The organism is Burkholderia sp. 4M9327F10 (genome assembly GCF_005503145.1).
Taxonomy (GTDB): Bacteria; Pseudomonadota; Gammaproteobacteria; order Burkholderiales; family Burkholderiaceae; genus Paraburkholderia.
Genome location: NZ_SCNV01000017.1, coordinates 1 through 57,671 on the forward strand (window position 1 = coordinate 1; position 57,671 = coordinate 57,671).

Annotated in this window: 40 protein-coding genes (1 of these 40 running past the window's edge); 32 read left to right on the forward strand and 8 right to left on the reverse strand. The window is 62.3% G+C overall.

Translation table 11 applies throughout. The annotated features are described in order from the left end of the window. The first annotated feature begins 285 nt into the window (after positions 1-285). Complete coding sequence (locus tag FFS45_RS17310) at positions 286-957, forward strand: VTT domain-containing protein (RefSeq protein WP_137955854.1); 672 nt, start codon at positions 286-288, stop codon at positions 955-957. A gap of 206 nt (positions 958-1,163) precedes the next feature. On the opposite strand, the gene FFS45_RS17315 is transcribed toward FFS45_RS17310, so the two are convergent. After that, positions 1,164-1,976, reverse strand: coding sequence for a mechanosensitive ion channel family protein (locus tag FFS45_RS17315; RefSeq protein WP_137955855.1), 813 nt, complete (start codon positions 1,974-1,976; stop codon positions 1,164-1,166). Positions 1,977-2,223: 247 nt separating this feature from the next. On the opposite strand from FFS45_RS17315, the gene FFS45_RS17320 reads away from it, so the two are divergent. Beyond that, positions 2,224-2,847 carry a ParB-like protein gene (locus FFS45_RS17320; RefSeq protein ID WP_137955856.1) on the forward strand — a complete coding sequence of 208 codons (624 nt, stop codon included), beginning with the start codon at positions 2,224-2,226 and terminating at the stop codon, positions 2,845-2,847. Between the two features lie 48 nt (positions 2,848-2,895). Here the strand turns inward: FFS45_RS17320 and FFS45_RS17325 are convergent, their stop codons facing one another. After that, positions 2,896-3,267, reverse strand: coding sequence for a hypothetical protein (locus tag FFS45_RS17325; RefSeq protein WP_137955857.1), 372 nt, complete (start codon positions 3,265-3,267; stop codon positions 2,896-2,898). A gap of 297 nt (positions 3,268-3,564) precedes the next feature. Between FFS45_RS17325 and FFS45_RS17330 the strand changes: the two genes are divergently transcribed. From FFS45_RS17330 to FFS45_RS17365, 8 genes are all read left to right on the forward strand, one after another. Next, a complete protein-coding gene (locus FFS45_RS17330) occupies positions 3,565-5,079 on the forward strand; it encodes an FAD-dependent oxidoreductase (RefSeq protein WP_137955858.1) in 1,515 nt (504 codons plus the stop codon). Positions 5,080-5,383: 304 nt separating this feature from the next. Then, positions 5,384-5,605 carry a type II toxin-antitoxin system Phd/YefM family antitoxin gene (locus tag FFS45_RS17335; RefSeq protein WP_137955859.1) on the forward strand — a complete coding sequence of 74 codons (222 nt, stop codon included), beginning with the start codon at positions 5,384-5,386 and terminating at the stop codon, positions 5,603-5,605. 87 nt (positions 5,606-5,692) lie between these two features. Further along, positions 5,693-6,076, forward strand: a complete 384-nt coding sequence (gene gspI / locus FFS45_RS17340) for a type II secretion system minor pseudopilin GspI (protein WP_171029673.1) — start codon at positions 5,693-5,695, stop codon at positions 6,074-6,076. Continuing rightward, positions 6,060-6,722 carry a prepilin-type N-terminal cleavage/methylation domain-containing protein gene (locus FFS45_RS17345; protein WP_137955860.1) on the forward strand — a complete coding sequence of 221 codons (663 nt, stop codon included), beginning with the start codon at positions 6,060-6,062 and terminating at the stop codon, positions 6,720-6,722. The genes gspI and FFS45_RS17345 overlap by 17 nt, the downstream gene beginning before the upstream one ends. A gap of 286 nt (positions 6,723-7,008) precedes the next feature. Beyond that, positions 7,009-9,228 (forward strand): tetratricopeptide repeat protein, encoded by a 2,220-nt coding sequence (locus FFS45_RS17350; RefSeq protein ID WP_137955861.1) that lies wholly within the window; start codon positions 7,009-7,011, stop codon positions 9,226-9,228. Between the two features lie 106 nt (positions 9,229-9,334). Next, complete coding sequence (locus FFS45_RS17355; RefSeq protein ID WP_249362821.1) at positions 9,335-11,578, forward strand: tetratricopeptide repeat protein; 2,244 nt, start codon at positions 9,335-9,337, stop codon at positions 11,576-11,578. A gap of 10 nt (positions 11,579-11,588) precedes the next feature. After that, positions 11,589-13,868 (forward strand): tetratricopeptide repeat protein, encoded by a 2,280-nt coding sequence (locus FFS45_RS17360; protein WP_137955863.1) that lies wholly within the window; start codon positions 11,589-11,591, stop codon positions 13,866-13,868. A 291-nt stretch (positions 13,869-14,159) separates the two neighbouring features. Then, a complete protein-coding gene (locus FFS45_RS17365; protein WP_349292321.1) occupies positions 14,160-26,696 on the forward strand; it encodes a filamentous haemagglutinin family protein in 12,537 nt (4,178 codons plus the stop codon). 98 nt (positions 26,697-26,794) lie between these two features. On the opposite strand, the gene FFS45_RS17370 is transcribed toward FFS45_RS17365, so the two are convergent. Together FFS45_RS17370 and FFS45_RS17375 are read right to left on the reverse strand one after the other, a co-directional pair. Further along, positions 26,795-28,108, reverse strand: a complete 1,314-nt coding sequence (locus FFS45_RS17370) for a substrate-binding domain-containing protein (RefSeq protein WP_137955865.1) — start codon at positions 28,106-28,108, stop codon at positions 26,795-26,797. Positions 28,109-28,245: 137 nt separating this feature from the next. Continuing rightward, positions 28,246-29,553: a substrate-binding domain-containing protein gene (locus FFS45_RS17375; protein ID WP_137955866.1), complete on the reverse strand. Its 1,308-nt coding sequence runs from the start codon at positions 29,551-29,553 to the stop codon at positions 28,246-28,248. 812 nt (positions 29,554-30,365) lie between these two features. Here FFS45_RS17375 and gspD point away from each other — a divergent pair. Genes gspD through gspF form a run of 3 tightly spaced genes read left to right on the forward strand, consistent with a single transcriptional unit; the run spans position 30,366 to position 35,513 of the window. Then, entirely contained in the window at positions 30,366-32,720 is a 2,355-nt protein-coding gene (gspD, locus tag FFS45_RS17380) for a type II secretion system secretin GspD (protein ID WP_249362822.1), read from the forward strand. Continuing rightward, a complete protein-coding gene (gene gspE / locus FFS45_RS17385) occupies positions 32,717-34,291 on the forward strand; it encodes a type II secretion system ATPase GspE (RefSeq protein ID WP_283204757.1) in 1,575 nt (524 codons plus the stop codon). The genes gspD and gspE overlap by 4 nt, the downstream gene beginning before the upstream one ends. Positions 34,292-34,295: 4 nt before the next feature. Then, positions 34,296-35,513 (forward strand): type II secretion system inner membrane protein GspF, encoded by a 1,218-nt coding sequence (gspF, locus tag FFS45_RS17390; protein WP_137955868.1) that lies wholly within the window; start codon positions 34,296-34,298, stop codon positions 35,511-35,513. A 13-nt stretch (positions 35,514-35,526) separates the two neighbouring features. Here the strand turns inward: gspF and FFS45_RS17395 are convergent, their stop codons facing one another. Continuing rightward, positions 35,527-35,961 carry a general secretion pathway protein GspC gene (locus FFS45_RS17395; RefSeq protein ID WP_137955869.1) on the reverse strand — a complete coding sequence of 145 codons (435 nt, stop codon included), beginning with the start codon at positions 35,959-35,961 and terminating at the stop codon, positions 35,527-35,529. A gap of 145 nt (positions 35,962-36,106) precedes the next feature. On the opposite strand from FFS45_RS17395, the gene gspG reads away from it, so the two are divergent. From gspG to FFS45_RS17440, 9 genes are all read left to right on the forward strand, one after another. Then, positions 36,107-36,568 (forward strand): type II secretion system major pseudopilin GspG, encoded by a 462-nt coding sequence (gene gspG / locus FFS45_RS17400; protein ID WP_283204758.1) that lies wholly within the window; start codon positions 36,107-36,109, stop codon positions 36,566-36,568. Further along, positions 36,543-37,091, forward strand: a complete 549-nt coding sequence (locus FFS45_RS17405) for a GspH/FimT family pseudopilin (protein ID WP_137955871.1) — start codon at positions 36,543-36,545, stop codon at positions 37,089-37,091. Before gspG ends, FFS45_RS17405 begins: the two co-directional genes overlap by 26 nt. Positions 37,092-37,108: 17 nt before the next feature. Further along, positions 37,109-38,752, forward strand: a complete 1,644-nt coding sequence (gene gspL, locus FFS45_RS17410; RefSeq protein WP_171029674.1) for a type II secretion system protein GspL — start codon at positions 37,109-37,111, stop codon at positions 38,750-38,752. Next, the gene (locus FFS45_RS17415) at positions 38,716-39,228 is read left to right on the forward strand and encodes a type II secretion system protein M (RefSeq protein ID WP_137955873.1); all 513 of its coding nucleotides are present in this window, start codon (positions 38,716-38,718) and stop codon (positions 39,226-39,228) included. The genes gspL and FFS45_RS17415 overlap by 37 nt, the downstream gene beginning before the upstream one ends. A gap of 621 nt (positions 39,229-39,849) precedes the next feature. Further along, positions 39,850-40,059 carry a type II toxin-antitoxin system Phd/YefM family antitoxin gene (locus FFS45_RS17420; RefSeq protein WP_137955874.1) on the forward strand — a complete coding sequence of 70 codons (210 nt, stop codon included), beginning with the start codon at positions 39,850-39,852 and terminating at the stop codon, positions 40,057-40,059. Between the two features lie 263 nt (positions 40,060-40,322). Continuing rightward, on the forward strand, positions 40,323-41,000 hold the full coding sequence (locus FFS45_RS17425; protein WP_349292322.1) for an STN domain-containing protein: 678 nt from the start codon (positions 40,323-40,325) through the stop codon (positions 40,998-41,000). Positions 41,001-41,005: 5 nt separating this feature from the next. Next, positions 41,006-41,554, forward strand: coding sequence for an RNA polymerase sigma factor (locus FFS45_RS17430; protein WP_137955876.1), 549 nt, complete (start codon positions 41,006-41,008; stop codon positions 41,552-41,554). Between the two features lie 11 nt (positions 41,555-41,565). Beyond that, entirely contained in the window at positions 41,566-42,564 is a 999-nt protein-coding gene (locus tag FFS45_RS17435; protein WP_137955877.1) for a FecR domain-containing protein, read from the forward strand. 217 nt (positions 42,565-42,781) lie between these two features. After that, entirely contained in the window at positions 42,782-43,141 is a 360-nt protein-coding gene (locus FFS45_RS17440) for a FecR/PupR family sigma factor regulator (RefSeq protein WP_137955878.1), read from the forward strand. Between the two features lie 199 nt (positions 43,142-43,340). On the opposite strand, the gene FFS45_RS17445 is transcribed toward FFS45_RS17440, so the two are convergent. Then, positions 43,341-44,189, reverse strand: a complete 849-nt coding sequence (locus FFS45_RS17445) for a hypothetical protein (RefSeq protein WP_137955879.1) — start codon at positions 44,187-44,189, stop codon at positions 43,341-43,343. Positions 44,190-44,470: 281 nt separating this feature from the next. On the opposite strand from FFS45_RS17445, the gene FFS45_RS17450 reads away from it, so the two are divergent. Further along, on the forward strand, positions 44,471-46,120 hold the full coding sequence (locus FFS45_RS17450; RefSeq protein ID WP_137955880.1) for a type II toxin-antitoxin system Phd/YefM family antitoxin: 1,650 nt from the start codon (positions 44,471-44,473) through the stop codon (positions 46,118-46,120). On the opposite strand, the gene gspK is transcribed toward FFS45_RS17450, so the two are convergent. After that, the gene (gene gspK, locus FFS45_RS17455) at positions 46,117-47,109 is read right to left on the reverse strand and encodes a type II secretion system minor pseudopilin GspK (RefSeq protein WP_137955881.1); all 993 of its coding nucleotides are present in this window, start codon (positions 47,107-47,109) and stop codon (positions 46,117-46,119) included. The genes FFS45_RS17450 and gspK overlap by 4 nt on opposite strands. A gap of 307 nt (positions 47,110-47,416) precedes the next feature. Next, complete coding sequence (locus FFS45_RS17460) at positions 47,417-48,007, reverse strand: hypothetical protein (protein WP_137955882.1); 591 nt, start codon at positions 48,005-48,007, stop codon at positions 47,417-47,419. A gap of 300 nt (positions 48,008-48,307) precedes the next feature. Between FFS45_RS17460 and FFS45_RS41750 the strand changes: the two genes are divergently transcribed. The 9 genes from FFS45_RS41750 to FFS45_RS17500 all read left to right on the forward strand — a co-directional run. Next, positions 48,308-48,457, forward strand: coding sequence for a hypothetical protein (locus FFS45_RS41750; RefSeq protein WP_171029675.1), 150 nt, complete (start codon positions 48,308-48,310; stop codon positions 48,455-48,457). 392 nt (positions 48,458-48,849) lie between these two features. Then, entirely contained in the window at positions 48,850-50,028 is a 1,179-nt protein-coding gene (locus FFS45_RS17465; protein WP_249362823.1) for a TIGR03032 family protein, read from the forward strand. Then, positions 50,000-50,692, forward strand: coding sequence for an adenylyl-sulfate kinase (cysC, locus tag FFS45_RS17470; protein WP_137955883.1), 693 nt, complete (start codon positions 50,000-50,002; stop codon positions 50,690-50,692). Before FFS45_RS17465 ends, cysC begins: the two co-directional genes overlap by 29 nt. A 192-nt stretch (positions 50,693-50,884) precedes the next feature. Next, positions 50,885-52,549: a ShlB/FhaC/HecB family hemolysin secretion/activation protein gene (locus FFS45_RS17475; RefSeq protein ID WP_249362824.1), complete on the forward strand. Its 1,665-nt coding sequence runs from the start codon at positions 50,885-50,887 to the stop codon at positions 52,547-52,549. Between the two features lie 89 nt (positions 52,550-52,638). Beyond that, positions 52,639-54,426 carry a MotA/TolQ/ExbB proton channel family protein gene (locus tag FFS45_RS17480; RefSeq protein WP_137955949.1) on the forward strand — a complete coding sequence of 596 codons (1,788 nt, stop codon included), beginning with the start codon at positions 52,639-52,641 and terminating at the stop codon, positions 54,424-54,426. Positions 54,427-54,440: 14 nt separating this feature from the next. Further along, complete coding sequence (locus FFS45_RS17485; protein WP_137955884.1) at positions 54,441-54,851, forward strand: biopolymer transporter ExbD; 411 nt, start codon at positions 54,441-54,443, stop codon at positions 54,849-54,851. A 9-nt stretch (positions 54,852-54,860) separates the two neighbouring features. After that, a complete protein-coding gene (locus FFS45_RS17490; RefSeq protein WP_137955885.1) occupies positions 54,861-55,562 on the forward strand; it encodes an energy transducer TonB in 702 nt (233 codons plus the stop codon). 71 nt (positions 55,563-55,633) lie between these two features. Next, positions 55,634-57,517, forward strand: coding sequence for a putative porin (locus FFS45_RS17495; protein WP_137955886.1), 1,884 nt, complete (start codon positions 55,634-55,636; stop codon positions 57,515-57,517). A 7-nt stretch (positions 57,518-57,524) separates the two neighbouring features. After that, on the forward strand, positions 57,525-57,671 hold the start of the coding sequence (locus FFS45_RS17500; protein ID WP_137955887.1) for a hypothetical protein. 561 nt of this gene lie beyond the right edge of the window; the window shows 147 of its 708 coding nt (coding positions 1-147); its start codon is at positions 57,525-57,527; the stop codon falls past the right edge of the window.

The following is a 57,671-nucleotide window of genomic DNA, read 5'->3' on the forward strand; positions in this document are numbered from 1 at the left end:
GAATTCGGACATGGCGAAATTATAGCGATTCGCGGCAAACCTGCCGCGAGGTGCCGCCAGGCGCCTCGCGAGGCGCGGGTGAGCCGGTTGCCGGCATTCGTCACGGCCGGACTGTGTGCGCCCGGGCATATAGATTTCTTATTGCTGTCGGGCACTTTCGGTATCATGGCGCGGTCAATTTCTGCGCTTTCGAGCCGGAGATCGCTGCCTATTTCACCATGCGATGAAGGCGTGCCGCTCCGGCCGTCCACACCATTCTGTCAATTCGCTCAATAAGGGACGCTTTTGGATACGCTGCTGCAGTTCGTGAATCTTGTCTTGCATATCGACAAGTTTCTGGGGGTTTTCATTCACCAGTACGGCGCATGGGTCTACGCGGTGCTGTTTCTGATTGTGTTTTGCGAAACCGGTCTGGTCGTCCTGCCGTTTCTGCCGGGCGACTCGCTGCTGTTCATTGGCGGTGCGTTCTGCGCAAGCGGTGAAATGAGCCTCGGTCTGCTAATCGTGCTGCTGCTGGTGGCTGCGATTGGCGGCAATACGGTGAATTACCTGATCGGCAAGGCGATCGGGCCCAAGGTGTTCGACTCGCATATCCCGTTGCTCGAGCGTTTCCTGGATCGGTCCGCGCTGCAGAAGACCCACAACTTCTATGAAAAGCACGGCGGCAAGACCATAGTGCTGGCGCGTTTCATTCCGGTGGTGCGCACGTTCGCGCCGTTCGTAGCCGGCGCTTCGCAGATGACCGTCAGCCGCTTCCAGTTCTTCAATTTCGTGGGCGCGTTGTTCTGGGTGCTGCTGCTGGTGCTGCTCGGTTACTTCTTCGGCAACATTCCGTTTATCCGTCAATACCTGAACGTGATCGTGCTGGTGGGTGCGGGCGCCGCAATCGTGCCGGTGGTGCTCGGTGCGTTGTGGAAAATGATGCGCAAGCCCGCAGCGGGGCCCGGCAGTCGCTAAGCTGAGCGCCGGCCTGCCACGACGCTGTGGTTGGCCCGACGCCAGGCCCGGCAAAACAAAAGCGGCGCCGCGAGATTTCGCGGCGCCGCTTTTTTTGTTCTCGACGAGCAATGGGCGCTATTGGGTTGTCGCGCCGCTGCAGTGCAACTGCGAGCTGCCCGCAATTGCAGCAATTGCCGCAATTACCCCGCGCACCTTCGCCGCCGCTAACCCGCCGCGCGCCTTACCAACGGTGTTTCCGGAGTGGGGTAGCCCGCTTCCCGGAAGGTTTCGACGATGGCGCGGTTGGTGTCGAAATAGACCTGCCAGTAATTGCTGTTATGCGTATAGGGGCGCACGCATAGCAACGGGCCTTCCGGCGTGAACGACAGAAGCTCGATATCGGGCGCCGGACTTTCCGCGACATTCGGAATCTTCACCACCGCAGCGCGCAGGCGATTGGCCGCGTCGATCGGATCGACGCCGTTGGCGATCTTCGCCGTCAGCTCGACGCGGCGCACCGGCAGCACGCTGTAGTTGGAGATCGTGTCCGAGAAGATCTTGTTGTTGCCGACGATGGTCGTAACATTGTCCGGCGTGATGATCGTGGTGCCGAAGAGCCCCAGTTCGTGGACGGTGCCGGTCACCCCGCCGGCCGTGACGAAGTCGCCCACCTTGAAGGGGCGCAGCACCTGCATGAAGATACCCGCGGCGAAGTGGGCAAGCAGGCCGCCCCACGCCGTGCCGATGGCGAGACCGAGGCCCGCGAGCAGTGCCGCGAACGAAGTGGTCTGTACTCCGAACACCTGCAGGATGGCGAGAATCAGCAGCAGGTTCAGCAGAGCGCCGAGAATCGAGCCGAGGTACTTGGCGAGCGTCGGATCGACGCGTCCGTTGCGCTCCAGCAGCTTGCGCAGCAGACCGGTGATCACGCCAATCACCCACCGGCCGACGATCCATAGGACAATCGCACCGAGAACCTTGGTGCCAATGTCGATGCCTCGCGTCATGAGGAAGGTGTGTATGGTATCGAGATTCAAGGTGTCCTCGCTCGGGTCGGTTGCGTTTGACTGATGACGAACAGCTTCGATTCAACACAGTGGATGCAATGCCTGACAAGGGGCGAGCCTGCTCACTCTCGGTCTTCGCAAGTTATAGGCGACGCCTCGCGCCTTCGCAAGGACCATTCCTGAGGCTATGCAAAATGTATTGACGGATATTAACGGCGTGGCTGATTCGCGCTATTGTTTCCCGCTAAATTGATTTAACGATTTGATGAGGCAGACCATGGTTCCAAATAGAGACGTTCACTTTATCCCGGCAAAACTCGAGACCTTGCGGCCTACCCAGATGACGGTGGGCTATCGTGAGGTGGCTTTGAAGCGCGCTCACTGGAAGACGTTGAACAAGAAGCAGCGGAGCGCCGCGATCGATTCGCACTCCTTTCCCGCCGTGCTGGGGCCGGAGGACCGCTATTACATTGTTGACCATCATCACCTTGGGCGGGCGCTGCTCGAAGAGAATGTCAAGGAAGTGAAGGTGATGGTGCTGAAAGACCTGTCGTGGCTCGACTTCACCATTTTCTGGCGCATGATGGAGCACAACCAGTGGGTCCATCCGTTTGGCGCGGACGGTTCGCGTTACGAGTACGAACACCTGCCGAAGGTAGTCACGGAAATGGCCGACGATCCTTATCGCAGTCTTGCCGGCGAACTGCGCAACGCAGGCGGCTATGCCAAGGACGCGACGCCGTTCAGCGAATTTCTGTGGGCCGACTTTTTGCGGCCGCGCGTGCCGGAGAGCAAGATCACGAAAAACTTCGCGAAGGCGCTCGATCTGGCGAAGACCCTCGCCCATACGCCTGATGCGCGCTATCTGCCCGGCTGGTCCGGCGTGATCAAAACGACCTGAAGATGACGCCAGGAACGACGCCGCAGCAGCAGACGCGGCGGCGCGTTATCACATAGGCAGATGCGACTCGGTGTACGGCGAAGTCCGGATGACGAGCGCTTCGCCAGCTTTAGCTTTCAGCCTGCGTGCCCGCATGCGCCTTGCGCAATAGAGCGCGAGCACGCAGGTAAGCGCATAGGCGCACGCGCGATCCACAAACGCGCTGGACGAGCCGAACTTTCCGTAGCGGCTTGGCGCATCGGCGAACACACAAAAAGTAAGAATCGCGTCGAACACCAGGGCGGTTATCGCGAGCACGAGGTAAGCATAGCCGCCATCCAGAACGAGGTCGGGCCTGGCAAGATTGCACAGGTGGCATGCGATTAGCAGCGTCGCAAGAATGGCGAGGTTCGTGGCCAGATCGAACAGAAAGTTGCTCATGACGTTGGAATGAATGCTCGGGTTGTTCGGCCGCACGGATGCATGTGTTAGGCAGACGGTGGCCGTTGCGACACATTGCTGGCGAACCGGGCGCGATCATTACACGTCTTTGTGTCTCAATAAATGAGAATGTTCGGACTGCGATGGAACGAATTGATGCAAGGCGGAAGCGCCAGCCGCGGGTCCACAGCCTGTAGGGCGGATTGGCAGGGAATATGTGTATTTTGAACATTGTTGTTGACCGCAAGCCGGATCTTCGCTAATAATGTGCAAAATACACGCAATGTGAGGACTGCCATGACGCAACAATTCGATACCGAAGTGCTGATTTGCGGAGCCGGCGCGGCCGGTCTGACGCTGGCGATCGAGCTCGCGCGCCGGCGCATTGCTTTCCGGCTGATCGACAAGCTCGAAGGCCCGTTCCGCGGCTCGCGCGGCAAGGGTATTCAGCCGCGCAGCCAGGAAATCTTCGAAGATCTGGGAATCCTCGACCACCTGGTTGCCGTCGGGGGCGTTTACCCGTCAGAGCATACGTATGGCAACGACGGCAGTGTTCTGAGTTCCGAAGTCATCGAGGTGGTTGATCCCACGCCCGACGAGCCTTATCACATGCGCCTGATGGTCCCGCAATTCCTGACCGAGGGGGTGATGCGCGAGCGTCTTGCCGAATTCGGTCATCGTGTCGAATTCGGCTCGGAATTGCTGGATTTTGTTCAGGATGCCGAAGGGGTAACGTCTCGCATCAAAACCAGCCACGGTGAGGAATCCGTGCGCGCGCGCTATCTGGTCGGTGTCGACGGTGGCCGCAGTTTTGTGCGGCAAGCGCTAGGCATCGACTTTCCCGGCAAGACGCTTGGCGTGAGGGCCGTGGTTGCAGATATGCACCTGCGTGGTTTGAGCGCGGATATCTGGCATCACTTCAACGAAGGTTCAATGGAGTTGCAGGTATCGTTGTGCCCACTGGCTGGAACGGACATGTTTCAATTGCAGGCCCCGGTGCCGCTCGAGGGCGAGATCGACGTCTCGCCGCAAGGGCTGACGGCGTTGATCGCCGGGCGCACCAGCCGGCAGGGCATTGTCGTCGAAGCCGTGCACTGGGCGTCGGTTTTCAGCATGAACGCCCGTCTTGCTGAGCGCTATCGGCACGGACGTGTCTTCATTGCCGGCGACGCCGCGCATGTCCATCCTCCGACCGGCGGCCAGGGGCTCAATACCAGCGTACAGGACGCTTATAACCTCGGCTGGAAGCTGGCCGCGGTGCTGGGTGGCGCACCGCAGTCTTTGCTCGATACGTTCGAGGAGGAGCGCCGCCCGGTTGCGGCCGGGATGCTGGGTCTCGCGACCAGGTTGCTCGATAGCGCAAAACGCGGTATCCGACGCCGTGGCCGCGAAGTCAGTCAACTCGATATCGGTTACCCGGAGTCCTCGCTCGCCATGGAGCAGCCCGAGCGTCACGACACCCTTTGCGCCGGCGATCGGGCGCCTGATGCCCCTATGCGTGGCGCAGCCGGCCAGCCTGTTCGGCTGTTCAACCTGTTTCAGGGGACGCACTGGACCCTGCTCGGGTATGAAGTGGCTGATCGCGCGGCGGTGGCGGCTCGAGCCGGACTGAGAATTTACATTGTGGGTAAGCGCGGCGAGCTCTTTGACGATGACGGCCACATGCGCGATGCCTATGGCCTCGCCGCCGACACATGGGTGCTGGTGCGGCCGGACGGCTACGTTGGCGCCATGGTTGAAGCCGGTGCACTTTCGGCCTTGGAGCAGTACCTCACTTTGGTCGGCCTGGCGGCGGACCCAACTATCCCCTGACATGTCGCTAGACAGAATGTGTCCCCGGTGCGGCGCCTGGTAACGTCGCCCCCTTATGTCCGGAACGCCGGATTGTTGCGTACAACTCGACATTGATTCGCCATAGGACCCCTGTAGGCTCGCCATCGATCGTCACCTCGTTCTTTCGGCGCGTTCAGAGATTGGCAGAAACAGGCCCGCATGCCTTCGCCAGAAAAGGGGATGGCCGGCGATGCAAAATGAATCGGTTTATGCGACCCGGGGTTAGGGCGATCGGACGTGGCGCAGCCATGCTGGTCCGCCCGAAGGGGAGGGACATAAGGATATGCAACCAGAACGGAACACATTCACGGTCACGGTCGACGAACTCGATCGTGACCCGGAGGCAGTGCTGGACAAGGCGCAGACATCGCAAGTGATGATCTATCGGGAGAACGAGCCGGTTGCTGTTTTTGTTCCGATCGATGTGTGGTGCGATTACCTGCGGCAACTGGAAGACGCCGCTCGCAACGCGCCAGGTAATGGGCCGGTCTCCAGCCAGTCGTGATGTTCATGGAACGGGGCTAACTTGAAGATGGCGAGCGGTGGGTACAGGCGGGCCATACGATCGGCGTCTTCCGGGGGCCGCACTTGCATGCGGCGTGGTGCGGGGGAGCGCGGCTTTACCCTGATCGAGGTGCTGATTGCGCTGGCGATCGTCGCCATCGCACTGGGCGCGGTACTGCGCGCAATAGGATCACTCGCGTCGGACACCGATTCGGCACGCGCACGTCTGCTCGCGTTATGGAGCGCCGACAATGCGCTGAGTGCGATACGCATTTCGGCGGCCTGGCCGGACGTGGGCCAAAGCACCTTTGCCTGCCCGCAGGGCCAGTACCACTTCGTGTGCCGGCAGCGCGTGACGGCGCTGACAAGCCCTTTGCTCCGTCAGGTGTCGGTGAGTGTCTACCCTTCGGCGGCGAGCGGGGACGTGCTCGCCGAGGTTGTGACGGTGGTGGAGAATGAAGCGAGACTTTAAGGCGAAGCGCGGCGCGCGTACGGCGGGCTTTACCCTGATAGAGATGCTTGTCGCGATCGCCTTGCTCGCTGTGATTGCGCTCCTGTCTTGGCGTGGCCTTGATGCAACCATACGCGGGCGCGACGACATCGTCGGGAGTTTGACCCAGACCCGTTTGCTGGGCCGGTACTTCTCGCAAATGCAATACGACATGCTCAGCCTTGTGACGCCCGATGAGGTGAGTGGTCCGCCGTTGCGCATCATGCCCAACGAACTCGTGCTGGTGAGGCACCTGAGTGTCGGCAATGGTCCGACCTGGTTGCAGGTCGTGCGCTACCAGCTCAAGGGGCACCGCCTCATACGCAGCGCGTCGCAGCCGCTCTCGACGCTTTCCCAGTTGTCCGATGCATTGCATCACATGGACGATTTTGCGGGCGTAGTGGCGAACGACGACGTGCGCTCGATGAGCCTTTCGGTATGGGTGGCGCCGGGCGGCTGGACGTCGAATCAGGCGACAGTCGCCGAAGCTTACGCGCGGTTCCTGGCCGAGCACGGCATAAGCAACATTTCCTCAATCGGGATGCCCCTGCCTCGGGGGATCCGGTTCGCGATGACGATGGGCACCCCCCCGGTCGATTTTGTACGCATGATTCCCATCGGTCAGTAAGCACGAGGCAGCGCGCGCCATGCGGGCGCTATGCGTGCTGGATCATGCGCTGAATCATGCAGGCCGGTCGAAGCCATTTCCGCCGGGACGTGACACGCCCGGATAGCGAATGACGATTCCGTGTCAAGGTCTCAGGTCATTTATTACCAGGCGGAAATGGTCCGTAACATCCGTCATACGCCTGTTACCCCTAGTCCGCTAGTCTGATTGTGCAGATCGGTAGGGTAACGGATTATCCGAGCCGTTCTGCGTTCAGCGTTTTTTGCAATGGGACCAGGAGGCGGGCATGGATGTCGGGCACCCGGACAGCACGGGCTTAGGCGCGCTTGCAAATGCAGGCTCGGGAAAGCGGCCAGCGAAAGCGACTCTTTCGCGTGCAAAGGAGTGGCACGGAGCCGGGCGGCTCGATGACGCGGAACGTGAATACGAAGCAGTGCTGGCGGATCAGCCGGACGATGCTGAAGCACTCCAGTTCTACGGCATCCTCAAGTTCCAGCGCGCAGACATGCTCGGGGCGGAAGCGCTGCTGCGGCAAGCGGTGTCTATTGCACCAAACGCTGATTCATTGTCGGACCTCGGAGCCGTCCTCGCGACAAACGGCAAGCCCGACCTCGCGCTGGAGCAACTCGATGCTGCTTTGCGTCTGGAACCCGGCCACGTGAACGCGCTGGTTCGCCAGGGTAATACGCTGATGGGGGTGCGCAGATACGAGGCGGCGCTTAATGCCTATGACAAGGCTCTTCAAGTGTCGCCGCTTTTGCTCGATCCCCTGTGTAACCGTGGCGCCGCATTGCGTGCGCTCGGCAGATTGCAGGAAGCGCTGGAGACCTATGAGCGCGCTCTGACTGTCAATCCCCGTTCATTCGAATCGTTCTATAACCTGGGGAATGTATTGCGCGACCTGCAACGATATGCAGAGGCGCTACAGAACTATGAGCGCGCGCTTGCGATCGTACCGGACCATGCGGAAATCCTCTCGGTTCGGGGCCGTACGCTGGTGGACCTGGGACGTCCAAAGGAAGCGCTCGCAAGCTTTAACGAAGCCATTGCCTCGAAGCCGGATCATGTGGAGGCGCTGTACAACAGCGCGGTTGCGCTGGAACGGCTCGGACGCGCGGAAGAAGCCGTGGAGCGGTGTGCTCGTGTGCTCGCACTGGAGCCGAATCACGCCAAGGCGTATGCCACGCGTGGAAATGCCTTGCTACATCAGGAACGTCACGAAGACGCGCTGCTGGATTACAGCCGTTCGCTCGAACTCGAGTCTGGCGCGTCGGATGTACTGTGCAACCAGGGAAGCGCATTACGTCAGCTTGGGCGCTACGAGGCGGCGTTGCAGAGCTACGACGCCGCGCTCGCGGCAAGTGCGGACTTTCCCGAGGGCTGGTGCAACCGCGGCAACGTCCTGCACGACATGCGTCGCTATGAAGACGCACTGGCCGCGTTCGATCGGGCGCTTGCGATCAACCCGAAGTATGCGATGGCCTGGTTCAATCGCGGCAACGCGCTGTTCGATACGCTCAGATTCGATGCAGCGCTTCAGGACTACGATCAGGCGATCAAGATCGATCCGAACTACGTGGATGCCCATTTCGCGCAGGGGTTCATCTATCTGCATCGAGGCGACTTCGCCCGTGGATGGCCAAAGTACGAATGGCGTCTGCGTGATCCGAAGTCCGAACACAGCAAGCGGTTTTTTTCGCAACCGCGATGGTCTGGCGAAGAGCCGCTCGATGGCCGCACGATACTGATTTACGCGGAGCAGGGCTTCGGCGATACGGTGCAGTTCTGCCGCTACGTGCAACGCCTGCTGGATGCCGGCGCCCGCGTTGTACTGGAAGTGCAGCCGGCGCTGCGCTCGCTCGTGACGACGCTGCACGGCTCCGTGCAGGTGGTCGCGACTGGCGAGCCGCTGCCCGCTTTCGACTACCAGTGTCCGCTGCTGAGTTTGCCGTTCCTCTTCCAGACGGACCTGTCGAGCATTCCCGCCCAGACGCGATACCTTCATGCAGACGCCGGGTTGGTAGAAAAATGGGAAAAAATCCTCGGCACGAGGCAGCGGTTGCGGATCGGCCTCGCATGGTCAGGCAATTCCGAACACCGCAATGACCGTAACCGCTCGATCGAGCTGGCGACGCTTGGGCCTTTGCTCGATCTGGATGTCGACTGGATCAGCCTGCAGAAGGTGGTTCGCGAGAACGACGTGGCCGTTCTCGAGCAATCGCCGATCCGCAGTTTCGAGGCGGACATCCGCGACTTTTCGGATACCGCAGCGCTTATCCGCTCACTGGACCTGGTCATTTCCGTGGATACGGCTGTCGCCCATCTGGCCGGTGCGCTTGGCGGCCCCGTGTGGATCCTGTTGCCCTATGTCGCGGAATGGCGCTGGATGAGCGGGCGGGAAGACAGTCCCTGGTATCCGGAAGCGCGGCTATTCCGGCAGGAGGCTCCGGGCCGATGGCCCGAGGTCATCAATGCGGTACGAGAGGCGATCGCCGTCCTGAGATAGGTCGCGATGCGCAGGTGCGGAGCGGCTCGAACCAAGCGGGGACGCATGGCGTCCCGGGAGATAAGGAACGATGGCGTCGGAAGTGGAAAGGGGAGCCGGGGGCGGGGTGCGTTCTTCGCCCCCGTCGGGACAGGCGGGTGTGGCGTCGGCTTCGCGCAATGGTTCGACAGCCGTCGAGGAGGCACTACGGCGTGCGCGGGGTTCGCACGAGCGAGGTGCGCTTCATGACGCCGAGCGAGGCTATCACGAGGTTCTGAAGATTGACCCTGACCATGCCGAGGCATTGCATCTGCTCGGCGTGCTGCATTTCCAGGGGGGCAGAATGGACGAGGCCGATGCGGTCATGAGGCGTTCGATCGAGCGGATGCCCTCTGCGCTTGCATTGGCTAATCACGCGTCTGTATTGATTGGCCTTAACCGTCGTGAAGACGCACTTGCCCGCCTGGACGCGGCGCTCACGATCAATCCGGCGCACTTGCGTTCGCTACTGGCGCGCGCCGGCGTGCTGGCGGATCTGGGACGTTATACCGAGGCTGTTTCGGCTTACGACCGTTTGCTGGACGTTGCGCCCACACTGGTTGACGCCTTGTGCCGGCGCGCTGCCGTGCTCAGGGTGTTGCAGCGTCATATGGAGGCGATGGCGTCGTGTGATCGCGCGTTGTCGGTCGATCGGCGCTCATTCGATGCCCTCCGTCTGCGCGGCCACATATTGCGCGATCTGGGTCATCTTGAGCAGGCACTGGACAGTTACGGGCGCGCATTGGTTCTGGTGCCCAACAACGCAGAGACGCTGCTCATGCAGGGCTTGACCCTGGCCGACCTCGGCCGCCTGCAGCCGGCATTGGCAAGCCTGGGCGAGGCCTTGGCGAGTCAGCCGGATTTTGTCGACGCGCTTTACAACAGCGCGGTCATGCTCGAGCGTCTCGGCCGTTTCGATGAGGCGCTTGCGCGTTGCGATCGCGCGCTCAAACTGGATGCCGGGCATGCCGGCGCGCTGGCTAACCGGGGCAGCGCATTGTACGGTCTTGCGCGATATCCCGACGCGCTCGCAAGTTATGACGCCTCGCTACAAGTGGCCCCCGATTCTATAGAAGTGCTTTGCAATCGGGCCCGTGTGCTGACGCGACTGCGGCGGGAGCCCGAGGCGCTGGAAGCCTGCGATCGCGTCATCGTGCTCAACGAGGCGTACGGTCCTGCGTGGTTTACCCGCGGCCGGATTTTGCAGCGCCTGCATCGCTACGAAGAGGCGCTGACGAGTCATAGCCGCGCGGTCGCGATCGATCCATCCGACCGGCCCGCCATGTTTCAGCGCGGCAACGTGTTGCGCTCGCTGATGCGCCACGAAGAAGCGCTTGCCGCTTACGACCGGGTGCTTGAGTCCGATCCGGAGAACATCGCCACGCGTTTTACCAAGGCGTTCGTTTATCTCCAGACTGGCGATTTCAAAAAGGGCTGGCCCGAATATGAGTGGCGCTGGCGCGAAGCGCAGGTCGGAAAATTCAAGCGCGAGTTTGCGCAGCCGCTGTGGCTCGGGGAAGAAGAGATTGAAGGCAAGACGATCTTGCTGCACGCGGAACAGGGGCTGGGCGATACCCTGCAGTTCTGCCGCTACGTGAAATTCGTCAAGGCGCGCGGCGCGCGCGTCATCATCGAAGTGCAGCCTCCGCTGAGGTCTTTGCTGGAAGAGGTGGAGGGCGTCGATCAGGTCGTCGCTTACGGCGAACCCCTGCCGCCCTTCGATATTCATTGTCCGTTATTGAGCCTGCCGTTCGTATTCCATACCGACCTGGCATCGATTCCCGCAGATGTGCCGTACGTGCGGGCAGAACCGGCGCAGATTGCAAAGTGGCAAGCAAGGCTCGGCACGCGGACAAGGCCGAGAATCGGCATTGCCTGGTCGGGCAATCCGAACCACCTGGATGACTTTAACCGTTCGATACCGCTTGACGACCTGATGCCGCTCCTCTCGGATGCGGTCGAGTGGATCAGCATTCAAAAGGTTGTGCGCGACGAGGAGCAGGCGGCGCTAGAGGCATCGTCTATACGCCACTTTGGCGACGAGATCGGCGATTTCGCGGACACCGCTGCGCTCGTCGAGTGCCTGGATTGCGTCGTGAGCGTGGATACCTCGGTCGCGCACCTGGCCGGAGCACTGGGCCGACCGCTCTGGATCATGCTGCCGTACCTGCCCGACTGGCGCTGGCTGCTCGATCGCGAAGACAACCCCTGGTATCCGAGCGCGCGTCTTTTCAGGCAGTCGCGTGCGGGCGACTGGTCCGACGTCTTCCAGAGGATTGGTGCGGCGCTGCCGTCCATCGAAGGGCTGGTTTCTGCTGAGTTGCCAACCTGAAGGGGGAGCGATGGGACGCGACAAGCGACGTGGCGACAGGGAGTCCGATGTAGGGACGGCAGAGGATCACGCGGGCGTGGCGGGCGAGCGTGCGGCGTTGTTTAGCGCGGCGATCCGCAGCTCGTTGCAGAAAGGGCGAGCCTTGCTCGAGCGTGGCCAGCCTGGCGAAGCACAGCAGCTGTACCGCGGGGTGCTGGCGATCGATCCGGACAATGCGGAGGCGCTGCTGCTCCTTGGATCAGCCTGCGACCAGTGCGGCGACGCCTTGCAGGCAGAAAAGCTGTTTGCGCAGGCGTTGCGCAACGAGCGGCGCTACGCGTGGGCGTTTGCCAATCACGGCCTGGTGCTGGTCAAGCTGGGTCGTTACGAGGCCGCGCTGGTGCCGCTTCAGGAAGCTTTGCGGCTTGATCCGCGATACGCTCCCGCGCACGTGGGGCATGGCAATGCGCTGCTTGGGCTGGAGCGCCATGCCGAAGCACAGGCGGCCTACGAGCGGGCGCTCGTAATCGCGCCGGTACTGGCGGAGGCGTGGAGCAATCGCGGGAATGCCCTGCGTGCGCTCGGCCGTCCGGCGGACGCCCTGATCAGCTTCGACCGGGCACTGGCGCTTGCCCGTCACGATTACGCAGTCCATACCAATCGCGCTCATGCGCTGCGCGACCTCGGGCGTCATGAGGAGGCGCTGCACAGCTACCGTCTCGCGCTCGTCATTCGCCCGCGCGTGCCCGAACTCCTGTCACAGTGCGGCTTGATGTTGCTTGCGCTGGGTCGGGACGCGGAGGCCCTGCTGTCTTTCGAGCAGGCGCTCGAGGTCCGGCCAGACGACGTGGATGTGCTTTATCAGAGCTGCGTCGCCCTGGATCTGCTGCACAACTATGACGAACTGCTCGTGCGTAGCGACCAGATATTGTCGCGTGCGCCGGACCATGCCGCCGCCTGGCTCGGGCGAGCCAATGCCTTGCAGGGATTGAGGCGCCACGCCGAAGCGGCCGGGGCGTATGCCGAGGCACTTTCCCGCGCCCCGGACCTGCACGTGGCGCTGAGTAACCAGGGCATTGCCCTGCGTATGCTGGAGCGCTATGCGGAGGCACTGGAGAGCTACGACGACGCCCTGCATCGGTCCGGGGCGAATGCGCACCTGCTGATCAGCCGGGGACATGCGCTGCAGCAACTCGGTCGTTACGATGACGCGCTGGCGAGCTACGAAGCGGCAGTCGCCGTCGAACCCGTCGATACGGATGGCTGGGCGTTGCGCGGTGGTGCGTTGCAGCAACTGCTGCGTTTCGACGAGGCGCTCGACTGCTACCAGCAGATGCGGACCATGGCGCCTGGCAAGGGCGAAGCGCATCACGAGGAAGCGTACTGCCGCCTGCTCACGGGAGATTTCGCCGAAGGCTGGAAGAAATACGAATACCGCTGGATGGACGTGGATGCGGCCCGATCCCGTCGCCATACGGACCGGCCGCTCTGGTCAGGCCGCGAGCCGATCGCCGGCAAGGTGATCCTGCTGCATTCCGAACAGGGTTACGGCGACACGCTGCAGTTTTGCCGCTATGCGAGCCTGGTCGAAGCGCGCGGTGCAACGGTGGTGCTGGAAGTGCCGCGTGCCCTGAAAGATCTGCTGTCTTCGCTGCGCGGTGTACATCATCTTGTTGCGGTAGGCGAGCCGTTGCCGGCCTTTGATCTGCAGTGTCCATTGCTTAGCCTGCCGCTCGCTTTTGATACCGATCTGGAAAATATTCCCGCTGAGGTGCCGTATTTGCGCGCCGACCTGACCCGGGTTCGTGCGTGGGAGCAGCGGCTGGCCGAGCGGGTTCGTCCGGACCGGCTCAAGGTTGGGCTCGCGTGGTCGGGTAATCCGACGCACAACAACGACCTTAACCGGTCGATTGCCTTGTCCGTGCTCGCGCCGCTGTATTCGCAAGGGGTCTCGTTTGTCAGCCTGCACCAGCAGGTCCGCGAGCGTGACGCAGTAGCGCTTGGGCAAAGCGGCATCACTCACTTCGGAGCGGACCTGCAGGATTTCGCGGACACGGCAGCGCTGATCAAGAACCTCGACCTGGTGATTTCGGTGGATACGTCGGTGGTGCACCTGGCTGGTGCGCTTGGCAAGCCTGTCTGGGTATTGTTGCCGCGTGTGCCGGATTGGCGATGGTTACTGAAGCGGGAAGACAGTCCGTGGTATCCGGGCGTTCGCATTTTCCGGCAGGACAAGCCGGGCGACTGGCCTGCTGTGATCGAGAGCGTGACACAGGCATTGCTGCAGCATATCGGTGAAAGCGTCGGCTGATCAAGGTATGACATGCCTTTGGGCCCGGATCGTCTGGATGACGAAAGTATTGCAAAAGGTACCTATCTTTTCCGACGACAAAATGGTGGGTAACAGTGGAAATACGATTGCCACGCCGAGCCCGTAACTTCTGTCGGATTAGCGGCCCTTCAGGTCGATATCGGGGAATCGCATCCTCGAACGGCGCGTGTGACGCGTAGTGGATGCGGTCATCACTTTATGTGTTCGGGAAAGTTGACAATGGCAGCACGTGCGCGCGTACAAGATAATCCTTTTCCCTCGTCACCGGTATTGCGATCGAATCTTCGGCCGCTGTGCCAGGCGATTGCGCTGATGATCGCCGCGGGTGCCGCAGCCAGTGCGCACGCGAGCGGCATTGTCAATCTGTCGAATATCGGTGCGCAGATGAGCGCTGCACGCGGCAGTGCAATGGGCGTCACGAACCTGGGGGTGGGTGTGTCGCCGCAGCAGGCGCTGCAGTCGAGCCAGCCTTCGATCCAGAATCTGGCCCACGTCGCACAGGGCATTGCCGCGCAACTGGCTGCCCAGCAGACGGCGGCCGCCGCGGCTGCAGCCGCGCCATCGAACGTGCCCAACGGTCTTGCGCCGGGTGGCTTGCAGGTGGCCCCCGGTGTGAGCAGCAACGTCAGCAGTGCGAACCTGTGGATCAACGCTGGCCTGCCGACGCAATCGGTGGCCGCGAATGGCCAGGTGACGGTGGATATCCAGCAGACCGCGCAGAACGCGGTGGTGACCTGGCAGACGATGAACGTCGGCAAGCAGACCACGCTGAACTTCGACCAGGCGGGTGGTACGCAGACCAACGGCGCGAACAACTGGGTGGTGCTCAATCGGATCATCGATCCGAGCGGGCTGCCCAGCCAGATTCTGGGCAAAATCACCGCCCAGGGCTCGGTGTATGTGATCAACCGCAACGGCATCCTGTTCGGCGCGGGCTCGCAGATCAATGTGCATTCGCTGGTGGCGTCGTCGCTGGATCTGCTGAATACGAACGATGTTCCGGTTCAGAGCAGCACGGATATTGCCAATAGCAACCAGTTGTTCCTGAGCTTGCCCGCTGGTACCCAGGGGGGGCTCGCGGCACTGGAAGCTGGCACGACCTCGGTTGCCTCAGCCGGCGGTGTTCCCAACGAAGTATTGGGCCTGGGCAACCAGGTTCAGGTGAGCTCGGCGAGCCAGTATCAGGCGCCGGGCAACATCACGATCGCGCCGGGCGCATCGATCACCACCCAGACGACCGGCACGGCCAGCGATGGCGGTTTCGTGCTGATCGCGGCGCCAAACGTGAACAACGGTGGGAACATCACGGCCACGGCGGGCCAGGTCGTGCTGGCCGCGGGCGTGGGTGTGAGCCTCACGCCCAATCCGACGAATCCGCAGGTGCTGCTGCCTGAACTGAGTGGCCAACTGGAGTTGATCAATGGCAAAAACCAGACGGATATCACTCCGGCGGGCACACTGACCAATACGGGCCTCGTCCAGGCTGCTCGTGGCAACATCGACCTGCTGGGCAGCAGTGTCGTCCAGAACGGCGTGGTGGGCGTAACGACGAGTGTCAATACGCCTGGTGCCATCACGATCTCGACGGTTGACGAGTACTATGCAAACCCGCCGAACGCGGCCAACTACACAGGCACGAGTGCGGTTGGATCTGGTTACCAGGGCGGCGCCGACGTTAACCGTCGTGCCGGCCTGCTGACCTTCGGTCCGGGTTCGGTGACAAGTGTGACGCCGGACACCGATGACCAGACGGCGACGTCAGCGCCGGGCACGACCTTTACGCCGGGCAGCATCACGATGACGGCCGGGTCCGTGTGGTTCCAGGGTGGTTCGCTGATCGAGGCGCCAGGTTCCAGCGTATCGGTGGTGGCGCTCACACCTGATTCGGCACAGAATTATTCCACGCCGCCTGGCGACACAGCCGTACCGGGCCGGATCTACCTCGATAGTGGTGCGACGATTGACGTCTCAGGTCTGGCCAACGTCGAACTGCCGATCTCCGACATCCTGCTCGACGTGGGCACGATCAACGAGAACAACCTCGCCGATTCGCCGCTATTGCGCGACAGCTTCCTCAATGGACTGGGCGGCGTCGTGGTGGACAGCACGCTCTCGGGTACGACGAGCGACGGTCTGCAGTGGGTGGGCAGCCCGATCCTGAATCTTGCCGGCGCCGTGAGCCTGATGCCGCGCACGGTCGACCAGTTGCTGACCAACGGCGGCACGATCACGCTGTCGGGCAACCAGGTGATGACGGCAACCGGTTCGTCGCTCAACCTGAACGGCGGCTACATTCATTACCTCGGCGGCACGGTCAACACTACCCGTCTGATTGATGCCGATGGTGCGATCGTGCCGATCGGCGACGCGAGCGACAACGACACGTATGTGGGCATTGCGGGGCAGTTCACCCAGACGTCGTCGCGCTGGGGTGTGAAGCAGACCTGGTACAACCCGCTGCTCAGCGGTGGCGCCTACGAGGCGGACTATATTGTCGGTGGCAACGCGGGGACGCTGAACGTCTTTGCGTCACAGGCGATGGTGCTTGATGGAGGGATCACAGCCGAAGCGTTCGGTGGCTCGAAGCAGGTGCAGGGCAATGACCAGCCGTTGGGTGGGACGTTCAATCTAGGCGCCAACCCGGCAGCGACCTCCGGCCAGACAACGCTCGCGGGACTGACGCAGGGGGGCACGGATACGTCGGCCACGGGCGAAACGGGCCTGGTGATCCTGCAGGACAGCGCTCCGCAACTGGGCGACCTGTCGCCGGGTTTCTCGATCGGCACGTCGCTCAATACGGCGGCGATGAACGCGCTTTCCGCGACCGATCCCGACAATGTGCTTGCCACCACGGTGGTGCCGGTCAATACGCTCAACGCGGGCGGATTCGCCAAGGTCAACGTGACCGAGAACAGCACGGACAGCAACGGGTTTGTCGTGGCGCAGGGTACGCAACTGACGGTGCAGCCCGGCGGCGCCATCACGCTTCACGGTTCAGGCGACAGCGCGGTGGTGCTGGGCTCGCTGATTGCCCCGTCAGGCACGATCTCGCTGACGGGTGTCGGCAGTATTGTAGTGGGCCCGAACGCACAGATCAGTGCAGCGGGCCAGTGGGTCAACAACGATACGCAGGCTGCCGCGGGTACCACACCGGGTGACAGCGAATTCATCAACGGCGGCAGTATCACACTGTCCGCGGGCACTATCGATCTCCAGCCAGGCAGTCTGCTCGACGTGTCCAGCGGTGGCGAACTCCAGGCCAATGGCCAGTTGCTGATGAGCAACGGGATTCCCGAGGGCAAGGGGGGCAGCCTGTCGTTGCTGAATGCTGGCCAGATTGACATGAATGGCACGATACGCAGCTTCGGCTTCGCGGGCGGCGGCACGCTGACGCTGCAGACGCCAGGTTTCCAGATTGGGGGCGATGCGGCCACGGCGCCGACGTGGGACATGGTGCTGCCGGCGGACTTCTTCGCGCAGCAGGGCTTTGGCAACTATGTGCTGAATGCGGAATACGACGCGACGGTAGCACCCGGCGCGACAGTGAACCTGACGCAACAGAACCTGATTCCCGATGTGCCGGCGCTGCTGCAGGCGGCAAGCGGGTCGGATCTGTCTGCGGGGGGACTCACCACGGTCGGGACGCTTGACCCGTATCACCGCCAGGCGACGGGCTTGGTGATCACGGCGGGCAGCGGCGTGGCGGTGGCAGCCGTCGACGCGTCGGAGGGCTTTTCGGACAGTGTTCCCGCAGGTGTTACCGGTGCGGTGACGGTGGGGCAGGGTGCATCCATTATCGGTGACGCGGGGGCGAGCATTGGACTGGGCTCGCCGGCGCAGGTGACGGTGCTCGGCTCGATCATCGCCCCGGGCGGCTCGATCACACTGAGCGCCGACACGACAATTGCGGGTCCGTTTGAGCAAACCGGCCAGTACTCATCGACGGGCGGCTTTACCAGCGCGAGCAAGTCGGTGTGGCTGGGGCCGGACGCGGTGCTCGACGTGGCAGGCGTGGCATTGACCAATCCGCTGGCCGCGCCGGTCAAGGATGGTCTGCATTCCTTCGTTCCCGACACCGGCAAGGTGCTGCCGGGTGGTTCCGTGACGATCTCGGACGACACCGGCTATGTGGTGGCGCAGGCGGGCTCGCTGATCGACGTGTCGGGCACTTCGGCCAGTTTCGACCAGTTGGAGTCCAACGGCGGGTATGCGATGCAGCCGGTGTGGAGCAACGCTGGCTCGATCACGCTGGCGGCGTCCAGCGGACTGTACTTCGACGGTACGCTCAGGGCTCAGCCGGGCGCCGCCCAGGCGCAGGGCGGCACGCTTACGATCCTGCCCGAGCCGTACGCGACCAGTGCAGATGAAACGGGTGGCGTCATCAAGACCTTGCCGGGCGCGACGGCGCTGATCATCCAGCAGGGCGGCAATCTGGTGCCGGCTGGGCTCGCCCCTGGCGGGACGATCAGCAACGCCCCCACGGGCGTGCTTCAGTTCGCCGCAGACCGTCTGGACGGTTCGGGTATCGCGACGCTGGTGCTTGGCAACCAGAACAGCCTGATCCCCGCCAGCCTGGGCGAGGTACCGGTTGCCTTTGCCGGCAACGTGAATCTGGATCTGTCCAGTTCGGTGATCATTGATACGGGCCGGATCGTCGCGCTGGCCGCCGGTGCGACCACGCTCCCTTCGGGCTCAGGCAGCGCCGCGATTGGCGCACCCACGGTGACCATCAGCGCGCCGTATGTGGCCTTTGTCGGCCCCACAATGGTATCTGGCAAGCAGGCCGTCACCATGACGCCGATACAGGCGCTGGCGGACGGCACGCTGAACGTGAACGCCTCGTTCATCGATCTCGAGAACCAGTTCCAACTGAACAATTTCGGGCAAGCCAACTTCACGAGCAGCGGCGACATCCGGATGACGTCGACCAATGCCAGTCTTGCTACCGGGTCGCCCGATGCGCTTGAAGTGGGTGAACTGTACACGCCAGGCAACCTGACGTTCCGGGCGGCGGATGTCTATCCGTCAACGGGCAGCACCTTCATTCTCGATGCGGTCGGGCCGGTCAGTGGGAGTAACAGCACGCCGGCGCCGACGACCATTACGTTCCTGCCGGATGGCAGCTCCGGGGTGCCGCTGTCGGCAGGCGGCACGCTGCTGGTCGACGCGACGAATATCGTCCAGTCCGGCACCGTACGGGCGCCTTCGGGCAGCCTGATCTTCGGCGTGGGCAATACGGCCAGCACCACCACGCAGACGCAGTTCAACAACCTGCCGCTGGTGGCAACGAACTCGGTATCGCTGACCAGTGGCAGCGTGACCTCGGTGTCGCTCGACGGCACGATCATTCCTTACGGTACGACCGTCGACGGTGTCGAGTGGCAGTTCAACCCGCTACCCGGGGCGAACGCCGCCCCGGATGTGACGGCGCCACCCGCGAAGTTCGTCAGCGTGAACGGCAGCAGCGTCTCGCTCGATCCGGGCGCGACGGTCGACCTCTCCGGAGGGGGCGACCTGCAGGCGGCAGAATGGGTGCCGGGCACCGGAGGCACCCGCAACCTGCTGGCGCAGTACAACGTCAGCTACGCGACCACGCCGAGTGGTGTGGCGGTACCCACGAATGTGGGGGGCACCAACGTCTACGCCATCCTGCCGGGCAACCAGTCGCAGGTAGCCGCATACGACCCGATGCTCGCGCAAACCCTGCAACCGTCCACCAACGCCAACGGAACCGTCAGCACCGTGACCGACGGCATCGGGGTTGGCCAGGCGGCCCTGAAGAGCGCGGTGGGTCAATCGGTGTATCTGTCGGGCGTGCCGGGTCTGGCCGCCGGCTACTACACGCTGCTGCCGGCCGGGTACGCGACGCTGCCGGGTGCGTACCGGGTGACAATGTCGAGCGTCACCGGTACGGTCACGCCGGGCTCAAGCCAGACCCTGCCCGACGGCACGGTGCAGGTGGCCGGCTACATTGGCAATGCGCTCACCGGAACGCACAGCGCGACGCCCACGCTGCTTGACGTGCAATCTTCAGCCGTGTGGCAACAGTATTCGCAATACACGCTGACCAGCGCCAACAGCTTCTTCCCGTCGCTTGCATCAGGCGCTGGCGATATCACGCCGCCGCTGCCGATGGACGGGGGGCAACTGGTGCTGGCCGCGACCCAGGGCCTGACGCTCGGTGGCGCGCTCAAGACGGCGGCCGCGCCGGGCGGTGCACCCGCCGAGGTGGATATCGCCTCGCAGGCGATCCAGATCGTCGGCAGTGGTGAGGCGGCCTTGCCTGGCTATCTGCAGATCAGCGCAGGGCAGCTCGACGCGCTGGATGCCGGCAGCCTGCTGGTGGGCGGTATCCGCAGCGAGACGACCAGCGGCATTACGATCAATCCGGTTGCCACCAGCGTGGTGCTGTCGAATGACGGGGCCAACCCGTTGAGCGGACCGGAAGTGATGCTGGTCGCGGCCAATAACGTACAGGTCGAAGCGGGCAGCGTGATCGCGGCACAGGGCGCCTATCCGGCAGCGAAGGATGTGCCGGTCACGATCTCGCCGAACGCGACAACCGGGACGAGCGACGGCGCCCTGCTGATCGTCACGAATGGTGCGGACTCGGCAATCACGCGCTCGGGCACCGTGAACGGCACCGGCGTGCTGACGGTGGGGGCTGGTGCGACGCTTACGGGCGGCCAGGCGCTGACGCTCGATTCGTCGGGCAACCTCAGCTTCAATCCCGCTGCGACCCTGTCGGGCAATACGATTGCCGTCGACGGCTCCGCGATCACCTTCACGAGCCAGACCGGCGCAGCCGCGGCGGCACTGCCTGGCTTTGTGATCGGGCCGACGCAGCTTGCGCAACTGGCGAGTGCGCAGGACGTGATCCTGCGCAGTGCAGGGGCGATGAACTTCGACGGCACGGTCAACGCAACCTTCGGCAAGGACGCCGACCTGAGCGCCGCCTCGTTCTCGAGCAATGGCGGCGCGGTTACGATCAATGCGCAGGAAGTCGCGTTCACCAACGAAGGCGGGGCAACCGCACCAACAGCGACGACGGGCTCCGGCACGCTGACGGTCAATGCGGGCGAGATCGACTTTGGCACGGGTGCCAAGACGAGCTCGGGATTCGGTTCCGCAACTTTCAATGCAACGGGCGGCATTGTCGGTCAGGGCAACGGAAGCTTCAACTTCGGCGCGCAGCCCGTCACACTCAATGCTCCTGTTTATCTGGCCGATACAGGTTCGGGACAGACGATCCAGACAACCGGCGCGCTGAACCTGAACAGCGCGGCGGGCACCGCCCTCACGCTGCAGCCGTTAGGTGGCGCATTCTCGTTCATTGGCGGTACGGTGAACGTCAACGGCGCGACCATTGAGGCGCCGGGCGGCAATGTCAGCATGGAGGCGACCAGCGGGAACCTGAGCGTGGGCAGCGGCTCGACCATCAGTTCGGCAGGCGTCGCGTTGCCGTTCTTCGACGTGACCGAATATGTTCCGGCCGGCGCGATTTCTCTGACATCGGATCTGGGTTCGGTCAACGTCGCAGCGGGTTCGACACTGAACTTTGCGGGAGCGAACGGCGGTGGGACGGCGGGCAGTCTGACGCTGTCGGCGCCGGACCAGACGGTGAACCTGGCGGGCACCATCAAGGGCAACGCGGCGAGCGGTTACCTGGGCGGTTCGTTCTCACTGAACACGGGCGGCGCAGTCGACCTCGACAATCTCTCGACCGAACTCGCGTCGAGCGGTGTGAACGACGGCATCATGGTGCAGACCGGTGCAGGCAACCTGACGCTGTCGGCCGGCAACACGCTGACCGCACATACGGTTTCGCTGACAGCGAACGGCGGGGCAGGCGGGCAGGATCCGAACAACGGCAATGTGCAGATTCTCGGCACGATCAACGCGAGCGGTAACGCGGGCGGCGAGATCGATCTGTATGGCAAGAGCGGGGTGAATCTGCAGGGTTCGCTGATCGCGACGGGCTCGAGTGCGACCGAGCAGGGCGGTACCGTCAATATCGGCACGACGGGTAACGGCAGTACCACGAGCCTGAATTCGAATTACGGCTATGAGAACGTGCTGCCTTCGGATGCGGGCGTCATCACGGTGGGCAGCAACGCCGTGATCGATGTGTCGGGAGGCACGGCAGGCGGCCTGTCGAACGGCACGGTGAACTTCCGGGCGCCGATCCTGACCAATGGTACGGTCAATGTGACGATTGCGCCGACCGCACAGATCAGGGGTTCGCGTGCGACGACGCTGGAAGCTTATGCGGTATGGAGTACTGACGACAAGAGCGCCAATGCCGCGCAGCACTTCGACGGCATTGTGGACCCGGCGGGATGGTACGACAGTAGCGGCAACCTGGTGGCGGGTACCTTCACGAGCCAGGACGGCCAGACCACCATTACGTATACCCCGGCGAACGGCACGACGCCAGCCAGCCTATCGAACGAACCGGGTGCGACGGCCGCCCAGGTGAGCGCCGATCTGGCCTACGACCTGGAGAACGATTACTTCGCGCCGACCACCGCGAATGCCAGCCATGAGACGTTCTACGGCTATCAAGCCGGCAGTACGACCAATGCGCCCGGCACGTTGATGGGCTTCGTCGAAAACGGCGTGCAGAGTGTAGCGAACCAGTTCGCGGGGACAAAAATCGCGAACTTCGCGGTGGCGCCGGGGATCGATCTGGACAACCCGGATCCGAACATCAATGGCGGCAATATCTCGATCCTGACGAACTGGAATCTGGGTGCGGGAAGTTCGCCTACGAGCCTCGCATTCCGCTTTGACGGTCAGGCGCCGATCATCACGTTCCGGGCCGAGAACAATGTCCAGGTCGATGCCAGTCTGACGGATGGGTTTTTCCAGATCGCCAATCCAACGGCGTCCTTAACGAAAATACAGGTTCTCCCTGCACCGACAGGTGATACATCGACGACTGCGTATGACGCCTTCTTTGAAGATCCGTATGGCGTTGTCAACGGCTACTACAGCATTGCCCAGGAAATGCAGCGGGGATACTTCGGCCCCGTGGGCACGTTGACACCGCCTGCTCCGCAGAGTACTTTCGCGAGTGATGGAAGTTCTACGCTTGTCACTGCAGAAATAGCTCAGTACTACGGTCTGTATCAGGAATACCTTGCAGATGCAACGGATGTCAATGGACCTATTCGGCCGTTGCTCCAGAAGATTGGTGGCGCTTACGTCAGTGGCGAGCCAGTTGCGCCCACGCCTCCTGCAGCAAGTGATCCAAACGACTACGCTGCCGCATACCAAGCCTACCTTTCTCAATACAATACATACGCGACGCAGCTTACTGCGTGGGAGGGCACACCCCTGGCGTCTACCGGCAAGTACCCCACCACTTTCCAGGTTGTGCCGCCCGCAGCTCCGCTGACGGTGTTGTCAGCGCTCATCCCCTCGACTGGCATGACGGTGACAACGGGTACGCTCCCGACGGATAACACCCCGTCGCCGGTCGCTAGTGCGGCTAACCCGCTGCCCCTCGTTTCCGCATCGCTGACGGGAGGTTCCAGCACGTCGTTCCAGGTCGTTGCAGGCGCGGACCTGAACAGTGCCAATCCGTTGGCGTTGCAGGCCGCCGCGATTTTTTCGGCATCGGCTGGAACCGGACTGGCAGGTGGCGGCAATGTGACGCTGAACGGGCATTTTGCCTATGACAATGCGAATAACCCGAACGACCCGAACAATCTGACATTGCTGGCACCCACAATGATCCGCACCGGTACCGGATCGATTGATATTGCTGCTGGAAACAGTGTGGTACTCGTCGACACGACTGCTCCTGGCGTTATCTATACGGCCGGTGCACCGGCTGCGGGCGCGCCAGCCGCGGGGAGTACGGCGACGATTGTGAACGGGAATTCATCAGGCGATCCCGATATCCTGGTCACCCCGAGCGTCAACCCAGATGCAGCGGGCAATATCTCCATTCAGGCTCAGGGGAACATCAACGGGGTCGAAAATGCCATCGATGCCACTGGTGCGGTTACCGGCGTCGCGGGCGCAAATATCAGCCAGTTCTGGTGGCAGTGGATGGAGGTCACGGCGAATCCAACAGTGAGTATTAATAGCGCGACGGGTGCCTATGTATTTGCGCCGCTTTCCGGGACATCGATTGATTTTGGCGCATTTGACCAAGGGGTGATGAGTGTTGGTGGCAATGTCTCGGTGAATGCCGGCGGAAACATTTCGGATCTGGCGGTGTCCTTGCCGACGACCTGGTACATGAATGGCAGCACACCCGTGACGGTCGGCGGCGGCAATCTGACAGTGCATGCGGGTGGAAACATCTTGAGCGGCGATTACTTCGTGGCGAACGGCACCGGGACCATTACCGCCGGTGGTCAGATCGGCTCGGACGGACAGGTCTACACCAGCTACAGCGCAAGTAACGCAGGCCGAGGCTTGGATCCGAACGTTTCGGTCGGCCCCGTCTCAACCCTCCTCGCAACCCAAGACGGTGTTTTGAATGTCAGTGCGCGTCAGGGCGCCAATATCGGGGGGGTGTTTGACCCCTCGTACGTTGAGAGCACAGCACTGCTCAATACCTATCACTCCTACGCCGATGGGCAGAGCTACTCATCGACTTCCGCTGTGAACGTTTCATCGACGACGGGCGATGTCGTTCTGGACTCGCTGGGTTCGATCGACCTGATTGGCGGGGGCGCGACCGGTAAGCAGGCGGGTGCGGTCGACCTCTCATTCATACTGCCCGCAACTGTGAACCTGACCGCTTTCACGGGGGGCATCACGATTGCATCGAGTGGAGAGCTTTACCCTTCTGCGTCCGGCAATCTGAATCTGATCGCGGATCAGTCGATTGATTTCTCCAGTCTGAACGGGCTCGCTTCCGGTGCCTTTGGGGTGACTGCCCCGGTCTTCGGCATGCTGGACGAGGATCCGTCATCGATGCCGTCTGCGGGGAATTTCGACGTTAGTGTACCGCTCGCCACTATAGATACCTTGGCTGCTCATGCGTCAAGCGCACTGCACGCCGACGATACCGAGCCGGTTCGCATCTACAGCCTGACCGGCAGCATAGTAGACGGTATTCTTGAGCCGCAAGGAGCGGGCGACGCTGGCTTCTACAATGACCTGGTCAATGTTGTGGCCGACAAGCCTGCACTGATCCAGGCGGGCGAGGACATCGTGAACCTCGCGTTCCAGGGGCAGAACCTGGGCGTCGACGACGTGACGCGCATTGTCGCGGGACGCGACATCTACGACACGCCTCTGCCGCGTACCGGCGGCGGTACGGTGCCGAGTCTTGTGCTCGGCGGTCCAGGAACGTTTGATGTCGAGGCGGGCCGTAACATTGGCCTACTCTCGAACGAACAGGAAGTGGTCGATGCCGATATCACGGGGACGGTGCCCCCGTTGGGCATCGAAGCGGTCGGTAATGCCGATAACCCGAACCTGCCGCACGACAGTGCCAACGTGCAGGTGCTGTTCGGTGTTGGGCCGGGCATCGACGACTCGGATTTCATCGCAACCTATATCAACCCTGCCAGCACGGTGCCGGGTATCACGGGTACGACGAATGCGTTGGTCGCCTTCATGGAGCAGTATGACGCCGGTCAGATTGAGAAGGTTGATACCGGTCTTTCGACGGACTCGGCCGCTGCACTCAAGAAGGTCGGCAATGATGGCGTTCTGACGGCCGCTCAGGCATGGTCACAGTTCCAGGCGTTGCCGTCCTACGTGCAGCAACTGTTCGTTGAGCAGGTGTTCTTCAGCGTGCTGACGAGTGTAGGCGAGGACTACAACAACCCGGCGAGTCCGTACTATCAGCAGTACGCCCGGGGTTACCAGGCGATCAACACATTGTTTCCTGCCTCGCTCGGCTACACGGCGAACGATCTGACCGGTGGTGCCAATGGTGCGAACAAGCTGGTCAATACAGGCAACCTCGACATCCGCAGCACGACGATCCAGACCCAGCAGGGCGGCAATATCTCGATCCTCGGGCCGGGTGGTGAGGCGCTGGTCGGCAGTACGTCTGCGCCGCCTGAGATCGTCAGCAGCAATGGCGTGGTCGCGGCGGGTCCCGGTTCGATGGGCATCCTGACCCTGGAGCAGGGCAATATCAACATCTTTACTGACCAGAGCGTGCTGCTGGCCCAGAGTCGCATCTTCACGGAGCAGGGTGGCGATATCACGATCTGGAGTTCGAACGGCAACATCAATGCCGGTCAGGGCTCGACAACGGTAGCGGATATTCCGCCGCCGGAGTACGTATGTGACCAGAACCACTACTGCACGGTGGACGCGAAGGGCGAAGTGACGGGCGCGGGGATTGCGACGCTGCAGACCATCCCCAGTGCGCCTCCCGGTAACGCCAATCTGCTGGCGCCACGGGGTACGATCGACGCAGGTGCCGCGGGCATCCGCGTGTCGGGCAACCTGAATGTGGCGGCGCTGCAGGTGCTGAACGCGGCCAATATCCAGGTGCAGGGCACCAAGACCGGCGTGCCGGTGGTGCCGGCGGTGGACACTGGTGCACTGACTGCAGCAAGTGCCGCGACCTCGGCCGTGACGCAGATGGCACAGAACATTGTGAAGAGCAATGCCTCGGGTGTGCCGCAGCGTCACTGGATCATCACGGTTGAGGTGGAAGGGTTCGGTGATGATGGTAGCGATGATAATCGCAAGAAGCGCAAGCCAGGGCAGATCAGCTACGATTCCTCAAGTGCCGTCTCTATTCTGGGGTTTGGTGGGATTGGTCAAACGCAGCGTGCTGTTCTGAGCAAAGAGGAGCAGGATAGGCTGGGAAAAATCTAAACCCCGAGCGATGTCCACGCCGGTCAATTTCATAGTAGAACAAAGAGTCGTGCCCTGGATGATTCCGGGGCACGACCTTGTCATACAGCCGTTTTACATTAGCGACCGGCGAGGGGACCACAGACCGATTTGTTTCCGATATTCAGTTTCAGGCCGCTGAGGTTGCTCAGGAAGGTCTCCTTGATTGCCGTGATGTAGACTGACGGCACCACATCGAAGCCATTGCCGTTGATAATCGAGACATTGCTCTCGTAGTGCAGGGTCAGGAAATCGATAACAGAAGCCGCAACCGTCGGCGTGTCGCTATGAGTTGCGTAGCATTGACTGGTGATGATCTGACTCGTGCCCGAGATCGGGTATCCCGTCGTCGGATTGCTCGCGTTCGGCACCCACAGCGAAGGGTTGGACTCGTTCGAACCGGACGGAACCGTAACCGCTCCAATAGCCAGCGTAGCGTTCTGATACGACGGAACAACGTCGGCCTTGGTCGTCGTGTTATACAGGCTCGCTACCGACAGGTTGTTGGTCTTTGCCGGTGAGCTGGACGGTGCGAGGAACGTGTTCGTATAGTCCGGACCCAGATAGCCGACGCCAGCGCCCGAAAGTGCCAGCAGGCTTGCTGCAACGCCACTGCTGCCCGTTGCCGCAACGAAGTTGCTCGGCGGCGTCGACGACGGGAACAGGCTTGCGAAGTTTTGCGTGACGGTGAACGTGACGGGTACTGCGGTCGTGCCCGAAGGAACCGGGCAAACGGCCTGAAGGTGAGCGGTTAGCAGATCGGTCGTGCCGTCGTTGTTCGCCTGATAGACGACGGTGATCGCGCCGGCAGGGTAGAGCGAACCGTTATCAGGGTTGGTGACCTGATTCCAGTTGGTGAAGGCACCCGAGAAAATCCCGCACAGGTCGGCGTCGTTCAGCGCGACGGTCGCCGTCGTGCCGCCGTTCGGCAGCGTCGGTCCCGTGCCGGTCGGCGCGTGTACGAGCGGAACGGTGATCGGCGTAACGATGTACGGAAGCTGGATCAGGGGACCATCGGTAACGCCGAGGCCGCCGCTCGACGTATAAGCCGAGATTTGGCTAGCCGATAGCGGGGCGTCGCTGTTGGCAAAATCAACCGTGCCGCTAGCAGTGGCGGTGACGATAGTGCCCCCCGTGATCGTGATCGAGGTGAATTGCGTCGGGTTGTTGTTTAGAAACGCCGCTTGAGTTTGCATTCTGGCGGCGCCAACCGGCCAGTATGTAGCTGTACCATCGGCCGGAGGGAAGGCGGAGATTTCCGACTGGATTTCGGGTGCGACCAGCGAGGAGCCGCCGCCCAACAGCGACGGAGTTTGGGCCATGGCGGCCGAGGCGGCCAGAGCGGAGAGAGCAAATGCGACGGCCTGACAGATCTTGCGCTTACTGGATGTCATGACAGTTTCTTTGAGAAAAGATAAATGGGAAGCCTGCTGTTGCAGTCATACGTACCCCGTTGACCGCCTGAACAAAACAAAGAGGTCGTGCCCCGGATGATTCCGGGGCACGACCTTGTCATACAGCCACTTTTACATTAACGGCCGGCGAGGGGGCCGCAGACCGAAGCGTTGCCGATATTCAGCTTCAGGCCGCTGGTGTTGCTCAGGAAGTCAGCCTTGATCGCCGTGACATAGGCTGCCGGTACCACGTCGAAGCCATTGCCGTTGATGATCGAGGCATTGCTTGAATAGTGCAGCGTCAGGAAATCGACAACAGAAGCCGCAACCGTCGGCGTGTCGCTATGAGTTGCGTAGCATTGGCTGGTGATGATCTGGCTCGTGCCCGAGATCGGGTATCCCGTCGTCGGATTGCTTGCGTTCGGAACCCACAGCGAAGGGTTGGACGCGTTCGAACCAGTCGGCGCCGTAACCGTTCCAATAGCCAGCGTGGCGTTCTGATACGACGGAACAACGTCGGTGTTCGTCGTCGTGTTACGCACGCTCGCTACCGACAGGTTGTTGGTTTGTGCCGGTGAGCTGGCCGGTGCGAGGAACGTGTTCGTGTAGTCCGGGCTCAGATAGCCGACGCCAGCGCCCGAAAGTGCCAGCAGGCTTGCTGCCACGCCACCGCTACCCGAAGCCGGGACGAAGTTGCTCGGCGGCGTGGATGACGGGAACAGGCTTGCGAAGTTTTGCGTTGCAGTGAACGTGACGGGGACAGCGGTCGTGCCCGAAGGAACCGGGCAAACTGCCTGAAGGTGAGCCGTCAGCAGGTCCGTCGTGCCGCTGTTGTCCGAGCGATAAACCACCTTGATCGCTCCGGCAGGGTAGAGCGAACCGTTATCAGGGTTCGTGATCTGATTCCAGTTCGTGAAGGCACCCGAGAAAATCCCGCAGAGGTCGGCGTCGTTCAGCGCAACGGTCGCCGTCGTGCCGCCGTTCGGCAGCGTCGGTCCCGTGCCAGTCGGCCCGTTCACGAGCGGAATGGTGATCGGCGTGACGATGTACGGAAGCTGGATCAGGGGACCATCGGTAACGCCGAGGCCGCCAGTCGACGTATAAGCCGAGATCTGGCTAGCCGACAGCGGAGCATCGCTATTGGCAAAATCAACCGTGCCGCTAGCGGTCAGCGTAACCGTGGTGCCTGCCGAGACCGTGACGGAAGTGAATTGCGTCGGGTCGTTGTTCAGAAACGCCGTTTGGCCTTTACCGGAGCCAACCGACCAGTACGCAGCCGTACCATCGGTCGAGGGGAAAGCAGAGATTTCCGACTGGATCGTCGGTGCGACCAGCGAGGAGCCACCGCCCAACAGCGACGGGGTTTGCGCCATGGCGGCCGAGGCGGCCAGAGCGGAGAGGACAACTGCGACAGCTTGACAGACCTTGCGCTTACTGGATTTCATGAGAATTCCTTTGAGCAACGATGAATGGGAAGCTTGCTGTTGCAATCACGCGCATCGCGTTGACTGCCTGAACAATTTAGACGGGATTCCAGTTGGAGCGTGTGAATTTTTAATAACCGAATGTACCCAACATTTCTGATGAAATTGATTTACGTGAAGTGAGCTAAAAAATCTATTTGATAGAAAAGCGATATGAGGATATGGAGCATCGCCGTTGGCGAGTTGTGAGTTAAAGCTATTGCAAGTTCTCAAAATAGACAATTCAGACATTCCTCGGTGTGCCCTTCCCAACCGTTAGAGTCCTCACACACGGTATGGAGGTGAGCGGCTGTGTCATAAAACCTGCATCGTCCATGCAAGCTGCATTTAAGTCACCTTCACGACAAAATGTTCGTAACATTTTTGATGAGCCCATGAAACGTGAAATGCAAATACGAAAATGTGGGAAGCGCCAGCTTTGCCATGTCTTTGTGAGGCTCAATACATAAAGCCGATCCGCAATTTCACTTATTCGTAATCGCGGTGCGATTCATCTCTAAAACGATTACATTAAAAGTACGGACAAAAAAGGTACCCAACATCTGTCACAATTTTGCTCCGGTCCGCTGCTTAGTCTTTGCCCGGCGTATCCGCCTGTGTCGAATGCAACGGGACGGATCAGCAAACCATACGCTGCCTTTCGGGGTGTGCTTCGGGTCATCGATGCACGCAGCAGGCGCGTCCGTCTCGGCCCACCTGTTGCGGCCGGCATCGAACCCAGGTCTATGACACGCATACGCTCCGGATCCCGCCGTCATCATGCAATCTGTCTGATGCTGGCCACTAGCCTGCTGTCTGCGCAGATGGTTCACGCGCAGGTCAATCTCAGTTTTTCCAATGTCGACATCAATCAGGTGGCGAAGGCGATTGGTGCGGCGACCGACACCACGATCATTGTCGATCCGCGGGTGAAGGGACAACTCAACCTCGTATCCGACAATCCCGTCAGCAAGGAGCGGGCCCTGAAGACGCTCGAAGCGGCCTTGCGCATGCAGGGTTTCGCGCTGCTGCAGGACAACGGCATTCTCAAGGTCGTCCCTGAAGCGGACGCGAAGCTGCAGGGCGTGCCCACGTATGTCGGCAATGCGCCGCAGGCGCATGGCGATGTCGTCATCACCCAGGTGTTCCGGCTGAAGAACGAGTCGGCCACGGCGCTGATGCCTGTGCTCAAGCCGCTCATCAGCCCGAACAACACCATTGCCGCGTACCAGAACGACAACACCCTCGTCGTCACGGACTATGCGGACAACGTGCGCCGCATCGCCGCGATCATTGCGGGTGTGGATTCGGGTGCCTCGCAGCAGGTCGCCGTGGTCCAGCTCGACCATGAGAGTGCGGTGGATCTCGCGCCGATTGTGCAGAAGATGCTCGACCCTAGCGGTATCGGCAATACGGATGCCACGCTCAAGGTGTCGGTGTCTGCCGACCCACGCCTGAACTCGCTGCTGCTGCGCGCCAGCGACCCGGGGCGTATCAAGGACGCGAAGGCGCTGATTGCACAGCTCGATGCGCCTACCCGCGTGGCCGGCAACATGCACGTGGTGCGGATCGAGAATGCCAATGCGAGCGATCTTGCCAAGGTGTTGCGCGGCATGCTGGGCCAGGGGAGCGACAGTTCTGAGGACTCAGACAAGTCCAGTGCGCAGAGTTTCAGTCAGGGCAATAGCGGCATAGGCGGAAGCGGCGGGAGCGGTGGAAGTAGCGGGACCAGTTCGTCGACCGGCACCGCGGGCGTGCCGCCGCTGCCGGGTACCACGAACGGTACGGGCGGCACAGGTTCCTCAGGCTCCGGTAGCGGATTGAGCGCCCAGGGTGGCCTGATTGAAGGTGCCCGCGGCGGGAGCGCCGAGGGCAACGGCATGATCCAGGCGGACCCCTCCACCAATTCACTGATCATCACGGCTCCCGAGCCGGTGTATCGCAACCTGCGGATGGTGATCGACCAGCTCGACATACGGCGCGCACAGGTCTATATCGAAGCACTGGTCGTCGAGCTGAACTCGAACACGAACGCCAATCTCGGCATTCAGTGGCAGGTCGCGAATGGTGCGCTTCTTGCCGGCACCAACCTGGCTACCGGCTCGGGCAACAGTATCATCAACCTGACGGCAGCCGGGAGCACTGGTGGTCTCGGTGAGACACTCATCAACCAGGGTCTCCAGCAGGGGCTCAACGTCGGTTGGGTCCACAACATTTTCGGTGTGCAGGGACTCGGTGCGCTGCTGCAGGCACTCTCGCAGACCGCCGATGCGAACGTGCTGTCGACGCCTAACCTCATCACGCTCGACAACGAGGATGCCAAGATCGTCGTCGGCACCAACGTGCCGATCCAGACGGGGTCCTATTCGAATCTCACGAGCGGCACGACGAGCACGGCGTTCAATACCTATGACCGTGTCGACGTCGGCCTGACGCTGCACGTCAAGCCGCAGATTACCGCCGGCGGGATTCTCAAGCTGCAGCTCTACACCGAAGACTCGGCGATCGTGAACGGCACGACCAACGCCTCGACCAACCCGGCCGGCCCTGAGTTCACCAAGCGTTCAATCCAGTCGACGGTACTCGCCGATAACGGCGAGATCATCGTGCTGGGTGGCCTGATGCAGGACAACTACCAGGTCAGCAACAGCAAGGTGCCGCTGCTGGGCGATATTCCGTGGCTCGGCCAGCTGTTCCGCTCGGAATCGAAGAGCCGCAATAAGACCAACCTGATGGTGTTCCTGCGCCCGGTGATCATCAGTGATCGCGATACCGCGCAGGCGGTGACGGCGAACCGTTACGACTATATCCAGGGCGTGCAGGGCGCCTACAAGTCGGACAACAACCTGATCAAGGACAAGGACGATCCGGTGGTGCCGCCGATGCCGCTCGGCCCGGCCGAGGGCGGCTCGCCCGCGATGAACCTGTTCAATCTCGACCAGATGCGCCGTCAGCAGATGATGCCACCGCCGGCTGCGGTGCCCGGTTCCAGTGCTGCTCCGGTGACCAACGGTGGTGCTGTGCAGATCAACCCGGTGACCGTTGGGCCCGCCATCAATTCGCCTGTGCCGGCGACTAGCGGTGGCGCTGTCCAGACCAGCCCGGTGACGGTCGGGCCTGCCGTCACTTCGCCCGGAGCGCAGCCGTGAGCACGCCGTCCACCCCGCCGTCAGGGTCCGCGTCGACGCGTGCGGGTGGCGCTGCGATGCCGCCCGCAGCTGTGGCCGGACATGCCGAACGCGGTGCGCCGTCGGCGATCGCCGCGCGACTCGTGCCCTACGGCTTTGCGCGCAGTGGTCAGATTCTGGTAGCGCACCAGCATGCTGACGCACTGGAAGTCTGGATCAGCGAGCGCACGAGCGATGCCGCGCTCGCCGAGGTGGCGCGCAATTTTGGCGCGCTGTCGGTGGCGCGCCTGCCGGCCGACCAGCTCTCGCTGGCGATCAACCAGGCGTACGCGCGCCAGGATGGCAGCGCAGCGCAGGTGGTCGGCGAGGTGGAAGGCGAAGTCGATCTGTCGCGGTTGATGCAGGAGATTCCCGAGGTCGAGGACCTGCTGGAATCGGAAGACGACGCGCCGATCATCCGCATGATCAACGCCCTCCTTACTCAGGCGGCACGCGAACAGGCTTCGGATATTCACATCGAGCCGTTCGAGAATGCCTCGGTGGTGCGCTTTCGCGTGGACGGCACGCTGCGCGACGTGGTGCGGCCGAAGAAGGCGCTGCACGGCGCGCTGATCTCGCGTATCAAGATCATGGCGCAGCTCGATATCGCGGAGAAACGTTTGCCGCAGGACGGCCGGATTACGCTGCGGGTCGGCGGCCGGCCGGTGGATGTGCGGGTGTCCACGTTGCCTACGGGGCACGGCGAACGCGCGGTGCTGCGTCTGCTCGAGAAAGACGCCTCGCGCCTGAATCTCGAAGCGCTCGGCATGGGTTCGGACACGCTCACGAAATTCGACAAGCTGATCGGCCGCCCGCACGGCATCGTGCTGGTGACCGGGCCGACCGGTTCGGGCAAGACGACCACGCTCTATGCGTCGATGTCACGCCTCGAAACCGCGACGACCAACATCATGACCGTCGAAGACCCGATCGAGTACGACCTCTCGGGTATCGGCCAGACGCAGGTCAACGAGCGGATCGGCATGACCTTCGCGCGGGCGCTGCGCTCGATTCTGCGGCAGGACCCGGACATCATCATGATCGGGGAAATCCGCGATCTGGAGACCGCACAGATTGCCGTGCAGGCCTCGCTCACCGGCCACCTGGTGCTGGCGACGCTGCACACCAACGATGCGGCGTCGGCGGTCACGCGTCTCGCTGATATGGGCGTGGAACCCTATCTGCTCGCTTCGTCGCTGCTTGGCGTGCTGGCGCAGCGGCTGGTGCGCCGGCTCTGCCCCGTGTGCAGGGAGGAGCGCGTCGAGGAGTCTGTAGAAACAGAGGACCGCGAAGCAGTAGGCCGCGTCCAGTGGCATCCGGTGGGTTGCGACAAGTGCGGACACTCCGGCTACTCGGGACGGCGCGGTGTCTACGAGCTTCTGTTGATCGATGACAGCATCCGGCCGTTGATCCATCGCAACGCCGCGGATGCGGAGATTCTCGCGGTGGCGCGCGCGCAGGGAATGCGTACGCTGCGCGAGGATGCTGACCGGTGGCTCGCCTCGGGCCTGACCTCGCTCGAGGAAGTGCTGCGTGTAACGGGGGGAGGGTAAGACGATGCCGGCATTCCGTTTCGAAGCGATCGACAACGCGGGCAAGACGAAGAAAGGCGTGGTCGATGCCGATAGCGCCCGCAGTGCGCGCACACAGTTGCGCACCCAGGGGTTCACGCCGATGGTGGTCGAGGCGGCCGGCGCACGTGCGCGAGGTTCGCAGGCGCAACGGCTGACCGGGGGCAGGCGGCTGTCGCAGCGCGAGCAGGCGATTCTCACGCGCCAGATGGCGAGCCTTTTGATTGCGGGGTTGCCGCTCGACGAAACCCTGGCTGTCCTGAGCGAACAGGCGGAGCGCGAATACGTCCGCGAGCTGATGGCGGCGATCCGCAGCGAAGTGATGGGCGGCCACTCGTTTGCCAACGGGCTGTCACAGCACCCGCGGGACTTTCCGGAGATCTACCGCGCGCTCGTCTCGGCCGGCGAACACACCGGCAAGCTCGGTGTCGTGCTGTCGCGCCTCGCCGATTACATCGAACAGAGCAACGCGCTAAAGCAGAAAATCATGCTCGCCTTCACCTATCCGGCGGTGGTGACCTGCATCGCGTTCGGCATTGTGACCTTCCTGCTGAGCTATGTGGTGCCGCAGGTGGCCAATGTCTTTGTCAGCACCAAACAGCAGTTGCCGTTTCTGACGGTGATGATGCTGGCGCTTTCCAGTTACGTCCGGCACTGGTGGTGGGCCACCTTGCTCGGCGTCGCGGTGATGATATGGCTTGTGAGGCAAGTGCTCGCCCAGCCGGGCCCGCGGCTTGCGTTCGACCGCTGGGCGCTCACGGCGCCGCTTTTCGGCAAGCTGGTGCGCGGCTATAACACGGTGCGCTTTGCCAGCACGCTGGGCATTCTGACGGCAGCGGGCGTGCCGATCCTGCGCGCGCTGCAGGCCGCGGGCGAAACGCTGAGCAACCGGGCGATGCACGCCAATATCGAGGACGCGATCGTGCGGGTTCGCGAGGGGACTTCGCTGTCGCGCGCGCTCGGCAACACGAAGACGTTTCCGCCGGTGCTGGTGCACCTGATCCGTTCCGGCGAGGCGACCGGCGACGTGACAACCATGCTCGACCGGGCCTCGGAAGGCGAGTCCCGCGAGCTTGAACGCCGCACCATGTTTCTCACCAGCCTGCTCGAGCCGCTGCTCATTCTCGCCATGGGCGGCGTCGTGCTGGTGATCGTGCTGGCGGTGATGATGCCGATTATCGAACTGAACAACCTGGTGCAGTGACGTGCGGGCTTGCTCAGCGTACAAACGCGTCCGGGTTGGCGGCGGCCGGCAGGCTGATTTCGCGCTGAATGCCGTCGTGATCGAGGACGATCGAGTGTGCACGGATTTCGCTCAGCGTGGTGGAGTCGTTGAGCCGGCCCTTGAGCGGGACGACGCGTGCGGGATCGCCGCCGACGCTGATGATCGCAGCGGCATGCTGCGGATCGAAGGCGAGGATGCCGAGCAACTGCACCTGATCGTGATGGTCGCTGTCGGGTTGGGCGCCGAACAGCGTGGCGCCGGCCGACACGTCGAGCGGGACCGGCGGCGCCGGGTGCGTGACAGGGATGACGGGCGCGGCATGAAAAGTCCACGCCCACCAGCTGACGACGCCGATGAACAGGACGGCCGAAGCGCCCGATGCGAGCGTGGTGGGCGACGTAAGCGGTTGCAAAAAGGCGCGGGGCATATGCGGCTCGGCTTGGATGAGGTGTGGGGTGCCACGCTCCCCGGTCGCACGCGGTGCGTGGTAGCGGAGTGTGTGCGGCGCTGTGGGACTCTTCACATTTTTGGACGGGAAAAGTGAATCCATGATGACTGATCTGAACATAAGCATGACTTATCGTTTACGCCATCCTGAGAGCGGGGGCATGAAACGGCGTCTGCAGCGCGGCTTTACGCTCATCGAGATCATGGTCGTGATCGCGATTCTGGGCATTCTCGCTGCGCTGATCGTGCCGAAGATCATGAGCCGGCCGGATGAGGCGCGCCGTGTGGCAGCGAAACAGGATATCGGCACCATCATGCAGGCGCTCAATCTGTACCGTCTCGACAACGGCCGCTATCCCAGCGGCGACCAGGGGCTGCACGCGCTGGTCGAAAAGCCGTCCACCGATCCGGTGCCGAACAACTGGAAAGACGGTGGATACCTCGAACGCTTGCCCAACGACCCGTGGGGCAATCCTTATCAGTATCTGAACCCCGGGGTGCACGGTGCAATCGATGTGTTCAGCTACGGCGCGGACGGCAAGCCGGGTGGGGAGGGTAACGATGCAGACATCGGATCGTGGCAGTAGCGTGGGCAGGCGCGCAGCGCTGCGCAAGCAAGGCAGGCCGGCAAGCTGCCGGTTGTCGCCGCGGCAGGCCGCCGGCTTTACGCTGATCGAAATGCTGGTGGTGCTGCTGATTGCGGGCCTGCTCATCGCGGTCGTGGCGCTGGCGCCGTCGCGCAACCGTCGCACGGACCTCGCCGAGGACGCCCAGCGTCTCGCGGCGATGCTCGAATCCGCGGACGACCAGGCCGAGGTTCGCTCGGCGTCGATTGCGTGGGAGCCCGTCAATGGCGGCTACCGTTTCGATCAGCGTGGCGAGGACGGCAAGTGGCGCCCGATTACCGACGACGTGCTTGCGCCCCATCGCTGGGGTGCGGAAGTGACGAACGTGTCGATCCGCTACACGGGCAGCGGCAACCTGACGCCGCGCATCGTATTTGGCGACGAGAGCATCGACGTGCCGGTCACGGTGACGCTCGACTCGGATGGCGTGCGTCTGCAGGTCGTGGGCACGGGCATCGGCAATTTTGTGGTGCGCAGACCATGAAGCGAATGATGGAGGGGATGCCTCGAAGCGCTGCGTCGGGCGCACGCATCGCGAGCCTGATCGTGCTGCTGCCTTCGAGCGATATGCTCGCAGCGGGCGGTTGGGAAGCGACGCCGATGCCGTTTGCGCTGCTCGGACGCAAGGGCGAGATGCTGCGCGCGGGGCACGCCCGATTCGACGCGTTGCCGCAAGCCGGGGAGACGGTGTTGGTGGTCGCGGCGCGCGACACATTGATGCTGCATGCGAAGGTGCCGCCGGTGACCGGGCCGCGGCTGCGGCGAGTCCTGCCGAACATTGTCGAAGAGCATCTGATTCAGGAAGCGCAGCGCTGCCACGTAGCGGTCGATCCGGTTCCTCCGGCCCCGGCTGCTGATCTGCGTTGCCTCGCCGTTATCGACCGGGAATGGTTCGTGTCGGTGACCGGACGATTTGCCGGGGCGGGCCATCGGCGCGTGCGGGCTGTGCCGCTTATCCGCTGTATTCCGTTGCCGGAGGCGGTTTCGCTTGCCGGATCGGATGTGGGTCCGGAGGGTGATTCGGGGTCTTCTTCGGACGCTTCTTCGGAACTCGCTTCGGCCGTATCGTTGGCCGGTGATTCAGCCACTGATCCTGCCGCCGATTCGGCCACCGGTCTGGTCGCGGACCCGGCCGTCGATTCGGCTACGGGTAATCGTGTTGTGGCGGCGAGCGTGGTGATCGTGCGTGGCGAGTCCAGCCAGCCGCCCGACGGTGCGGTTGCGGAAGCCGATTTGGGCCGTATCGAGTGGGTGGAGCTCGCGCTCAGGCAAGACTCGCTCGGTTTCGGCATGCGCGTGAACGCGGCGCAACTGGGGGCCACGCTTGCGGAACTGTCGCAGCGTCAGCCGCTCGAGGTCTACGCGCTGACACTTCAAGATGGCGCTCAGCCTGACAGCGGGCCTGGCACAGAGGCAGGCGTCGGGCCCGGTGTGGGGCACGCTGCCGATCCAGCCATCGAGCCTCGTATCAGAGCGGCCACGGGACCGGCTGAAGCGCAACGTCTTCGCCTGGTGCGCGAAGCAACCGGCGAGGTCGGCGAAGCGCAGCGCGCAATCGTGCCGGCCGCTTTGCCCGAGCGCACCTTGCCGTTCGCGGTCATCGCGCGCTCGGCGCTCGCCTGCCGCTTCAACCTTTGCCAGTTCGAACTGGCCAGTCCGGGCGGCAATCTGGCCGCAGCAGCCGGACTTAAACCATGGCGCGTGGCACTTGGGTTTCTCGCCGCGTCGGTTGTGGTGTCGATCGTCGCCCTGAACGTGCAATGGTGGCAGTTGCGCCACCGCCGCGACGCGCTGGAAGCGCAGATGACACAGATGGTGCAGACGGCGTTTCCCAACACGCCGATGGTTCTCGGTCCGCATGAGCAGATGACGCTCGACCTGACCCGTTTGCGCGGCACGGTCGGGGCGCTGCGCGCGGACGATTTTCTGGCGCTGGCGGCGTCGCTGGCGCATGCGCTCGGTCCGATTCCGTCGCTCGCTATTGCCGAGATGGATTACAGCGGTGGATCGCTCGATGTGACTTTCAAACCTGGTACCGAAATCGACGAAGGCGACTTCAAGCGCCGTCTCACGACAAGCGGTCTGTCCGTAGAGGAGGAAGACGGCAAATGGAAGCTCAGATCCGCGCCATCCAAGCTGCACTGACAGAGTGGTTCGAGGCTCGCGCCCCGCGGGAGAAGCGGCTGCTGGTGGCGGGCGTGGCGCTCCTCATTGTGGTGCTGCTCTATAGCGTGTTGTGGGCGCCCGCATGGGATGGTTGCAGCCATATCAGGGCGAGCCTGCCGCGGCTTCAGGATGAGGTGGCGCAGGTGCAGATGCAGCTGGACGAGGCGCGCAGTCTCAAGGGCGATGCCGCGATCCGCGCTCCGGAAGGTGTCGCGCTGCGCGATGCGTTGTCCGCCTCGCTCTCGCAGGCGGGGGTGCCGGCGCCGCAGATCACCGTGCTGGGCAAGGGCGTTCAGGTTGAGGTGAAGAACGTGCCGTTCGGGGTGTTGATGGTATGGCTCGACGAAGTGCGGCGTACCGAACACGTGCGTGTGGTCAGCGCTCATGCGAAAGGCGAAATGCAGCCGGGCCATGCCAGCGTCTCCGTGACGTTGCAGCCGGCTGCGGAGCAGTGAGGAATCGCCCGGCGCCGAACTCCGCTGGAGGTGGCGCCGCGTTTGACCCTGCGCGCATGGGCAGATGCCGCGGCAAAATTCTATTAATACGGGTCAGTTAATTTCGAAGCCAATCGCTGCAGTTATCCTGCGCGAAAATGTTTGCCATGATATTTAATTCGATAAATTAATTTATAGCCTCGTAAATTTTGACTTCCGGATTGCCAGGGTTTCAGAAGATTTCGAATCAATACTTGGGAAAACGGAATTGTGAATGTTTTGTGCCAAAATGTACGTTAACTTCCTGGTGGCGGCCGCCGGAGTGGGTAGCGTAAGGCTTCAGCCTTGCCCAGTGGACTTCCCGCGGTGATGAGGATGTTGCGTAGATTCTGTCTTGAAACCATAACATTACTTGACCGCAAGAGCCTTTACCTGTGATTTCCGGAAACACTCCCACGTGGTGAAACTTTGTTTGATGGGCGGTCTTGTTAATTTCAGGCCTTCTATATAGACTGGCGATTCTGGTGAATTAGAGTGAAGAAGCAGATTTGCTCGATCGCGCAGATTTCGTGGTCCAGGCGGGGTATGTTTTAGGAGGCCCTTGCTGATGCGCGACATCCTGTCAGGCTATGGGGAACACAAGTGAGACAAATACTGGGTCAGGGGGCCGTCGAGATGGCCACGCGCGAATTCAGCAAGAATCCGTCAAAGGCTTTGCGGGAGGCAGATGTGCATCCGGTGCTGGTGACGAAGTACGGCCAGCCGATTGCCTGCGTGCTATCCATCGAGTCGTGGAACGACCTGCTGGACAAGGTCCATCACAGTGACCTGCTTGAGCAGATAGGTCGCTAATACCCCGTCTTTATCGTCAACGGTCCGCTGCAAATCACGTCGCCCGGCGTGAGGCTGCCATGTAGCGGAGAGTGACTGACCCGCTGACTTGCAATTGTCACATAGTGTTTCTAGCATACTTCGTCCAGCTTCATTATCGGTGCCATCATGCGACATGCTGATGGTGGCGCGCCGCAATTCCACTATCCGGCATTCTATTCATGACAGGCTCTCGGGCACCGACCAGTGTCTTGACGCTGGCCGTATGCCTCATGCTTTGTATCTTGATCATACGAAGCGCACAGGCGCAGGATGCTGGGGACGATGATCACCCGGTTGCCGGGATCGTACACTTCGACCTTCCGGCTCAGCCTCTCGCGCAGGCGCTTCAGGCGTTTGGCCGGATAAGCGAACTGGCTGTGCTTGCTTCCGCCCCGCTGCTCGATGGGCGGGTCAGCGCGGCGGTGGTGGGCGATTATTCTCCGCGCGAAGCGCTGCAACGGGCTTTGGCTGGCACCGGGCTCGAAGCCAGATTCACGGGACCGGATGAGGCGCTGATCGTTGCCTCGCCGGTAGAGCCGCAAGCGGCGCCGGCGTCCGGTTCCGCGCGCGTGGACGAACTGGCGATCGATGGCATTGATGGCGGGGGCGAGCAACTGGCCTATGCCGCGATGATCCAGGCGCGCCTGACGGAGGCTTTGTGCGCGTCGCCGGCAACGCGCCCGGGAAGCTATCGGTTGGTTGCACAACTACGCCTTGACGCTCAAGGGGCAGTCGCAGCGGCGCGGGTGGTAGCCTCCACAGGACTTGGGTCGCGGGATGCCGCGATTGAGCGGGTGATACGCACGTTGAGTCTCGACTCGGCGCCGCCGGTGGGTCTTCCCGAGCCGGTCACCATTATGCTGCGGCCAACGGGTAACGGTGTGCATGTTAATTGCCCACAATCTGACACACAGGGTTAGCGGCCATGTCTGAGAGCAGCCGTGCACAACTAAAAAAACTCCTGGTGTCGCGCTACGCGTATCTGGTCAAGCGGCTTGAGCGCGGGACGGGATCAAAAGACGGCGCGACGGAGGCTTTGCATGAAACCTGGCTGCGGCTGGAGAATGCCAACGTCGCTTCGCCGGTGGCGAATTCGGACGGCTATATCCTCGGTATGGCGAACCATATCGCGATCGATCAGCACCGTAGCGAGCGGCGCCATCGCCATGAAGACGACGTCGATGCCCTGCTCGAACTGCCTGACGAACTTGCCGACCCGGAGCGGATCGTAGCGGCACGCCGCAAAGTCGAAGCGCTGAAAAGCGTACTGCGCGGACTTTCACCCCGGCGCCGGGCGATTTTGCTGGCCGCACGCGTGGACGGGCAATTGAACAGGGAGATTGCAGAGCGTTTTGGTATTTCGTTACGTCTGGTCGAGAGCGAGCTGAGTGCAGCGATGAAATATTGCCTCGATCGTATGCATGAGGTGGGTGATCCGCCCACCGCTTCGAGAAGTGGTCCGCGAAAATTTTGAATACCTTGCCGATGACCAAAGCTGAGGCTAAAGCAGCGAGCGACGTACAGGCCCAGGCCCGTGCATGGCTGCTGCGCCTGCGTTCAGGAAACCTGAGCCCGAACGATGTTCAGGCGTTCGAGCGGTGGTGTGACGACCACCCGGAGACGTCGCGCCTGTTGCGCGAAACCTGGACCATGCTGCGTACCGCAGCGGCCGAGATCGCCCAGGAAGAACTGGCGTCCGGCGAGAGGTGGACCGGCAGCGGCGGCCGTGCGCACGCCTTGCGCCCGGGCCGACGGGCATTTGTGGGCTTTGCCGTGGCAGCAGGCGCATCATGGCTGGCGCTGCGTCCGCCGCTGCAACTGTGGCCGGCGCTCGGCGATCTGGCTGCGGACTATCGCACCGGTACAGGCGAGCAGCGCCGGGTGGAGCTTTCGCAGCGTGTGGTGGTCGAGATGAACACGCAGACCCGCCTCAATATTCTTCCTGCCCAGCAGACGATTCATGGCGTCGAACTGCTGGCGGGCGAAGCGGAGGTTCTCGCTGCCGCGCCTGACATTGGACGAACCGAGCCGCTGCGTCCGGTCGTCGTGGTTGCGGGTACGGGGCGGCTGCAGGCGCAGGTGGCGCGCTTCAACGTCCGGCGTACTGGCAGCAGCGTTTGCGTGACCTGCATATCCGGCTCGGTGGCGCTCGAGCATCCCCGTCAGCGGTTGAGCCTGGAAGCTTCACAGCAGGTCACCTACGACGACCAGAACGTGCATCCCGTGTCCATGGTCGACTCGGGCGCTGTCACCGCGTGGCGAAGAGGTGTGCTGGTATTCAATGGCGTGCCGCTGGCGCAGGTTGTCGATGAGGTCAATCGCTACCGGCCCGGAAAAGTCATCTTGCGCAACGAGGCGCTCGGCGAGAATCGCATCCAGGCGCAGTTCCCGATTGCCAAGCTGGACGACGTCATTCACATGGTCGGACTGCTCTACGGTGCGCACATCACCAAGCTACCCGGCAATATCGTGCTGCTCAGCTAGCCTTCCCGAGAGCGCATTCACACGACCCGCCTTGCGGCTTACCGCTACTGATTCCGACATAGCTTATATAGGCTCGTGAATCCGCGGCTACCCGCGGTTCGGTTCCCGCGTTCGTGCATATAGGGCGCCAGCGGGACATGAAGCAACCGGACTGGACTGCCATGGACCACGCGACGCCTCGGAGCGTGTGTCCAGTCTGCCGGAAGCGGGGAGCAACATGGAAATTCCAGATGCATGCCTGTCTCGCAATCTGACAGCGGTTGTGTCGGAGCGCATCTGCGAGGGCGCCATCCATTGGCTGTTCTGGTTGCGTACGGGTGGCGCGACGCCCGCTGATCTCACGACATTCCGCCGCTGGAGAGCGCAAAGCGACGAACATGCGCGCGTCGCGTACGAAGTGATCTGGATCTGGAATGCACTGGGCGTGCTGGCAGATCCAGATTATGTTTGTTGCATCAATTCACGCGGATCGCGGAATCTGGGCGCGGTTGGCCGCAAGCCTAACCACACTGTCCGGGCATCACTCCGGCGCATGCGCCGTGCGGCTCATGCGCTGCTTCGCCGTCGAAGCGGATAGGCTCGCCGTTGGGCCTTGACGTCCAGTCAAACAGGCCCGTCCATCCTTGGGCGCAGCGTCTGCCTGCAGCCATCGTCAAACATCTTTTAAAAAAGTCTGCGGGATTAGACCGGTCGATTCGACCTTGTTTATGTGAGCCTCATTTCCGGGTGCTACGCGCCGGTGCAAATCCACACGTTCTCTGTCACGGGCTGTTCGGTCAGGTTCCGCCCGATGGCTGGCTTGTTGAGGCGTTCTGGGCGTTGGCGTGCGCATGCGCGGCGTTCCAGATGGCGTCAAGTGGATCGTCGGCGGCTTCGTAATGCTCGATCAGGAACGGAAAGCGCTCGGCCAAAGGTGCGGTTTCTCGTAAGGCGCGTATATGGTTGATCATCCACTGCAAGAGATCGCTACCCTCATGGACCTGGGCGGCCGTCCAGTTCGGCATGGGCGAAAACAGCGCCGCAAACCGGCTCCAGCGCGAAGGCCGGTCGTTATCGGCGGGCCGGATGTAGGTGTTCAGATAGAAGTCGCCGTTATTGCGCAGTTCGCCGACGAACACACCGCCCGTGGTCGGCACGGCCGCCTGCTTCCAGTTTTCGAGCAATGCGAGTGGGCGCAGCACGCGGGCAAAGACGAACGCGATGCAGGTTTCGCGTTCGATTTCTGCAAGGGACATGACGCCGTTGCGTTGCATGCAACGTGCAACAGCATGCGGTCTGATGGTGTGGGACGCGAAGCTCGTCAAGGCCAGGTCGGGGACAGTCAGCTGCAACTGGAATTCGCGCAACCCGTGCTCGGTGCTCATGGTGGTGAAGTTGACGAACAGGCCTTCAGTGGCGCCAAGCGCGCCGACGTAAGGTTCGAGGCCGAGGTGCTCGAGCCTTGGCGCGATCTGGCGTTCGAGCAGTCGCATGAGCGCGCGCCGGTTTCGCGTACCCGTGAAGTCTTCGAGGCTCTTCAGGATGATGTCCGTGATCTTTCCGCGACGCTCCTCGGCGAACATCCGCGGGGAACGGTTGAGTTCGAACTTCGTGCGACCGTGCGCCACGCGTGGATCGATGTACATGCGGGTTCCTGAAGGTTCCGGATTGAACGAATGCAGGCGAGTCGTGCTGATGACCACGGTCCGGCGCCGCAGATTGATACTGTGCTGTTGAAAACCGATAGTCAAGCAGGCCTGGACGGGCACGCTACGGTGCACGAGGCCGGATATTGCGCGTGAAACGAATGCAGCAGGGAATGGGTTTGGATGTGCAGACCTGAGAGAGCACCCCGTATCACCGCAAGCGGGGTTGCAAGAATAAGGCGTTTTACTAAACGAGACGGGGCAACGAGGTGAGACGCACAATGATCGAACGCTTTGTTGAACACAGCCCGATAACCGTGATGGCGCGCATGGCCTTGCAATGTGCGCTCGATCCTGAATGGACTGATGACTTGCTGGAGTGGGGGCAGGCAGGTAACGGCGAGCAGATCAGGGAATCGATATTCTCAGTGACAGTGGAACTGATGTCGATGATCGCTTCGAGCCCTCGAGATACGGCGCGTGCCGCAACAGGGGGCACCCAGGGACTGGCCGTCGCGATCACCGCGCTGCACGACAGGATCAGCCGGACGCGTCCGGGATGGGCGGGCGTGCTGGTGCGGGATAGCGTGAAGCGATTGTCGAAACTGGTGCAGCCGGCGGTGTCCAGCCAGCAGGCAGCCGCGCGCGGTTATCACGTGCGGATTGTGGACGGAAGTCATTTGCCGAAGAGCGAGAAATGCTCGCCCGGTCCGGCAGGTTGCGTGCACACGATCGTGCCGCAATCGGGGCTTCGGAAAGGCGCTCTCACCTTGGGCGCATCCGTTGTCTACGATCCGGATATCTCGATGATCGTCGACGTGGTGTCTTGCGAGTACGGTCAGGCTCGCGATGCGGTGAGCATAAGGGCTTTGCTGGAACCGGTGCAGCCGGGGGAGCTGTGGATATTCGACTGCAACTACAGCACCCGGGCGCTGATCGCCGGCTGGCAGCGCAGTGACAGTGCATTCATCGTTGCGGATGACGGCTGCGGTGTGGACTACCGGGAACTGGGCCGTCCCGTCAAGAAAGGCCGTACCGAGATGGGGCTCGTGTACGAACAGGCGGTCAGCATGACGGATGGCGCAGGTGAGTCGCCCGTCCTTCGGTGTATCGAATTGCATCAGGGCCGCTCGGGTACGGGCGGTGACAGGATCATCCGGATCCTGACGAACGTCCCGGCTTCGCGCCTTGGCGCCGAAGAGATCGCCAGCCTGAGCTGCCGGCGGTGGCGCGAGACGCTATCCGTACCGCTCGACCTGATGTTTAACGGTGACGTGCTTTCATCGGGCCGACCCCGCGCAGTTCAGCTGGCACTCGGTATCGCAGCGCTCGCGTACAACATGCTGAGTACCCTGGAGAACCTGGTGCGCTGTGAGCAGGAGATGGAAGCGCGCGAACTCAAACGTCTGCCCCGTTACATCGCGACCAGTGTCAGGGCGGCCTATGCGGGAATGATGATCGCGGTTTCCGCCGAATTCTGGCAGTGCTATGACCACCTTGGGTTGGCCGATCTGGGCGAGATCCTGAGGAAAATTGCGCGTCATGTCGATCCCCGTAGCGCACACAAACAGAAGCGCGAGCCGGCGGCAACGCCGGAAGCGAAGGCCATGCTGCTGTCGGCAACGCTCGACGTGATGTTTCGCCGGAAGGACGGCGCGGAGTCCGACGACGGGGCACTATTCGGGCAGCGCTTTATTGCCATGGCGACGCGCGAATTTAGCAGCAATCCGTCGAAGGTATTGAGGGACACCGCCGAAGCGCCGGTGATGGTGACCAAGTACGGCCAGGCGATTGCCTTCCTGATTTCTGTTGAAGACTGGAACAGGATGAAGGCTGAGCGGCGCGAAAATGTGCTCGATCGGCTCTCCGCCGAGCGCGCGGGACCGCAATCGACTGGGCGCAGACCGGCGCCGAAACCGCTCGTCAACTAGCCCGCCAGCCGGTGGACCCAGATCACAGCGGTCCAGCTGAACTCGCCGATGCCATAACGGGCGATCAGCGTGTCGATACGGGTATTGAGCTTGCCTGAGTGAATCCGGCAGTGCACGATGAAATAACCGCTGTTGACATCTACGATTGCGCCGGTCGGTAGTTGCGCATTCGTGGTCGCTCCGAACAGCACTTCGGCAATGTCGGCACTGCTGATGAAGTATCCCGTGCTGCGCCGCTCCGTCAGCATATGCGCCTGAGTGCCGGAAAGGGTGGGGATCGCGGCGACGAGAGTCGATTCGGCCGCCGTATTGGCGTTGACTGTGGTGAGGTTCGGCAGAATCGTGATGAACGGCGCCAGTGTCTGTGCGACTTGCGCATCGTATCCGGGGATGCGGGCAAGATCCTGAGCGGAGACGAGTTGCATGGGCCAGTCGCCGCCGCCGGTGCCGTCACCCAGCGAGCGCAGGATGTAGCTGGCGGTGAGTTGCGCGAGGCCCGGATCGAGCGAGAACTCGCCGAGCAGCCGGCGATATGCCTGCAGCCCATCGCCATTGATTTGCCAAGGCTGGCTCGGAGCCGGCCGGGACACCAGATTCAACAGGTTGAATCTGGACTGCGCATCTTCGACATCACCCGAAATCCACGCGTTTGCGAGGTCGCCATTGACGGCGATCGTGTCGCGCGGCAGCACGTCGACGAGCTGAACGTCCTTGACAGGGGCTGACCATGGCTGGCCGTCGTAGGTCACGTTAGAGGTGGCGCTCTGTGCGCGTATCGTCGCGCGGGCCCACTCCACCGCGGCGCGTTCGACCCACATTGTTTCGACGTTCAGGCGCAGATTCTCGACATCGCGCACGGCAACCAGCTGGCGCCACACTACGCTTGCCGCCAGTGCCGCCGCCAGTGCCACAACCAGCAATACCGTTACGATGGCAATACCTCTTTCCCGATCCCGAAGTGTTGTCTGAATACGGTTCGTTTGGTACATCGTGGTTCCCATGCATCGGCTTTACAACGCGCCGGGTGCTGTGCGCGTAACGTGGATGTGGCCATGATAGAGGCAGAAATGCTGGCTGGCATGACAAATCTGGCGCGCAAAAGTGTACGTAACATCCGGCAAAAAAATGACACGCATTCTCGTTATGATGCGAGGCTGGTTGAGCGGACTCGCATATTAGCTGATGCCGATGCCGGGTTCCCCGAACGTACGCTTTGCGATAGGACCGTACCGGAAGATAGGGCGCTGATTGAAGACGCTGCGGGAAAACATAGGATAAATAGGATAACTACGGGCCTCACGCGCCCAAAGCTTCAAACGCGAGCCATGCATGCAGCACGCTCGCGGGCACGAAGGACAGCAGGCCAAATCCCGCTGTCAGGGCTGCGGTCCAGAGCGCCGTGATGGCAGACGGACCGGCGGCGTCGCGGTTAGCGGTCAACAGTCCCATGAAGTCCTGCAGGATACCGGTGCCCAGCGCTAGCAGCAGGAACAGCGTGCAGCCAAGGAGCATGGTTACGCCGAGGTAGTGCAGGGCGAGCCGGTTGCGGCCGGTAAAGGGGCGGCGATGATGGCGCTGATTGGTGTGCACGATCCCCATGGCATTGGTGACGGCGACGATAGCCATGACGCATGGCCAGAAGAGTGGGCTGTCGCTGTTGGAATTGATCGTCAGCAAGACGCCGGTCACGCAGAAGGTCGGTGCGAGAAGCGTGCCGGCGATCCAGGACAGGAATTGCCAGGCGCGCCACGGTTTGCGCCATTGCAACGGTAGCAGTGGCAGATCATGGCCGGGGGCACGGGCGTGGGTTGCTTCGGGGCGCGGGTGGTCTGAGCCGGCGCCCTGCCGTCCGGTCAGTCGTCGGAGCAACATCGTGGTGATGGACATGGAATCTCCCTTTCTGTTGACGTTTGGTGTGCCGCAGCGCCGAAATCGAAGGACAAACCGGAATCGGTGAAGCGTCCTGCAGAGGTTGCAGCCTGTCTATATACAAGGACGATTGGCGGGGCGCTATGCCGCAGGTTTTAGTGTTTGCTATCCGTGCCGCAACACCGGCAGTACGTCCAGCGTGACGGACCGCCTCCCCCGGGCCTGGCACAACCCGCTTGCACGGTCATCCCGCTGCGTGAGTCGACGCGCGGGCCTGACTGCCATTCGCTTCCGTGACAGCCAGAGAACGGACGAACCATGCCTGAAAACACCATTCCTGCCTTGCGTGATTTCCCGCTGCAACGCCACGACGACCTCAAGAAACGTCCGGCGCGGCAATGGGGCAATCGTCACGGATCGTGGCGCAAGAAAGTGTGCGGTATTCAGCAATTCATTTCGTCTATCTAGGTATGGCCAGAGATTCTGTCCTTCTGTGCGGACGTCGACCCGTGATCCCGGTCTGATATTCGGCGGCGCTCATGAGGCCATCTTTTGCGGTAAGGGAGTCGGCATCAACACAAAAGTATGCGGTATCGGGTGGTTTGTCTCGACATGGCTAATATGAGCACCGGCTTTTCGATGCCCATCGGATATTCGCCATCAGTTCCGGTCACGGTCGATTGGCAAAGCCATTGAGCCCCACATAGGCACTTGCCGGAAACGTTTGAAGAACCGCGCGACATTACGCCGGTGCGTCCTTGCTGTCTGGATGCGCCCATGGAAGTTGCGCAGCCTTTTTATCGTATTGACGCGTGCGTTCCGCAGATGGGACGCAGTGCGGTTTTAAAGGGCATAGGAAAGTGGAAGAGGTTCAGGACAGCGAGTTGACAGGCGCAGGGCAATCGGGGCGTGACGACGCCGCACCAGCGGCGGCAGCAGGTGATGCCGGTTCACCCCTGATCAATCTGCGCGACACCGGGCGCTTCCTCGAGGTGCTCGCTTCGCTCAAGTGCACGCTGGCGATCAGCCGGCGTCCGTCGGGTGTGGCGCTGCTCGGTGTGGAAAACGGTATTCCGACACTCTCGGCTTGCTTGCTGCCGCGCTCGATGGGCCTTGCGGTATCGGGCAACCGTCTCGCGATTGCGACGATCCATGAACTCATGATCTTCGCGAACGTATCGTCTTTGGCGTCGCTCTATCCGGTGCGCCCCGATTACTACGACGCGATCTTTGTGCCGCGTATGTCTCACTACACCGGCGACCTCGATCTGCACGACATGGCGTTCGACAAGAACATCGTGCTCGCGGTGAACACGCGATATTCCTGCATCAGCGTGATCGACGGGTATTTCAATTTCACACCCATCTGGCAGCCTCCGTTCGTGACCGATTTCGGGCCGGACGATCGTTGCCATCTGAACGGCATGGCGTTCCACGACGGCAAGGTGCGCTACGTCACGGCGCTCGGCGCGACCAATACCCCATTCGGCTGGCGTAAGGGTATGGCCGATAGCGGCATTGTGATGGAAGTGCCGTCCGGGCGAATTGTCGCCTCGGGATTGTCGATGCCGCACTCGCCGCGTGTCATCAACGGCCAACTGTACGTGCTCGAAGGCGGCCGGGGCCAGTTGCTCCGAATCGATCCCTCTACCGGCGCCAGAACCGTTGTGGCAACTCTGCCGGGCTTTACGCATGGTCTTGCCGAACACGGCGGCGTGCTGTTTATCGGCCTGTCGAAACTACGCGACAAGCGCGGCCCGCAGGGGCTGCCGATCGAGGCGGAACACGACCGGCTCGTGGCTGGCGTGGCAGCGATCGAATTGAGCAGCGGCGCCGTGCTGGGCATTCTGGAGTTCTACAACGGCGTCGACGAGATTTTTGATGTGCAGGTGATGCCCGGCATCCTGCGCGCGGAAATTCTCAACCCGCGGCAATGGAGCGAGATGCCGTCAATCGCCACGATGAAGGGTGGCTTCTGGCAGACCCGGCCGACAGAGGAGGATGAAGGCGATGCATCTGCTGAAGAATCAGGTCACTGAGTCGGTGGTGCGCAAGCGCGAAACGCCGGCGGCTCCCAAGTCCCGGCATATTTCGCTGCTGACCGGCAAACCGGCGACGCAGGACGGTGGTGTCGTGTGGCTCACGGGTCTGCCGGGCGCCGGTAAATCCACGCTCGCCTACGCCGCCGCCCAGCTATTGGCCTCGCATGGGATGCGCTCGGTTGTCCTCGATGGCGACGTGTTGCGACGCGGACTGAACCGCAATCTGGGATTTTCGGTAGAGGATCGATACGAGAACGTGCGACGTGCGGCCGAAGTGGCGGCGATCCTCGCCAGCGAGGGATCGATCGCGATCGTCGCACTGATCTCGCCGCTCGCGCTGATGCGCGCACAGGCGCGTGCGATCGTCGGTAAGCGTTTCCGGGAAGTGTATGTGAAGGCCGATGTTGAAACGTGCGAAGCGCGCGATCCGAAGGGACTGTACCGGAAGGCCAGGCGGGGTGAGCTGCCTGACTTCACGGGAGTATCCGCACCGTATGAAGTGCCGCTGAACGCCGACCTGATTGTGGATACAGAGACCCAGACGGTGGGGCAGTGCATCGCGCAACTGGTAAGTGATGTGGAGCGGCAATTCCTGACGAGCTGGGATACCCGCGAAATAGACGATCGTCTGCGCGGCGTTCACATGGTGGACGTGGTCTAAGGCAACGACGAGGCCGGTTTCAGGAACCGATCGAACAAAATGATGAGGAATACTTAATTATTGTCACGGGAATGACTTTCATGGCGTGTATGACGCGCGGCCCGGTGATCACACAACGAAACGCTGACGATGTCAGGCAATAAAGGGGAATGGCGCATGACGCCACGAATGAACGGGGAATGGACAGGATTGATGGAACTGACGGACGGGTCTGCAACGAACCGGGTCGGACAGTGCCTGGCCGGCATATTTCTGGTGAGCGGCATGACGCTGGCAGCGGGGGCGCGCGCCCAGGGCACGACGCCCGCCGCGGCGACACCGTCCGCGCCGGCAGCCGCCGCGCCTGCGCCGGCAAACGCACAAGGACAGCCGTCGAGCTTCGATGTGAACGAATTCATCGTGAGAGGCAATACGACGCTGCAAAGCCTGGATATCGAAAAAGCGGTCTACCCGTTCGAAGGCCCGGGCAGGACGCTTGCGGACGTGAACGCGGCGCGTGACGCTCTGCAGAAGGTCTACCAGGACAAGGGCTACCAGTCCGTCGTGGTCGAGTTGCCGCAGCAGCAGGTGAAGAACGGCGTCATCGTGCTGCAGGTAGTCGAGGCGAAGGTCGGGCGGCTGCGGGTGGAGGGCGCGAAATACGATTCGCCGCAAGCCATCCGTGAAGCGGTGCCGGCGCTTACCGAAGGAGCGGTGCCGGACTTCACGGCCGCACAGCAGCAACTGACCGATCTCAACAAATCGCCGGATCGCCAGGTGGTCCCGGTGCTCAAGCCGGGCACGCTGCCGCAGACGGTGGACGTGGACCTGAAGGTCGACGACCAGAGCCCCGCGCACGGCAGCCTCGAGCTGAACAACGACCAGAGCCCGGACACCTCCGTGCTCCGTACGGTCGCCTCGCTGAGCTATTCGAACCTCTGGCAGCTCGGGCATGTGATCTCGGGCAGCTTCCTGCTCGCGCCACAGCATCCACAGGATGCGCAGGTCTATTCGTTCTCGTACCTTGCGCCGCTGCAGGGTACGAACTGGAGCCTGCTCGCGACGGCATACCACTCGAACAGCAACGTGGCCTCGCTCGGCGGCACGAATGTGCTGGGCAAGGGCACGTCGTTCGGCTTCACGGCGATCTATGCGCTGCCTTCGACCGATACGTATTCGCAGTCGGTGAGCATCGAGATCGATCACAAGCACTTCGACGAGGACGACACGATTGCCGGGACCACGTCGTCGGCGCCGCTGACCTACGTACCGGTGACCTTGGCCTACAACGGGCAGCTGACCCGCAAGAACTCGCAGACGTCGTTCTCCGCGTCGGTCACAACGAATATCCGCGGGATCGGCAGCGACGCCGATGCGTGGGACAACAAGCGCTACAACGCGACCGCGGACTTTATCTACGGCAAGTTCTCCGTGAACCACACGCAGGACCTGGATCACGACATTCAGGTCAATGGGCGCGTGTCGGGCCAGTTTGCGAACTCGCCGCTGGTATCGAGCGAGCAGTTCTCGGCGGGCGGGATCAATACGGTCCGCGGCTATCTGGAAGCGGAAGACACGGCTGACAGCGGCGTGATCGGCTCGGTGGAGTTGCGCAGCCCCTCGATCGCGAAGTATGTCGGCAGCGCGGTCAATGAATGGCGCTTCCTCACGTTTGTGGATGCCGCGCACCTTTGGCTGCTGAGTCCCCTGCCGGAACAGATTTCGAGTTTCAACATGGTTTCGGCTGGACTGGGTACGCGCATGCAGCTCATGAAATACACGAGTGCGGATCTGGAGATGGCGTTTCCGTTGAAGGCGGGGACGTTCACGAAGGCATACAACCCGCGCTTCGACTTTTACGTACGCGCAAGTTTCTGACCGGTTTCTTTTATTGTGCTGCGCCGGCCTGACAGACCCCGGCCGGCTTATCGGGGGAGTGGATTGTGAAGCGAGCTTTGTTCCTTTTAATGATGGTGCTGATGGGGTGCGTGCCGGGCGTGGCCAACGCGTGGTGGCAGAACGACTGGTCGTACCGTAAGGCGATCACGATCGATACGACGCCCAAGGGCGGCAACATCACGGAGCCGGCAGGCCGTGTGCCGCTGCTGATCCGTCTGCACTCGGGTAACTTCCAGTTCGACGGACTGCAGGATGGCGGGACGGATATCCGGTTCGTCGCGGCCGACGACAAGACGCCGCTTAACTATCAGATCGGGCAGTACGACGCGGTACTCGGCGTCGCGCTGATCTGGGTCGACGTCCCGCAGTTCCCGGCGGCGTCCACCCAGTCGATCTGGATGTACTACGGCAACAAGAAGGCGCCGGACGGCGGCAAACCGGCCGAGACGTTCGATCCGGATTACACGCTGATCTGGCACTTCGACGGAGCATCGGGTACGCCGCCGAAAGATGTGACGGCGTATGGCAACAACGCGCAGAACGCACCGGCGCGAACCGCCGAGGACGGCATTATCGGCCGCGCGGCGCAGTTCAACGGCACGCCGCTCAATATCGCGGCGAGCCCGTCGCTGGCGATTCCCGCGGGCGGCAACTTCACGTTCAGCGTCTGGGTGAAGCCCACCGCACTTGCACCGAATACGCTGCTCTACAGCCGTCGTGACGGCGCCAATGCGCTGCTGATCGGGCTCGACAACGGCGTGCCGTTCGTCGAGGTCGACGGTGGCGCGTCGCCGGTGCGCACACCGGCAGGCCAGGCCGTCGCCGCCAACCAGTGGAGCTATCTTGCCGCGACGGCAGATGGTCATAACGTGACGCTCTATGTGGGTGGCAAACAGGTCGCGCAGGTTCCGGCCAGCCTGCCCGCGCTGAATACGCCTGCGGCGGTCGGCGGTGATGTCGCCGCCGGGACCGCAGCGCCGGGCGCCGGTGGTTACGTCGGCGAGATGGATGAACTGCGCCTGTCGAAGGTGGCGCGCTCGCCGACCCTGCTCGCGATCGATGCGATGAGCCAGGGCGCCGAATCGAAACTCGTGAACTACGGCGCCGACGAGAAACAGTCCGGCTTCGGGTTCGGCTACTTCGGCGTGATCGTCAAGTCGGTGACGGTGGATGCGTGGGTGGTGATCGTGATCCTGCTGGCGATGGCGGTGATCTCGTGGATCGTGATGTGGAACAAGGCGAACTACGTGGGCGCCGTGGACAAGGCCAACGGTTTCTTCGTGCGGCGCTTCCGCGAAGTGGCCGGCCGGCACCTGGTCGGCCTTGCCCACATTGACGAGAAATCGGATGACGGCCGGCGCCTGCGTGAGTCCTCGCTGTACCGCCTCTACCGCGCGGGCGTGGCGGAAATCCACAGTCGCGTCGACAGCAGCGGCCGCACGCTGATCACCGCGGAGTCGATCGAAGCGATCCGCGCAACGATGGATGCCACGCTCGTACGCGAGAACCAGCGGCTGTCGAAATCGATGGTACTGCTGACGATTGCCATCTCCGGCGGCCCGTTTCTCGGTCTGCTGGGCACGGTGGTGGGCGTGATGATCACGTTCGCGGCGATTGCCGCGGCCGGCGATGTGAACGTCAACGCAATCGCTCCGGGTATCGCGGCGGCGCTGCTCGCCACCGTCACGGGTCTGTTCGTCGCGATCCCCGCGCTCTTTGGCTACAACTACCTGCTGATCCGCAACAAGAACGTCACGGCAAACATGCAGGTGTTCGTGGACGAATTCGTCACGCGTCTGGCGGAAGCCCATCGCAATCCGGACCACTCGCTGGCCGCGGAAGTCAGTGGAGTCTAGGGGAGACACGCACCATGCAGGTTCAGGACGACGACAAGCCATACGACGACATCAACATCACGCCGATGCTGGACCTGGCGTACGTGCTGCTGATCATTTTTATCATCATGACGACCGCTTCGGTGCAGGGCATCAAGGTCGACCTGCCGAAGGCGAGTTCGTCGGCGAGTCTGGCGAAACCGCAGACAAAGGCGATCACGGTGTCGGACTCGGGCCAGATCTATCTCGATGCCTATCCGGTGTCGATGGACGAACTGGAGAGCCGGCTGCGCACGATCAAGGCGACGACACCGGATGTGCCGATCGTGCTCAAGGGCGATTCGACCGTGGCGTACCAGAAGGTGATGGACGTGCTGGACCTGCTGCGCCGCCTCGACCTGTCGCAGGTGGGACTGGTTACCGGCAAGGCGCCGCAGGGCAGCTAGGGACCCGCCATGGAAATGACCTATAGCAATGGCGACGATCCCAAGGGCTGGCGCCGCTACGTGAGGCCCGTTGTCACCGGGCTGATCGTGCTGGGTGTGGCGGCGCTCGTCTGGCACTTCGCGAGCGACACGGCGGGCGTGAAGCGTACCGAGGCGCCGCAGGTGACGACGGTGATTCCGTTGCCGCCTCCGCCGCCTCCGCCGCCGAAGGTGAAGCCGCCGCCCGAAAAGCAGCAGGAAGTGCAGACACCGACGCTCAAGCCGACGGTGGCGCCGAAGCCGTCCGAGACGCCGAAACCGTCGGACAACCAGCCGAAGCAGATGACGATGAATGCAGCGGCGCAGGCGGGCACGGACAACTTCGCCATCGGCGCGGGCGACGGCTCGGGCATGACCGGTAGCGGTGGGGGCGGGGCATTCGGCAACGCGACCTATACCCAGTACCTGGTCTACACGCTACAGCGCGTCGTGGAAGGCGATAAGCGGGTGCAGGACTCGGGCGGCGGGTCGCGCTTTGCGGTGGGCGTGAACGTCTGGCTGGAGTCGTCCGGCCGGATCACGAAGGTAACGATCGGGCAGTCCACCGGGGATCCGAAGCTGGATGCGGCGGTCGTCGACGCGCTGCAGACGCTGGGCCGGCTCGATGAGCCGCCGCCGCCGTCATGGCAGTACCCCGTGCGACTGAATCTGCAGGGACGCCAGCCGGGCTGACAGGGGATACGCGATTTGCGCCTGAAGCTCTATACGAAACAACGGAAAACAGCAGTCAAGTGGAGAATTTGATGATCAAAATGATGAGAGTACGGGGTGGCGGCCAGACCGGCGGAGGAACCTCCGCACGAAGTTCGTTACGCCGCTCGCGTATCAGTACCGGTGTGGCGCTGCTGACGCTCGGGATGACGTGCGCGGCGGCTGCGCAGGCGCAGTCGCTGGAGACCCAGGCCGCCATGGGCGGCGCTGCCGGGGCAACTGCCGCGGCCGCCGCAGCGGCCGGCAGTGCGGCGCCCACCGAGAACACGGTGATCAACCTGATCAATCTGCTGGTCAAACGCGGGGTGCTCACGAAGCAGAATGCGCAGGACCTGATCGCCGAAGCCCAGAACGAAGCGGCACAGGCGAAGGCGGCGCAGGCGAAAGCCGTTGCGGCGGTACCGGTGCCGTCTGCGGGGGCAACGGTTGTCAACGCGCCCACGCAACCGGGCGACGTGGCCGTGCCGTACATCCCGCAAGTGGTGCGGGACCAGATCCGCGATCAGGTGAAGCAGGAAGTGGTGGCGCAGGCGAAGGCCGAGGACTGGGCGCAGCCGAACACGTTCCCGGACTGGATATCGCGCATCACGGTGAGCGGCGACGTGCGCGTGCGTGACGAGGGCGAGTTCTTCTCGCCGCGCAACGAGACCGGCGTGACGAACTTTGCGGCGATCAACTCGGGCACTCCCTACGACGTCAATCCGAACACCAACACGAGCTCCCCACCGCTCCTGAACACCACCCAGGACCGCAACGAGGCCAGCGTGCGTGCGCGTCTGGGTGTGACCGCCATACTCTCGGACCAGTTGAGCACCGGCGTGCAACTGGCGAGCGGCGACACCGACGGGCCGGCATCTACCACCACGCTGCTCGGCAACGATTTCGGCAAACAGAATATCTGGCTGAACCAGGCCTGGGTCAAGTATCAGCCCGTACCCTGGCTGAACGTCACGGCAGGCCGCTTCGACAATCCGTTCTTCTCGTCCGATCTGCTCTTCTCGAAGGACCTGGAGTTCGACGGCATTGCCACGAGCTTCCGCCATCTGCTGCCGGGTAACGACAACGTGACGCTGTTCGGTACGGCCGGTGCGTTCCCGATCCAGTACAGCTCGGACGGCTTCCTTGGGCAAAACGCGGATTCTACCTCCAGCAACACGAAGTGGATGCTGGGCGCGCAGCTTGGCGCTGAATGGAAGATCGACGACCAGAACAAGGTCAAAGGCGCGATTGCGTACTACGACTTCATGAACCTGAAGGGAGCGTTCTCCGCGCCGTGCGCGCTGTACCTGGGCGCGACGAGCTGCAGTACCGACGACGATGCGCCCGCTTTCATGCAAAAGGGCAACACGCTGATCGAGCTGCGCAACATCGCGCAGAATCCGAATCTCGCGGCGGGCGACACGCCTGAGCCGGAGCTCTTCGGGCTCGCCTACAACTACCGGCTGTTCGACGCCAAGCTCGAGTGGGATACCAAGCTGGCGGACCGCTTCAAGGTGCGGCTCGACGGCGAGTACGTGCGCAACCTGGCGTACAACACGAACAATGCGTTCAGCGCGGCTTCGACGCCGATCAACAACTACAACAACGCCGGTTCGTCAGTCAGCCAGAGCGACTACAAGAGCGGGCCGAACGGCTTCCTGTTCAAGGTGACGCTCGGCGAGCCGGATACGCTGGAGAAGGGTCAGTGGAACTTCTCGGTGACGTACAAGTATCTGGAACCGGACGCGGTGCTCGATGCATTCACCGATCCGGACTTCAACCTGGGTGGCACCAATGCGAAGGGCTACATCATCGGCGCGCAATATGCGGTCGCGCGCAACGCCTGGCTGTCTGCCCGCTACCTGAGCGCACGCGAAGTCTACGGTCCGCCGCTGTCGATCGACGTGCTGCAGCTCGAGCTTGACGCCCATTTCTGAGGCCGCCATGAAATTACGTTATTCGGGTGTGGTGGCCGGTGGTGTGCTGTGTGGCGTGATGTTCAGCGCAATCCCAGCCTCGGCGCAGAGCATCGAAGACCGTCTGCGCAGCCAGCTGCGCGAGACGGCTACGCAGTTGCGCCAGTTGCAGGAC

Excerpts from the sequence above, each read along its gene's own strand:
- gspD (WP_249362822.1), top strand. The coding sequence starts at position 30,366 with ATGCTGGCCACTAGCCTGCTGTCTGCGCAGATGGTTCACGCGCAGGTC.
- FFS45_RS17325 (WP_137955857.1), bottom strand. The coding sequence starts at position 3,267 with ATGAGCAACTTTCTGTTCGATCTGGCCACGAACCTCGCCATTCTTGCG.
- FFS45_RS17495 (WP_137955886.1), top strand. The coding sequence starts at position 55,634 with ATGATCAAAATGATGAGAGTACGGGGTGGCGGCCAGACCGGCGGAGGA.
- FFS45_RS17360 (WP_137955863.1), top strand. The coding sequence starts at position 11,589 with ATGGGACGCGACAAGCGACGTGGCGACAGGGAGTCCGATGTAGGGACG.
- FFS45_RS17345 (WP_137955860.1), top strand. The coding sequence starts at position 6,060 with ATGAAGCGAGACTTTAAGGCGAAGCGCGGCGCGCGTACGGCGGGCTTT.
- FFS45_RS17440 (WP_137955878.1), top strand. The coding sequence starts at position 42,782 with ATGGAAATTCCAGATGCATGCCTGTCTCGCAATCTGACAGCGGTTGTG.
- FFS45_RS17485 (WP_137955884.1), top strand. The coding sequence starts at position 54,441 with ATGCAGGTTCAGGACGACGACAAGCCATACGACGACATCAACATCACG.
- FFS45_RS17330 (WP_137955858.1), top strand. The coding sequence starts at position 3,565 with ATGACGCAACAATTCGATACCGAAGTGCTGATTTGCGGAGCCGGCGCG.
- FFS45_RS17430 (WP_137955876.1), top strand. The coding sequence starts at position 41,006 with ATGTCTGAGAGCAGCCGTGCACAACTAAAAAAACTCCTGGTGTCGCGC.
- FFS45_RS17405 (WP_137955871.1), top strand. The coding sequence starts at position 36,543 with ATGCAGACATCGGATCGTGGCAGTAGCGTGGGCAGGCGCGCAGCGCTG.
- gspG (WP_283204758.1), top strand. The coding sequence starts at position 36,107 with ATGACTTATCGTTTACGCCATCCTGAGAGCGGGGGCATGAAACGGCGT.
- FFS45_RS17350 (WP_137955861.1), top strand. The coding sequence starts at position 7,009 with ATGGATGTCGGGCACCCGGACAGCACGGGCTTAGGCGCGCTTGCAAAT.
- FFS45_RS17370 (WP_137955865.1), bottom strand. The coding sequence starts at position 28,108 with ATGACATCCAGTAAGCGCAAGATCTGTCAGGCCGTCGCATTTGCTCTC.
- gspK (WP_137955881.1), bottom strand. The coding sequence starts at position 47,109 with ATGTACCAAACGAACCGTATTCAGACAACACTTCGGGATCGGGAAAGA.
- FFS45_RS17475 (WP_249362824.1), top strand. The coding sequence starts at position 50,885 with ATGGAACTGACGGACGGGTCTGCAACGAACCGGGTCGGACAGTGCCTG.
- FFS45_RS17450 (WP_137955880.1), top strand. The coding sequence starts at position 44,471 with ATGATCGAACGCTTTGTTGAACACAGCCCGATAACCGTGATGGCGCGC.
- gspI (WP_171029673.1), top strand. The coding sequence starts at position 5,693 with ATGCGGCGTGGTGCGGGGGAGCGCGGCTTTACCCTGATCGAGGTGCTG.
- gspF (WP_137955868.1), top strand. The coding sequence starts at position 34,296 with ATGCCGGCATTCCGTTTCGAAGCGATCGACAACGCGGGCAAGACGAAG.
- FFS45_RS41750 (WP_171029675.1), top strand. The coding sequence starts at position 48,308 with ATGCCTGAAAACACCATTCCTGCCTTGCGTGATTTCCCGCTGCAACGC.
- FFS45_RS17375 (WP_137955866.1), bottom strand. The coding sequence starts at position 29,553 with ATGAAATCCAGTAAGCGCAAGGTCTGTCAAGCTGTCGCAGTTGTCCTC.
- FFS45_RS17395 (WP_137955869.1), bottom strand. The coding sequence starts at position 35,961 with ATGCCCCGCGCCTTTTTGCAACCGCTTACGTCGCCCACCACGCTCGCA.
- FFS45_RS17490 (WP_137955885.1), top strand. The coding sequence starts at position 54,861 with ATGGAAATGACCTATAGCAATGGCGACGATCCCAAGGGCTGGCGCCGC.
- FFS45_RS17320 (WP_137955856.1), top strand. The coding sequence starts at position 2,224 with ATGGTTCCAAATAGAGACGTTCACTTTATCCCGGCAAAACTCGAGACC.
- FFS45_RS17445 (WP_137955879.1), bottom strand. The coding sequence starts at position 44,189 with ATGTACATCGATCCACGCGTGGCGCACGGTCGCACGAAGTTCGAACTC.
- FFS45_RS17435 (WP_137955877.1), top strand. The coding sequence starts at position 41,566 with ATGACCAAAGCTGAGGCTAAAGCAGCGAGCGACGTACAGGCCCAGGCC.
- gspL (WP_171029674.1), top strand. The coding sequence starts at position 37,109 with ATGCCTCGAAGCGCTGCGTCGGGCGCACGCATCGCGAGCCTGATCGTG.
- FFS45_RS17335 (WP_137955859.1), top strand. The coding sequence starts at position 5,384 with ATGCAACCAGAACGGAACACATTCACGGTCACGGTCGACGAACTCGAT.
- FFS45_RS17460 (WP_137955882.1), bottom strand. The coding sequence starts at position 48,007 with ATGTCCATCACCACGATGTTGCTCCGACGACTGACCGGACGGCAGGGC.
- FFS45_RS17480 (WP_137955949.1), top strand. The coding sequence starts at position 52,639 with ATGATGGTGCTGATGGGGTGCGTGCCGGGCGTGGCCAACGCGTGGTGG.
- cysC (WP_137955883.1), top strand. The coding sequence starts at position 50,000 with ATGCATCTGCTGAAGAATCAGGTCACTGAGTCGGTGGTGCGCAAGCGC.
- FFS45_RS17415 (WP_137955873.1), top strand. The coding sequence starts at position 38,716 with ATGGAAGCTCAGATCCGCGCCATCCAAGCTGCACTGACAGAGTGGTTC.